46 protein-coding genes and 14 pseudogenes (2 of these 60 cut by a window edge) are annotated in these 57,671 nt (G+C 53.5%); 29 read left to right on the forward strand and 31 right to left on the reverse strand.

Annotated elements, in window-relative coordinates:
• From C2U54_RS24760 to C2U54_RS24775, 4 genes are all read left to right on the forward strand, one after another.
• Positions 1-1,143, forward strand: the 3' portion of a protein-coding gene (locus C2U54_RS24760; protein WP_001393599.1) for a carbohydrate porin. It extends 375 nt beyond the left edge of the window; 1,143 of the gene's 1,518 nt are visible here — the last part of the coding sequence; its start codon lies off the left edge, out of view; it ends in the stop codon at positions 1,141-1,143.
• Positions 1,144-1,278: 135 nt separating this feature from the next.
• Positions 1,279-2,649, forward strand: coding sequence for a sucrose-specific PTS transporter subunit IIBC (locus C2U54_RS24765; RefSeq protein WP_000345203.1), 1,371 nt, complete (start codon positions 1,279-1,281; stop codon positions 2,647-2,649).
• Positions 2,649-4,049 carry a sucrose-6-phosphate hydrolase gene (locus C2U54_RS24770; RefSeq protein WP_062779778.1) on the forward strand — a complete coding sequence of 467 codons (1,401 nt, stop codon included), beginning with the start codon at positions 2,649-2,651 and terminating at the stop codon, positions 4,047-4,049. Before C2U54_RS24765 ends, C2U54_RS24770 begins: the two co-directional genes overlap by 1 nt.
• A gap of 29 nt (positions 4,050-4,078) precedes the next feature.
• Entirely contained in the window at positions 4,079-5,083 is a 1,005-nt protein-coding gene (locus C2U54_RS24775) for a LacI family DNA-binding transcriptional regulator (RefSeq protein WP_000851062.1), read from the forward strand.
• A gap of 278 nt (positions 5,084-5,361) precedes the next feature.
• Here C2U54_RS24775 and C2U54_RS24780 read toward each other — a convergent pair whose 3' ends face one another.
• Positions 5,362-6,261: a LysR family transcriptional regulator gene (locus C2U54_RS24780; RefSeq protein WP_062779780.1), complete on the reverse strand. Its 900-nt coding sequence runs from the start codon at positions 6,259-6,261 to the stop codon at positions 5,362-5,364.
• A gap of 98 nt (positions 6,262-6,359) precedes the next feature.
• Between C2U54_RS24780 and C2U54_RS24785 the strand changes: the two are divergent.
• Both C2U54_RS24785 and C2U54_RS24790 read left to right on the forward strand, forming a co-directional pair.
• Positions 6,360-6,767: pseudogene (locus C2U54_RS24785) on the forward strand (SDR family oxidoreductase); the annotation flags it as partial.
• Between the two features lie 4 nt (positions 6,768-6,771).
• Positions 6,772-7,566 (forward strand): annotated as a pseudogene (locus C2U54_RS24790) (integrase core domain-containing protein); the annotation flags it as partial.
• Positions 7,567-7,871: 305 nt separating this feature from the next.
• Here the strand turns inward: C2U54_RS24790 and C2U54_RS27880 are convergent.
• Entirely contained in the window at positions 7,872-8,060 is a 189-nt protein-coding gene (locus tag C2U54_RS27880) for a hypothetical protein (RefSeq protein ID WP_103181190.1), read from the reverse strand.
• A 342-nt stretch (positions 8,061-8,402) separates the two neighbouring features.
• Positions 8,403-8,834: a hypothetical protein gene (locus C2U54_RS24800; RefSeq protein ID WP_103181191.1), complete on the reverse strand. Its 432-nt coding sequence runs from the start codon at positions 8,832-8,834 to the stop codon at positions 8,403-8,405.
• A 744-nt stretch (positions 8,835-9,578) separates the two neighbouring features.
• Between C2U54_RS24800 and C2U54_RS27885 the strand changes: the two are divergent.
• Positions 9,579-9,668: pseudogene (locus C2U54_RS27885) on the forward strand (hypothetical protein); the annotation flags it as partial.
• 274 nt (positions 9,669-9,942) lie between these two features.
• On the opposite strand, the pseudogene C2U54_RS28165 reads toward C2U54_RS27885, so the two are convergent.
• Positions 9,943-10,033, reverse strand: a pseudogene (locus tag C2U54_RS28165) (helix-turn-helix domain-containing protein); the annotation flags it as partial.
• Between C2U54_RS28165 and C2U54_RS24815 the strand changes: the two are divergent.
• The 3 genes and pseudogenes from C2U54_RS24815 to C2U54_RS24825 all read left to right on the forward strand — a co-directional run.
• Positions 10,032-10,298 (forward strand): annotated as a pseudogene (locus C2U54_RS24815) (IS5/IS1182 family transposase); the annotation flags it as partial. The pseudogenes C2U54_RS28165 and C2U54_RS24815 overlap by 2 nt on opposite strands.
• Positions 10,282-10,470: a hypothetical protein gene (locus tag C2U54_RS24820; protein ID WP_062779880.1), complete on the forward strand. Its 189-nt coding sequence runs from the start codon at positions 10,282-10,284 to the stop codon at positions 10,468-10,470. The pseudogene C2U54_RS24815 and the gene C2U54_RS24820, both read left to right, overlap by 17 nt.
• A 148-nt stretch (positions 10,471-10,618) precedes the next feature.
• On the forward strand, positions 10,619-12,616 hold the full coding sequence (locus tag C2U54_RS24825) for a BCCT family transporter (RefSeq protein ID WP_062779882.1): 1,998 nt from the start codon (positions 10,619-10,621) through the stop codon (positions 12,614-12,616).
• A 489-nt stretch (positions 12,617-13,105) separates the two neighbouring features.
• Here the strand turns inward: C2U54_RS24825 and C2U54_RS24830 are convergent, their stop codons facing one another.
• From C2U54_RS24830 to C2U54_RS24850, 5 genes and pseudogenes are all read right to left on the reverse strand, one after another.
• Positions 13,106-14,098, reverse strand: coding sequence for a tyrosine-type recombinase/integrase (locus C2U54_RS24830; protein WP_103181193.1), 993 nt, complete (start codon positions 14,096-14,098; stop codon positions 13,106-13,108).
• Positions 14,099-14,713: 615 nt separating this feature from the next.
• Positions 14,714-15,861, reverse strand: a protein-coding gene (locus C2U54_RS24835; protein ID WP_103181194.1) for an IS3 family transposase whose coding sequence is annotated in 2 segments (ribosomal slippage) — positions 14,714-15,624 and positions 15,624-15,861 — 1,149 coding nt in all. Because the reading frame shifts where the segments join, the coding sequence is not laid out codon by codon here.
• Positions 15,862-16,337: 476 nt separating this feature from the next.
• Positions 16,338-16,979, reverse strand: coding sequence for a DNA-binding protein (locus tag C2U54_RS24840; protein ID WP_103181195.1), 642 nt, complete (start codon positions 16,977-16,979; stop codon positions 16,338-16,340).
• A 559-nt stretch (positions 16,980-17,538) separates the two neighbouring features.
• A pseudogene (locus tag C2U54_RS24845) lies at positions 17,539-18,201 on the reverse strand (IS3-like element ISSen4 family transposase); the annotation flags it as partial.
• Between the two features lie 34 nt (positions 18,202-18,235).
• A pseudogene (locus C2U54_RS24850) lies at positions 18,236-20,637 on the reverse strand (Tn3 family transposase).
• A gap of 159 nt (positions 20,638-20,796) precedes the next feature.
• Here C2U54_RS24850 and C2U54_RS24855 point away from each other — a divergent pair.
• The 3 genes from C2U54_RS24855 (at position 20,797) to C2U54_RS24865 (ending at position 23,072) form a co-directional block, all read left to right on the forward strand.
• The gene (locus C2U54_RS24855; RefSeq protein WP_103181196.1) at positions 20,797-21,375 is read left to right on the forward strand and encodes a recombinase family protein; all 579 of its coding nucleotides are present in this window, start codon (positions 20,797-20,799) and stop codon (positions 21,373-21,375) included.
• Positions 21,376-21,550: 175 nt separating this feature from the next.
• On the forward strand, positions 21,551-22,756 hold the full coding sequence (gene chrA, locus C2U54_RS24860) for a chromate efflux transporter (protein ID WP_004206572.1): 1,206 nt from the start codon (positions 21,551-21,553) through the stop codon (positions 22,754-22,756).
• A 10-nt stretch (positions 22,757-22,766) separates the two neighbouring features.
• Positions 22,767-23,072 (forward strand): PadR family transcriptional regulator, encoded by a 306-nt coding sequence (locus C2U54_RS24865; RefSeq protein ID WP_094484737.1) that lies wholly within the window; start codon positions 22,767-22,769, stop codon positions 23,070-23,072.
• 128 nt (positions 23,073-23,200) lie between these two features.
• Here the strand turns inward: C2U54_RS24865 and arsH are convergent, their stop codons facing one another.
• Positions 23,201-23,899 (reverse strand): arsenical resistance protein ArsH, encoded by a 699-nt coding sequence (gene arsH / locus C2U54_RS24870; protein ID WP_016151343.1) that lies wholly within the window; start codon positions 23,897-23,899, stop codon positions 23,201-23,203.
• An 85-nt stretch (positions 23,900-23,984) separates the two neighbouring features.
• On the opposite strand from arsH, the gene C2U54_RS24875 reads away from it, so the two are divergent.
• A complete protein-coding gene (locus tag C2U54_RS24875) occupies positions 23,985-24,305 on the forward strand; it encodes a transcriptional regulator (protein WP_004206577.1) in 321 nt (106 codons plus the stop codon).
• 44 nt (positions 24,306-24,349) lie between these two features.
• Positions 24,350-25,639, forward strand: coding sequence for an arsenic transporter (locus tag C2U54_RS24880; RefSeq protein WP_047368891.1), 1,290 nt, complete (start codon positions 24,350-24,352; stop codon positions 25,637-25,639).
• A gap of 15 nt (positions 25,640-25,654) precedes the next feature.
• Here the strand turns inward: C2U54_RS24880 and C2U54_RS24885 are convergent.
• A protein-coding gene (locus C2U54_RS24885; RefSeq protein ID WP_223289738.1) for an IS1 family transposase occupies positions 25,655-26,352 on the reverse strand; the annotation gives its coding sequence in 2 pieces (ribosomal slippage) (positions 25,655-26,103 and positions 26,103-26,352; 699 coding nt in all).
• A gap of 248 nt (positions 26,353-26,600) precedes the next feature.
• Between C2U54_RS24885 and C2U54_RS24890 the strand changes: the two genes are divergently transcribed.
• The 4 genes from C2U54_RS24890 (at position 26,601) to C2U54_RS24905 (ending at position 31,949) form a co-directional block, all read left to right on the forward strand.
• On the forward strand, positions 26,601-27,566 hold the full coding sequence (locus C2U54_RS24890; RefSeq protein ID WP_045332106.1) for a LacI family DNA-binding transcriptional regulator: 966 nt from the start codon (positions 26,601-26,603) through the stop codon (positions 27,564-27,566).
• Between the two features lie 68 nt (positions 27,567-27,634).
• Complete coding sequence (locus tag C2U54_RS24895) at positions 27,635-29,368, forward strand: glycoside hydrolase family 13 protein (protein ID WP_062779822.1); 1,734 nt, start codon at positions 27,635-27,637, stop codon at positions 29,366-29,368.
• A gap of 59 nt (positions 29,369-29,427) precedes the next feature.
• Positions 29,428-31,056 carry a PTS transporter subunit IIBC gene (locus tag C2U54_RS24900; RefSeq protein WP_062779820.1) on the forward strand — a complete coding sequence of 543 codons (1,629 nt, stop codon included), beginning with the start codon at positions 29,428-29,430 and terminating at the stop codon, positions 31,054-31,056.
• 86 nt (positions 31,057-31,142) lie between these two features.
• Complete coding sequence (locus C2U54_RS24905; protein WP_045332110.1) at positions 31,143-31,949, forward strand: endonuclease/exonuclease/phosphatase family protein; 807 nt, start codon at positions 31,143-31,145, stop codon at positions 31,947-31,949.
• A gap of 36 nt (positions 31,950-31,985) precedes the next feature.
• Here the strand turns inward: C2U54_RS24905 and C2U54_RS24910 are convergent.
• The 5 genes and pseudogenes from C2U54_RS24910 to C2U54_RS24935 all read right to left on the reverse strand — a co-directional run.
• Positions 31,986-32,204 (reverse strand): annotated as a pseudogene (locus C2U54_RS24910) (IS1 family transposase); the annotation flags it as partial.
• A 32-nt stretch (positions 32,205-32,236) separates the two neighbouring features.
• Positions 32,237-32,386, reverse strand: a pseudogene (locus tag C2U54_RS24915) (MerR family transcriptional regulator); the annotation flags it as partial.
• 29 nt (positions 32,387-32,415) lie between these two features.
• On the reverse strand, positions 32,416-33,120 hold the full coding sequence (locus tag C2U54_RS24925) for an IS6-like element IS26 family transposase (RefSeq protein ID WP_001067855.1): 705 nt from the start codon (positions 33,118-33,120) through the stop codon (positions 32,416-32,418).
• Between the two features lie 63 nt (positions 33,121-33,183).
• A pseudogene (locus tag C2U54_RS24930) lies at positions 33,184-33,627 on the reverse strand (GNAT family N-acetyltransferase); the annotation flags it as partial.
• A gap of 75 nt (positions 33,628-33,702) precedes the next feature.
• Positions 33,703-34,287: pseudogene (locus C2U54_RS24935) on the reverse strand (efflux RND transporter permease subunit); the annotation flags it as partial.
• On the opposite strand from C2U54_RS24935, the gene C2U54_RS24945 reads away from it, so the two are divergent.
• A complete protein-coding gene (locus C2U54_RS24945) occupies positions 34,270-34,974 on the forward strand; it encodes an IS6-like element IS26 family transposase (RefSeq protein WP_001067855.1) in 705 nt (234 codons plus the stop codon). The pseudogene C2U54_RS24935 and the gene C2U54_RS24945 sit on opposite strands and share 18 nt — an antisense overlap.
• 149 nt (positions 34,975-35,123) lie before the next feature.
• Here the strand turns inward: C2U54_RS24945 and cadR are convergent, their stop codons facing one another.
• Positions 35,124-35,564, reverse strand: coding sequence for a Cd(II)/Pb(II)-responsive transcriptional regulator (gene cadR, locus C2U54_RS24955; RefSeq protein WP_003804130.1), 441 nt, complete (start codon positions 35,562-35,564; stop codon positions 35,124-35,126).
• A gap of 85 nt (positions 35,565-35,649) precedes the next feature.
• Between cadR and C2U54_RS24960 the strand changes: the two genes are divergently transcribed.
• From C2U54_RS24960 to C2U54_RS24975, 4 genes are all read left to right on the forward strand, one after another.
• A complete protein-coding gene (locus C2U54_RS24960) occupies positions 35,650-38,055 on the forward strand; it encodes a heavy metal translocating P-type ATPase (protein WP_034375348.1) in 2,406 nt (801 codons plus the stop codon).
• Positions 38,052-39,131, forward strand: coding sequence for a signal peptidase II (lspA, locus tag C2U54_RS24965; RefSeq protein WP_075149163.1), 1,080 nt, complete (start codon positions 38,052-38,054; stop codon positions 39,129-39,131). The genes C2U54_RS24960 and lspA overlap by 4 nt, the downstream gene beginning before the upstream one ends.
• A 175-nt stretch (positions 39,132-39,306) precedes the next feature.
• Positions 39,307-39,867, forward strand: coding sequence for a recombinase family protein (locus tag C2U54_RS24970; RefSeq protein WP_001161490.1), 561 nt, complete (start codon positions 39,307-39,309; stop codon positions 39,865-39,867).
• A gap of 3 nt (positions 39,868-39,870) precedes the next feature.
• Complete coding sequence (locus tag C2U54_RS24975; RefSeq protein WP_001138014.1) at positions 39,871-42,837, forward strand: Tn3-like element TnAs1 family transposase; 2,967 nt, start codon at positions 39,871-39,873, stop codon at positions 42,835-42,837.
• 138 nt (positions 42,838-42,975) lie between these two features.
• On the opposite strand, the pseudogene C2U54_RS24990 reads toward C2U54_RS24975, so the two are convergent.
• The 9 genes and pseudogenes from C2U54_RS24990 to dfrA15 form a co-directional block, all read right to left on the reverse strand.
• A pseudogene (locus C2U54_RS24990) lies at positions 42,976-43,242 on the reverse strand (DDE-type integrase/transposase/recombinase); the annotation flags it as partial.
• 54 nt (positions 43,243-43,296) lie between these two features.
• Positions 43,297-43,563: pseudogene (locus tag C2U54_RS24995) on the reverse strand (DDE-type integrase/transposase/recombinase); the annotation flags it as partial.
• A gap of 54 nt (positions 43,564-43,617) precedes the next feature.
• Complete coding sequence (locus tag C2U54_RS25000; RefSeq protein ID WP_001389365.1) at positions 43,618-44,382, reverse strand: IS6-like element IS6100 family transposase; 765 nt, start codon at positions 44,380-44,382, stop codon at positions 43,618-43,620.
• Positions 44,383-44,499: 117 nt separating this feature from the next.
• A pseudogene (locus C2U54_RS27565) lies at positions 44,500-44,568 on the reverse strand (EAL domain-containing protein); the annotation flags it as partial.
• 320 nt (positions 44,569-44,888) lie between these two features.
• Positions 44,889-45,389, reverse strand: coding sequence for a GNAT family N-acetyltransferase (locus tag C2U54_RS25010; protein WP_000376623.1), 501 nt, complete (start codon positions 45,387-45,389; stop codon positions 44,889-44,891).
• Positions 45,390-45,516: 127 nt separating this feature from the next.
• Positions 45,517-46,356 carry a sulfonamide-resistant dihydropteroate synthase Sul1 gene (gene sul1, locus C2U54_RS25020; RefSeq protein WP_000259031.1) on the reverse strand — a complete coding sequence of 280 codons (840 nt, stop codon included), beginning with the start codon at positions 46,354-46,356 and terminating at the stop codon, positions 45,517-45,519.
• Entirely contained in the window at positions 46,350-46,697 is a 348-nt protein-coding gene (locus C2U54_RS25025) for a quaternary ammonium compound efflux SMR transporter QacE delta 1 (RefSeq protein ID WP_000679427.1), read from the reverse strand. The genes sul1 and C2U54_RS25025 overlap by 7 nt, the downstream gene beginning before the upstream one ends.
• 163 nt (positions 46,698-46,860) lie before the next feature.
• Positions 46,861-47,652, reverse strand: a complete 792-nt coding sequence (gene aadA1, locus C2U54_RS25030; RefSeq protein ID WP_001206316.1) for an ANT(3'')-Ia family aminoglycoside nucleotidyltransferase AadA1 — start codon at positions 47,650-47,652, stop codon at positions 46,861-46,863.
• 101 nt (positions 47,653-47,753) lie between these two features.
• Positions 47,754-48,227: a trimethoprim-resistant dihydrofolate reductase DfrA15 gene (dfrA15, locus tag C2U54_RS25035; protein ID WP_001355915.1), complete on the reverse strand. Its 474-nt coding sequence runs from the start codon at positions 48,225-48,227 to the stop codon at positions 47,754-47,756.
• A gap of 156 nt (positions 48,228-48,383) precedes the next feature.
• Here dfrA15 and intI1 point away from each other — a divergent pair, with 156 nt between their 5' ends.
• The 3 genes from intI1 to C2U54_RS25055 all read left to right on the forward strand — a co-directional run bounded on the left by intI1 (position 48,384) and on the right by C2U54_RS25055 (position 53,235).
• Positions 48,384-49,397 carry a class 1 integron integrase IntI1 gene (gene intI1, locus C2U54_RS25040; RefSeq protein WP_000845048.1) on the forward strand — a complete coding sequence of 338 codons (1,014 nt, stop codon included), beginning with the start codon at positions 48,384-48,386 and terminating at the stop codon, positions 49,395-49,397.
• 305 nt (positions 49,398-49,702) lie between these two features.
• Positions 49,703-50,260 (forward strand): recombinase family protein, encoded by a 558-nt coding sequence (locus C2U54_RS25050; RefSeq protein WP_001162012.1) that lies wholly within the window; start codon positions 49,703-49,705, stop codon positions 50,258-50,260.
• 2 nt (positions 50,261-50,262) lie between these two features.
• Positions 50,263-53,235, forward strand: a complete 2,973-nt coding sequence (locus C2U54_RS25055) for a Tn3 family transposase (RefSeq protein WP_103181198.1) — start codon at positions 50,263-50,265, stop codon at positions 53,233-53,235.
• Here C2U54_RS25055 and C2U54_RS25060 read toward each other — a convergent pair.
• Positions 53,232-54,173 (reverse strand): hypothetical protein, encoded by a 942-nt coding sequence (locus C2U54_RS25060; protein ID WP_103181199.1) that lies wholly within the window; start codon positions 54,171-54,173, stop codon positions 53,232-53,234. The two genes, C2U54_RS25055 and C2U54_RS25060, sit on opposite strands and share 4 nt — an antisense overlap.
• Positions 54,170-54,430 (reverse strand): hypothetical protein, encoded by a 261-nt coding sequence (locus C2U54_RS25065; RefSeq protein ID WP_103181200.1) that lies wholly within the window; start codon positions 54,428-54,430, stop codon positions 54,170-54,172. The genes C2U54_RS25060 and C2U54_RS25065 overlap by 4 nt, the downstream gene beginning before the upstream one ends.
• A gap of 276 nt (positions 54,431-54,706) precedes the next feature.
• Here C2U54_RS25065 and C2U54_RS25070 point away from each other — a divergent pair, with 276 nt between their 5' ends.
• The gene (locus tag C2U54_RS25070) at positions 54,707-54,967 is read left to right on the forward strand and encodes a type II toxin-antitoxin system ParD family antitoxin (protein ID WP_103181201.1); all 261 of its coding nucleotides are present in this window, start codon (positions 54,707-54,709) and stop codon (positions 54,965-54,967) included.
• Entirely contained in the window at positions 54,954-55,250 is a 297-nt protein-coding gene (locus C2U54_RS25075) for a type II toxin-antitoxin system RelE/ParE family toxin (RefSeq protein ID WP_103181202.1), read from the forward strand. Before C2U54_RS25070 ends, C2U54_RS25075 begins: the two co-directional genes overlap by 14 nt.
• 233 nt (positions 55,251-55,483) lie before the next feature.
• Here the strand turns inward: C2U54_RS25075 and pcoE are convergent, their stop codons facing one another.
• The 3 genes from pcoE to pcoR form a co-directional block, all read right to left on the reverse strand.
• The gene (gene pcoE, locus C2U54_RS25080) at positions 55,484-55,918 is read right to left on the reverse strand and encodes a copper resistance system metallochaperone PcoE (protein WP_004388336.1); all 435 of its coding nucleotides are present in this window, start codon (positions 55,916-55,918) and stop codon (positions 55,484-55,486) included.
• A 215-nt stretch (positions 55,919-56,133) separates the two neighbouring features.
• Positions 56,134-57,534, reverse strand: coding sequence for a copper resistance membrane spanning protein PcoS (gene pcoS, locus C2U54_RS25085; RefSeq protein WP_103181203.1), 1,401 nt, complete (start codon positions 57,532-57,534; stop codon positions 56,134-56,136).
• On the reverse strand, positions 57,531-57,671 hold the 3' portion of the coding sequence (gene pcoR, locus C2U54_RS25090; RefSeq protein WP_103181204.1) for a copper response regulator transcription factor PcoR. Its footprint extends 540 nt past the window's final position; only the last 141 of its 681 coding nucleotides appear in the window; its start codon lies beyond the right edge, outside the window; the stop codon is at positions 57,531-57,533. The genes pcoS and pcoR overlap by 4 nt, the downstream gene beginning before the upstream one ends.

A 57,671-nucleotide genomic window follows, 5' to 3' on the forward strand; every position in this document is an offset into this window, starting at 1 on the left:
ACCGGCGGAGCTATCGGCCGTCTGGGAAACCAGGCCGATACCTATGTTGAAATGAATCTTGAACATAAGCAGACCCTGGATAATGGGGCCACGACCCGCTTTAAGGTGATGGTCGCCGACGGGCAAACCTCTTATAACGACTGGACTGCAAGCACCAGCGATCTGAACGTTCGTCAGGCCTTTGTCGAATTGGGTAACCTGCCGACGTTCGCTGGGCCATTTAAGGGCTCCACCCTGTGGGCCGGGAAACGTTTCGACCGCGACAATTTCGATATTCACTGGATTGACTCTGATGTCGTGTTCCTCGCCGGTACCGGTGGTGGTATCTATGACGTGAAGTGGAACGACGGCCTGCGGAGTAATTTCTCCCTGTACGGGCGTAACTTCGGCGACATTGATGATTCCAGCAACAGCGTGCAGAACTATATCCTCACCATGAATCACTTCGCAGGTCCGCTGCAGATGATGGTCAGCGGTCTGCGGGCGAAGGATAACGACGAGCGTAAAGATAGCAACGGCAATCTGGTAAAAGGCGATGCGGCAAACACCGGCGTGCATGCGCTGCTCGGCCTGCATAACGACAGTTTCTACGGCCTGCGCGACGGTAGCAGTAAAACCGCTCTGCTTTATGGTCATGGTCTGGGCGCAGAGGTTAAAGGTATCGGATCTGATGGCGCACTTCGTCCGGGAGCCGACACATGGCGCATTGCCAGTTACGGCACCACGCCGCTCAGCGAAAACTGGTCTGTTGCCCCGGCAATGCTGGCGCAACGCAGTAAAGACCGCTATGCCGATGGCGACAGCTATCAGTGGGCAACATTCAACCTGCGTCTGATTCAGGCAATCAATCAGAATTTCGCTCTCGCCTACGAAGGCAGCTACCAGTACATGGATCTTAAACCCGAAGGTTATAACGATCGTCAGGCGGTGAACGGTAGCTTCTACAAGCTCACCTTCGCCCCGACATTTAAGGTCGGCAGTATCGGTGATTTCTTCAGTCGCCCGGAGATTCGTTTCTATACCTCCTGGATGGACTGGAGCAAAAAACTGAATAATTACGCCAGCGATGACGCCCTGGGCAGTGACGGTTTTAACTCGGGCGGCGAATGGTCTTTCGGTGTGCAGATGGAAACCTGGTTCTGACGGCTTACGCCTGATGACAGGAATAGCCGGGGGTCAGAGCATCTTTGTCACCCCGGGCTCAGCTAAGACGCAGAAAAAGCGCTCCCGTGAACGCGGGACGACAACATAAAAATGTTTAAGCCTTAAGAGGGTACTATGGATTTTGAACAGATTTCCTGCTCGCTGCTTCCGCTTCTTGGAGGCAAAGAAAATATCGCCAGCGCCGCGCACTGCGCCACGCGCCTGCGCCTGGTGCTGGTCGATGATTCGCTGGCCGACCAGCAGGCCATCGGCAAAGTTGAAGGGGTGAAGGGCTGTTTTCGTAATGCCGGACAGATGCAGATTATTTTCGGCACCGGGGTGGTAAATAAGGTCTACGCTGCCTTTACTCAGGCGGCGGGTATTAGCGAATCCAGCAAATCGGAAGCCGCCGACATCGCGGCAAAAAAGCTCAATCCGTTCCAGCGCATCGCCCGCCTGCTATCAAACATCTTCGTGCCGATAATCCCTGCCATCGTCGCCTCTGGTCTGCTGATGGGCCTGCTGGGAATGGTCAAAACATACGGCTGGGTTGACCCGGGCAACGCCATCTACATCATGCTGGATATGTGCAGCTCGGCGGCATTTATCATTCTGCCGATTCTGATTGGCTTTACCGCCGCCCGCGAATTCGGCGGTAATCCTTATCTCGGCGCGACGCTTGGCGGCATTCTGACTCATCCAGCGCTGACTAACGCCTGGGGCGTGGCCGCGGGTTTCCACACCATGAACTTTTTCGGCTTCGAAATTGCCATGATCGGCTATCAGGGTACGGTGTTCCCGGTACTGCTGGCAGTATGGTTTATGAGCATCGTTGAGAAGCAGTTGCGTCGCGCAATCCCCGATGCCCTGGATTTGATCCTGACGCCGTTCCTGACGGTGATTATATCCGGTTTTATAGCCCTGTTGATTATCGGCCCGGCCGGTCGCGCACTGGGCGACGGTATCTCGTTTGTCCTCAGCACCCTGATTAGCCACGCCGGCTGGCTCGCCGGGTTACTGTTTGGCGGTCTCTATTCAGTTATCGTCATTACCGGTATTCATCACAGCTTCCATGCGGTTGAAGCCGGGTTGCTGGGCAATCCCTCCATCGGCGTCAACTTCCTGCTGCCGATTTGGGCGATGGCCAACGTCGCTCAGGGCGGAGCCTGTCTGGCGGTGTGGTTCAAAACCAAAGATGCAAAAATTAAAGCCATTACTCTGCCCTCGGCGTTTTCCGCCATGCTGGGCATCACCGAGGCGGCGATTTTTGGTATTAACCTGCGCTTTGTGAAGCCATTTATTGCGGCGCTGATTGGTGGTGCGGCGGGCGGCGCATGGGTGGTATCTGTACACGTCTACATGACCGCGGTCGGCCTGACAGCGATCCCCGGCATGGCCATCGTGCAGGCCAGTTCGCTGTTGAACTACATTATCGGGATGGTTATCGCCTTTGGCGTCGCCTTTACGGTCTCCCTGGTTTTGAAATACAAAACGGACGCTGAATAATGTCTCTTCCATCACGACTGCCTGCGATTTTGCAGGCCGTAATACAGGGCCAGCCACGTGCGCTGGCCGATAGCCACTATCCGCGCTGGCACCTTGCGCCGGTCACCGGGCTGATGAACGACCCCAACGGCTTTGTCGAATTTGCCGGACGCTATCACTTGTTTTATCAGTGGAACCCGCTCGCCTGCGATCATACGTTTAAGTGCTGGGCGCACTGGAGCTCCCCCGATCTGCTGCACTGGCAGCATGAGCCCATTGCGCTGATGCCGGACGAAGAGTATGACCGTAACGGCTGCTACTCCGGCAGCGCGGTGGATAACAACGGTACGCTTACCCTGTGCTATACCGGCAACGTGAAGTTTGCCGACGGAGGGCGAACCGCCTGGCAATGCCTGGCAAGGGAAAGCGCCGACGGCACCTTCCGCAAAATCGGCCCGGTCCTGCCGCTGCCGGAGGGCTACACCGGCCACGTGCGCGACCCAAAAGTCTGGCGACACGAAGACCTGTGGTACATGGTGCTGGGTGCGCAGGATCGGCAAAAGCGCGGCAAGGTGCTGCTGTTCAGCTCTGCGGATCTCCATCAGTGGACGAGTATGAGTGAAATCGCCGGCCACGGCATCAATGGCCTCGACGACGTCGGCTATATGTGGGAGTGTCCGGATCTTTTTCCTCTCGGCGACCAGCATATTCTAATCTGCTGTCCGCAGGGGATTGCCCGCGAGGAAAAGTGTTACCTGAACACCTACCCGGCAGTATGGATGGCGGGCGAGTTTGATTACGCTAGTGGCGCTTTCAGCCATGGCGAACTGCACGAACTGGACGCCGGCTTTGAGTTCTACGCCCCGCAAACCATGCTTACCAGTGATGGCCGTCGTCTGCTGGTCGGCTGGATGGGCGTGCCGGAGGGCGAAGAGATGCTTCAGCCGACCCTCATCAACGGCTGGATCCATCAGATGACCTGCCTGCGTGAGCTGGAGTTTATCAACGGTCAGCTCTATCAGCGTCCGCTACGGGAACTGAGCGCCCTGCGCGGTGAAGCGAACGGCTGGTCGGGGAACGCCCTGCCGCTGGCACCGATGGAAATCGATTTGCAAACCCGCGGGGACGATATGTTGAGCCTCGATTTTGGCGGCGTATTAACCCTTGAGTGCGATGCCAGCGGACTCCGCCTGGCCCGACGCAGTCTCGCCAGCGACGAGATGCATTATCGTTACTGGCGCGGAAACGTCCGCTCGCTGCGTGTTTTCATCGACCAGTCGAGCGTGGAGATTTTCATAAACGGCGGTGAAGGGGTGATGAGCAGCCGCTACTTCCCGGCCTGCTCCGGTCAGCTAACATTCTCCGGCATCACGCCGGACGCATTCTGCTACTGGCCGCTGCGAACTTGCATGGTAGAATAAGCGTTTTGCTTCAGGCTCATGGCGTCGTAATGAAAACCAAACGCGTAACCATTAAAGATATAGCCGAACAGGCTGGCGTCTCCAAAGCGACCGCCAGCTTGGTACTGAATGGTCGTGGCAAGGAGCTGCGCGTGGCGCAGGAAACGCGTGAGCGCGTACTGTCGATTGCCCGTAAGCATCACTATCAGCCAAGCATTCATGCCCGCTCGCTGCGCAACAACCGCAGCCACACCATCGGGCTGGTGGTGCCGGAGATCACCAACCACGGCTTTGCGGTCTTTGCCCATGAGCTGGAGATGCTGTGCCGCGAGGCGGGCGTCCAGCTGTTGATCTCTTGTACTGATGAAAACCCCGGTCAGGAGAGCGTGGTGGTCAATAATATGATTGCCCGCCAGGTCGACGGGATGATCGTCGCTTCCTGTATGCACAACGATGCCGACTATCTCAAACTCAGCCAACAGCTGCCAGTGGTGCTGTTTGACCGGTGCCCCAATGAAAGCGCGCTGCCGCTGGTAATGACCGATTCGATTACCCCAACGGCGGAACTGATTTCCCGCATCGCGCCTCAGCATAGCGATGAGTTCTGGTTTTTAGGCGGTCAGGCGCGTCTGTCGCCCTCCCGCGATCGTCTGACCGGGTTCACGCAGGGTTTGGCTCAGGCGGGTATTGCCCTGCGCCCGGAATGGGTGATCAACGGCAATTACCATCCCAGCTCCGGCTATGAGATGTTTGCCGCACTCTGCGCGCGCCTTGGGCGGCCGCCTAAGGCGCTATTCACCGCCGCCTGCGGGCTGCTCGAAGGGGTTCTGCGCTATATGAGCCAGCACCATTTACTCGACTCCGATATTCATCTGACGAGCTTTGACGATCACTATCTTTATGATTCGCTGTCGCTGCGTATCGACACTGTCCAGCAGGATAATCGCCAGCTGGCCTGGCACTGCTACGATCTGATAAGCCAGCTGATCGAGGGCGATACGCCCGAAACGCTACAACGCTACCTGCCCGCAACGCTGCAGTTTCGGCATCAGTAATAACTGAGTATTTTTGAATAGCGACGCTGGATGCCGATTGGTCTGAACGGCCCGGCGATCGCCGGGCATACCATTGGCGCCGGCATCGTGCTGGTAACGACCATATTAGGGCGTTTGAGCAGTTGCCTGGCCTCACGCAGGGAGACTGGATTAACTGACCGCTGACAAAATGCCTGACAATGACAGTCCGTTTTGTGCCAGAAGCGAACATAACATATAACTAAATGAGTCAGTCCTCAGAAAACTGGTTTACGTTACAAAGTATTTAGCGCTTACCATTAAGCATACGGTTGCTGCCATTGCCTGACATGTTCGATTAGGGCGCGTAGTTTTGGCGCTATATTCCGGCGTTGAGGAAAGTACAGATAAAAGCCAGGAAAATGGGGAAGAAAATCATCAAGCATTGAAACAAGTTGACCATTTTCAATATACGGCCTGAATGTTTCCTCAGGGGCAAATGTTATACCTCCACCGGCAAGAGCCAGCCTCAGCATGAGACGCAGGTCATTAGTTGTTATTCGCGGTTCTACCGCCACGTCGAAAGCTCTCCCGTTCTCCTCAAATTCCCAGCGATAAGGAGCAACATCCGGGGAAGGACGCCAGCCGATACACTGATGATGTACAAGCTCACGCGGATGAAGAGGGGCGCTACAAGCAGTGAGATAGGATGGGGACGCAACCACCATTTCACGTTGCTTTTCTGTAAGCGGGACGGCAATCATATCCTTCTCGATCACATCTCCGAGCCTTACGCCAGCATCATAACCAGCGGCCACAATATCAAATTCCTCATCTATCACGACAATATCGATCGTCACGGCTGGATTAGCAGCCGCAAACGAGGCGATCAGCGGACCTGAAAGAAACTCTTCAGCTATGGAGGTCACCGCGATCCTCAGAAGTCCACGTGGCGTGCTGTCGGATGCAATATCTTCGAACGCAGCGTCAATGCTGGATAAAGATAATGACAGGGATGTACGCAGTCGTTCTCCCGCTTCAGTCAGGTTTACTGAACGTGTTGTCCGCATTACCAGCATTGTGCCGAAAGTATCCTCAAGCCGCCGTATTCCCTGACTAACCGCCGAGCGCGTAACCCCCAGCCGGGCTGCGGCTATGGTGAAATTACGCTCTTCAGCAACCGCGATAAAAACAGGTAAAAGATTGAGATCAATTTTCATTGTTTAATTCTGCTAATCACTGAGTCCAGTAAAAGCAGGATACTGGAACTAATCATAAAGGTCTATCATCTCTCTGAACTCAACTGAAGGAGCACATCATGGATAAAGTTATATTAATTACCGGCGCGTCAAGTGGCATTGGGGAAGGCATTGCCAGAGAGCTTGGAAAAGCAGGTGCGAGAGTGCTATTAGGGGCGCGCAGACTGGATCGTATCGAAGCCATTGCAGCAGAAATCCGCAGCGCCGGCGGTATGGCTGAAGCGCGTGAGCTGGATGTCACAAACAGACTGTCCATGGCTCATTTCGTGCAGTCAGCGCTTGATAACTGGGGGCGTGTTGACGTTCTGATTAACAATGCGGGCATCATGCCACTTTCACCGCTTGCGGCCGGCAAACAGGATGAATGGGAACGTACGATTGACGTTAACATCAAGGGCGTGCTGTGGGGAATTGGGGCTGTGCTTCCAGTGATGGAAGCTCAGGGTTCTGGCCAGATAATTAACCTTTGACGACGGTTTATCCGGTCTTCATGACCGTCCCCGCACACCCCGTCATTCCCCGAACCGTTCATCAGACGACATCGCTGACCTGTTGCGCATGGCCCATTCCCGTCACGAACGCTGGGGGCCCGCAAGATCAAACGCTGGCTGGAAGACCACCCGGCTTTCCCTATGCCTGATGCACTGCCCCGATGAACGGCGTGAGACCGTGCAGCAGCAGCTGGTCGGGGTGTTTGAACGCTACGGCCTGCCGGACCGGATGACCATGGACAACGGCGAACCCTGGGGCGACACCACCGGCACCTGGACGGCGCTCGAGCTGTGGCTGATGCGCCTGGGGATCCGGGTGAGCCACTCAAGGCCTTATCACCCGCAGACCCAGGGCAAGCTGGAGCGTTTTCACCACCGCCTGAAGGCAGAAGTCCTGCAGGGTAAGTGGTTCGCGGACAGCAGCGAGCTGCAGCGCGCCTTCGACCACTGGCGGACAGCCTATAACCTCGAACAGCCCCATGAGGGGCTGGATATGACGGTTCCGGCCTCGCGCTACCAGCCATCCGCGCGGTAGTACAACAGCCACACAACGCCATCGGAATACGACGGGGGTGTGATGGTCAGGAAGGTGGATATCAGCGGGAAGCTGAGCGTGAAGGGTGTCAGTCTGAGCGCAGGCAAGGCGTTCAGGGGCGAGCAGGTAGGGCTGAGGGAGACACAGGAGGACGGTTATTACGAAGTGTGGTGGTACAACACGAAAGTGTGGGTGATCGACCTGAAGAAAAAGTCGATCACCATGGGTAAAGGATGTTAAAAAGTGTTCACCATGTCCCCGGACCGTACACCGATGAGGATAAGGGGTAGGTGCTATGGCCTGGTTACAGTTTAAGCATAGCACCGGTTTCGAAGCGGGTATAAAAAAGCCTGTCCGGACGGATGGGCTCAAAACGCACTTCCCAGGTTCTGAAACAGGTGCCGGGTGCCTCCCGGTGGCTCGTTACCGGTTATACGAGCCGCAAGCATATTTACATACATCAACCGGATTGTCCCGCCGCACAGGGGGATCCACCACAGTTAAATCTAGTCAGGCTCAAAGCGAAACGCCAGTTCCCGTGTCTGTCAAAGAGGTGGCGACAGCGGACCCTGTAATACCTCAGCCTCACCGTCATCGCAGATATCGAAACCCCGCGTCAGATACCATATCCCCCTGACGATCCGCCCCGTTTGCAGGTCTTCCGTTTCGCCATCGGTGTAGTAAGCTACCTGAACCCTGCCGTTGTGCCGTATCCAGTAGAAACCTTCTTGCATAAGTCCTGCCTTATCTGAATGCTGATAGCCACATAACACATCCTTAATAATATAGGGTATTTTCTGATGAAAGCGGGGAGCAGGATCACACCGCGTGATACCGGCCGGAAGTTGCAACTGGCGTACGTGGAGCGGCAACAACAGGCCCCACTGCCAGTCAGGCCATGAACCGGTGTTGTCATGGCGGTTCACCCGGTCCGGGTTGTATGGAGCATAAGCGGAGGACAGTGGGGTTTCCCGGCACGCACTGGATCCTTGCAAGAACACGCCATATCATCCCGGGCTTACCGGTGTAGTGCTGTCCGGACAGCGCAGGAGAGAGCCCGTAATACATGGCTGCTGTTATAACCCCTTTATCAGAACAGTCAGATAACCGTGACTGACGCAGGATAAAAGGTACCTGGCGTTACTGTTGTGATTGAGGTGCCGGTAATAAATTGACCGGATTTCATTATGTTTGCCCTCTGACAAAAGGTTCTGCAGTTCCGCGTGCCGTGCCGCATGGTAAGCCACCCACCGGACATGCCCGGACAGGTTATGTTCACGATCGACGCGGGATTCTATCTGGCTCATGACAGCTGTCAGTTCGTTATCAGATGCAGCAGAGATAAGCGCTCCCGCAGCCCCATGATGCGCCAGCAGTTTCAGGCAACTGCTCCGCAGAAAACTGACTTCCTTCAGTTGGCCCGGAACGCCATTATCATAAAGGCGTAAGCCCTCATGCCAGACACACCATGCAACGTGCTTATAAAGTGACTGCATATCCACAGACATAGGGCCTCCGGTTGCGCCTATCAAAAGCAATATATAAGCCATCCAGCCGGGAAAATCCGTACTACGTAAGCCTGAAAAAGCCCCGAGGCGCCCGGTGATATCAGGCAAAATATTATCTTCCGCTTATTTTGGGTAAAGACATCTTCCTGTATTTATGAACATTTACAGAGAAAGCGTTATATATCCTATATGGAAGCGGAGCCTGAGGTGAAAATTTGTGACTCAGGGAGTCATTTTCTGTATGACTGTACGTTATCCTGTCAAAGTAATTTTGATATAATATATATTATTTAGGGCTGTAACTATTAAAAACCATACTGATATTTAGTCTTACGTCCGGATAAAACAGGAGAAAAATATGCTCTCCATACTTGTGTTTATCGGGGACAATGCGCCGCGACGTTTAGAGATAACCGAATTCAGATCACGTATAAGCTATTTGTGCCCTGACAATGTGGCACGGGAAATACCCGTAAAAGTGATATTCGGCACTTTTTTAGATTGTAAAGGTCACGCCGTGATGGTGGCTGCCGACAGGCTGGTCCCACGCGATGAAATAGCCAGGGCGCACAGGCGTTTCATCACTTGGCCGGATTTAACGAAGCAGGTTGATCAGGGTCCGACATGGACCGGGGCACACCCTCAGAATAAGGCATTTCGCAAGGCAGCTCTGAAAGAGTCCTGCTCATAAAAGTCGACGATGAGGGCCACTTTTTTGCGGGCGGATACGGCCATATCGGGTTGCCCTGGCTCACGCGACGCACGCAAAGTAATCAGCAAGTGACCTCTCCGAAATTACCCAGAAAGAAGGCTGATGCCGATAAAACAGACTGAAACCAGGCGTTATTCAGTTGAGTGCATATCCAGCATAGGATAGATTCTTACGTAGCGTTTCTGGCGTGCATTTTCGGGTGGTTTGTTACTGTTTTTAACGAGGACATGTCAGAAACGCGCTGAGCGCGTCTGAGCGTTGCATCGAACAGTTGAACTCACAGCACAGAGCAGCCAGCAACAACGCTTTCTGACTGCTATGAGCGAGGCGCGGAAGTCTGTGACAATGTCTGCACCTCACTTTATAGCAGACCGTCCAGCTGTGAACGCAGGATCATTATTGCCCTGCCTTTACCCTGTGTATGGTTTGCCGGGTGGTATTAAATTCACGCAATGGCGCTGATACTGATCCCGGAGTTAACCCGGGCAGGTTACTGGCCGGCTGAATATGCCGACAGAAATCAGGCCGTTACCCGGCAATGGCTGACGGGAAGTGATGCGTACTGGAAATGGCACACGGCTTACAATCGACATTCGGTGGCAGAAACGGCAATGTACCGTGTCAAACAGCTGTTTGGCGGGCATCTTACGTTTCGGGATTATGATGCGCAGGCTGGAGAGGCTATGGCCATGATCCGTGCCTTAAACAAAATGACGTGTGCAGGCATGCCAGAAAGTGTACAGATTGCCTGAGGAAGTCAGCCACGAGGAGCGCTTTTATCTAAATCCGATTTATTCAACAAAGCCCCGCGCATGCCGTCAGGGGGAGGTTCTGGAGCTGTCGCTCTGCGATGTCGGGGTAGTGCACGACATTGATACGCTGGCGGATCTGGCGGCGGCGGAGCAAATCCTGGCACAAGCCTGAACAGCGATTATCATTATAGGTATCGTAGAAGCGATTCAGCTTATTCTTAAGGTCATTAGGCATCACTCCTTTTCTTTTGTTAGAATCGGGCTGTGACAAAATTCATCCATCCAGGGCGAAATGAACACACAATGGAATAAATGAGCTTATGAGTGAGAATGAAACCCCAATAAAAAAGTCTGAAAACCATATTAACAAGCCGGTGTTTTTCACCTCGGCGTTGTTAATATTTCTTCTTGTCGCCTTTGCCGCGGCTTTCCCCGATCTGGCCGATAAAAACTTCAAACTTCTGCAGAATCAAATCTTCACCAACGCCAGCTGGTTTTACATTCTGGCCGTAGCGCTGATCCTCCTGAGCGTGACGTTCCTCGGGCTGTCGCGCTACGGCGATATTAAACTTGGGCCCGACCACGCCCAACCTGATTTCAGCTATCACTCCTGGTTCGCAATGCTGTTTTCCGCCGGGATGGGGATCGGCCTAATGTTCTTCGGGGTGGCAGAACCGGTGATGCATTACCTCTCTCCGCCGGTTGGTACCCCGGAAACGGTCGAAGCCGCCAAGCAGGCCATGCGCCTGACCTTCTTCCACTGGGGACTCCATGCATGGGCGATTTACGCGATAGTGGCGTTGATACTGGCCTTCTTTAGCTATCGTCACGGCTTGCCACTGACTCTGCGTTCGGCGCTGTATCCGATTATCGGGGATCGCATTTACGGACCGATTGGCCATGCGGTCGATATCTTTGCGGTTATCGGCACCGTGTTTGGCGTGGCCACCTCCCTCGGTTATGGCGTGCTGCAGGTTAACGCCGGGCTTAATCATCTCTTCGGCGTGCCAATTAGTGAAACGGTGCAGGTGATCCTGATCGTGGTCATCACTGGCCTGGCAACGATTTCGGTGGTGTCGGGACTGGATAAGGGCATTCGTATTCTGTCCGAGATCAACCTGAGCCTGGCGCTGCTGCTGCTGGTGCTGGTGCTGTTGCTGGGACCTACGGTTCTGCTGTTGAAATCGTTCGTTGAGAACACTGGCGGTTATCTGTCCGAAATGGTCAGTAAAACCTTTAATTTGTATGCCTACGAGCCTAAATCGAGCAACTGGCTAGGTGGCTGGACGCTGCTGTACTGGGGCTGGTGGCTCTCCTGGTCGCCGTTTGTCGGCATGTTTATCGCCCGCGTCTCGCGCGGCAGAACCATCCGCGAATTTGTGACCGGCGTGCTCTTCGTCCCGGCGGGTTTCACCCTGTTATGGATGACCGTCTTCGGAAACAGCGCGATTTATCTGATCATGCAGAAAGGGGCGACGGACCTCGCCAATACCGTCCAGCAGGATGTGGCCCTGGCGCTGTTTAATTTCCTTGAGCACTTCCCGTTCTCAAGCATTTTGTCGTTCATCGCCATGGCGATGGTCATCGTATTTTTTGTCACCTCGGCAGATTCCGGAGCGATGGTGGTGGATACCCTGGCCTCCGGGGGCTCCAGCAATACGCCCGTCTGGCAGCGTATTTTCTGGGCTGCACTGATGGGGCTGGTCGCCATTGCGTTGCTGATTGCGGGCGGCCTTAGCGCCTTGCAGACGGTGACCATTGCCAGCGCCCTGCCGTTCTCGGTGATTTTGTTGATATCGATATACGGATTGCTGAAAGCATTGCGACGGGACATCACCAAGCGCGACAGCCAGAATATGACCACCATTGCACCTACCGCTGCGCGTAATCCTATTCCGTGGCAGCGCAGACTGCGCAATATCGCCCATCTGCCAAAACGTTCGTTGGTTAAACGTTTTATGGATGATGTCATTCAGCCTGCCATGACAATGGTTCAGGATGAGTTGAACAAACAGAGCACCGTAAGCCATATCAACAACAGTGGCGAAGACCGTATTCGCTTCGAAGTGGATTTAGGCAATGAGCTTAACTTCATCTACGAAGTCAGACTCCGCGGTTATGTTGCTCCTACCTTTGCGATCTCCGGGCTGGATAATGAGGAGCAGCAGGCAGAACAGCATAAATACTATCGGGCTGAAATCTACCTGAAAGAAGGCGGTCAGGATTACGATGTGATGGGCTGGAATCAGGAACAGATTATCAACGATATTCTCGACCAGTATGAAAAGCATCTTCACTTCTTACATTTGGTTCGCTAATACAAAAACACCGCCTTTCGGCGGTGTTTTTCTTTATTCTGCCGGGATCTCCTCCAGGCGGGTATATAGGGGGCCGCTTGGAAAACGGAAAACATCCTACATTAAGCCTGTTTTTTAAGCAGGCATGACAGGCAGCTTTGAGCTGGATTTCAACTGATGGACGCAACACACTTACTGAACCGTTCTGCGAGTGATTCACTCCCAAGCGGTGCCGTAATGCCCATTTCTCATGAGAATGCATATAGGTAGACATTAATAACCGTTGCGTTAGCTTTCCCCATAACCACTTGGCAACTGTTAAAACCAATCCCGAGGGGGGAGAAATAGACATGCATAAACCCTAAAGTTATTATATATTTTTCTATATATATCAATAATTTCCTGGAACTTAAACACTCATCTTTAATGATGCTTTAGATCGTTGCCAGTAGGTAAAAAACGTCACAGCCAGGGATGGCGAAGGCATCAAGGTTGATCCTGTCGACTAAATCATTTGACAAGATTGAGCCTATCGCGGGCATCTCGAAGACGCTGTTCTCCGCGACGATCGTACTGTTGGGTGGTCGTAACGCTGGCGTGACCCATCGCATCTTTAACCGTAATTAAGTCCTCACCGTTATCCAGCATGGCAGTTGCGAAGGTCCTGCGCAGGTCATGTGGCGAGCACTTACCGATCCCGGCCTGCCCCTGACGCACCTGCAGGATATGGTACACCGCCTGGTCGGTGAGCCGGTTCAGTGTCACATCCCCGAAGCGGCGGATCCGCGTGAACAGCGGCCCCGGGGTTTCGCCCCGGACCTCATCGATCCAGATCTGCAGCCGCTGCCAGGCCCCGGCCGGGACGTAGGCCAGACGCTCCTTGTTCCCCTTCCCCAGCACCCGTAGCGCCCGATTGTGCGTGACAACGTCACGTAAATCTAGGCCCACGGCCTCGGACCGCCGCAGGCCACATCCCAGGATAACCGCCAGCATCGCCGCGTCCCTCGGCCCGAGGCAGCTGCGATCGGCCTCACACACGGCAAACAACGCGCGGATCTCCTCCGGCGGCAGGGCCCGACCGCTTGGCAGCCGGCTGCCACGCAGGTTCGGTACCGCCCGGATGTGCTGGAAGCTCTCAACGTCCATCAGGCGGAGCATCCAGGCTTCCTTCGCTACGCCCTTAAGAGCCGACAGATAGGTGTTAATAGTTGCCATCCCCCGGCCAGTATCGCGCAGTAACTCGGTGATTACCATGACGTGATACCGGCGAATGCTGCCCCAGTTGCAGGTGTCAGCGCTACCGGCACCAAGCATTTTGGCGACAATCCCGAGGAACGAAGCCATGGTCTGCCGGCTACGTTGGGAATTAAGGGACAATAGGTAAGCCCGGGCCGGATTTACCGGAACGTTATTGCCGGACAGCGCCGGCAGAAATGTCTCATCCAGCGGGATCGCTGCTGCCAGAAGATTACGTTCCTGTTCGTCATCAGGCATCAGGCTCATGTCAGGCTCCGGTCCGGCCGGAAAACGTCCGGCGCGCTGTGCGAAAACTCAGGGGAAATGGTCCCGTGAAGCGTACCGCAGAAAGACTACTTTTTCAAAGGTACATTTTAATAAGTAGACTTGAAGCACTTGTTCTTAGCTGTACGATTACAACATGCTTTTGATAAGCCAATAGCTTTATCTAAAAGCAATGCAAAAATGGAAGAGGATGATTCTACAATAAGCATCATTAAACTTATTGTGGGATTGATTAGCTTTTACCATTCTGATTTTTATGTTGGCACATATTAAATAATAAATAGTTAATCGAGTTTATCGAACTTCGATTCAAAAAAACGTTATGTCATTTATTCAAGAAATTGGTGAGAAAATAGGGCGCATATAAATAGGCGACTCTTGGCAACCCTCCTCGCATGTCTGGCATATGCTCATAGCAAAGTGCATAACAGGCGGTTAATGGGCTTATGCATTATCGATGGTTTTAGAGCATGTATCGATTGCAGTTTACAGTCTAGGCATTCCATACTGAAACACGGAGAAATGATATATATGGAGATATCTAACAGTAACTGGTTAGATTAAGTAAAATACTTACACTGAATCGCCACGGATAATCTAGACACTTCCTAGCCGTTGATAATACTGGTTTTCATATTCTGTCGGTGACATCTGATCGCTGGAACCATGCCGACGCTTACTGTTATAAAACATTTCGATGTAATCAAAAATATCGCTGCGGGCTTCTTCCCGCGTTCCGTAGATCTTTTTCTTTATCCGTTCACGTTTCAACAACTGGAAAAAGCTTTCTGCAACCGCATTATCATGGCAGTTACCGCGACGGCTCATGCTGCCCTCCAGGCCGTGTGATTTCAGGAACGACTGCCACTCATGGCTTGTGTACTGACTGCCCTGATCCGAATGAACCAGCACCTGTTTTTGGGGATTACGCCGCCATACAGCCATCAGCAGTGCGTTCAGGACAATGTCCTTTGTCATCCGGGATTGCATGGACCAGCCGATAATTTTGCGTGAGAACAGATCAACAACCACGGCAAGATACAGCCAGCCTTCGTGGGTCCTGATGTAGGTTATGTCCGTTACCCAACGCTCATCCGGAGCATCCGGATTGAACTGTCGCTGGAGCCTGTTGGGCGACACGATACTGGCCTCGCCTTTACGTGCCCGCGGGCTCCGGTATCCGACCTGAGCCTTTATCCCGACACGTTTCATCAGTCGCCAGACTCTGTTCACTCCGCACTGTTGCCCGCTGTCCCGCAGATCCAGATGGATTTTGCGATAACCATAGACGCATCCCGATTCCAGCCAGAACTGTTTAATCTGCCCTGTCAGCCTCAGGTCTGCCTGATGGCGTTGTGAATGCGGCTGCTGAAGCCAGGCGTAAAAACCACTGGGATGAACATCCAGCACCCGACAGAGCAGGCGAACAGGCCAGCAACAGGTGTTGTCACGGATAAAGGCGTACCTCAGTCGGACAGCTTTGCGAAGTACGCCGCGGCTTTTTTTAATATGTCCCGTTCGTCGGTAACCCGCTTCAGCTCTTTCTGGAGACGGCGGATCTCGGCCTGAGCATCTGACTCTTCTTTATTAGTGGAAGAATCTGCACCGTACTTCTTTATCCAGGCGTAAAGGCTGTGGGTGGTGATATCGAGACGTGTTGCAACGCTGGCAACAGAATAACCGCGATCAACAACCTGTTTGACTGCTTCAGTTTTAAACTCTTCGGGATAACGCTTACCGCTCATGGGCACCTCTCTTTAAGCCATCTTAAATGACTCTGAGGTGTCTGTTAAACCCGTGGCGATTCGAAATCCATTATATATGGACTATGAACCGTGATTAATGAGCGGAAAACTATCAAAGATGGACTGTGGACCGTAATTGATGGATGGAAAGTTATTAGTGAATGGGTACTAGAGCATAACCTGAACTTCCTTCTGCATATCATTATCTGCCTCATTGCTAATCATTATGAACGCCCTTGTTAACTTGAGACACATGCTAAGTATCAGTCCAATAATTATAAATTACAGTTCATCTACTACTGTTTCCCTCATAGAAGGCAGCTTGTAAAATCTCCTCGTATTCCTGTTGTTTCCGGGCAGGCTGTTACTGATATTCGGCGAGGTTACATGCAGTGTTAAAGGTATACTTCAAAGGTATTCTGACTATAATTCACTGAGAATGCTCTAATATTTTGAGCATTCCCCCACATTACAGGTTAGTTGGCAGTATGGTTGCCGCACAATCTCGCAGAACGTATTGCGAGCTCCAGTTCGTCGGGCTTTGCGCCATCCTGCATGATCTGAATCGGCGTTTTTGTCACGTCTTCACTGAGTTGAATCGGCGTTTTCAGCACACCGAGACGAAGCATTGGATGCGTGTCTTCATCAAACGCGCTCATGACTTCTTTAAACCCGGGCACCAGGCCTTTATCGGTAAACTGGAAGGCCGGGAAGATATAATCGGTGTTTTGTTTAAACGCAATGAGCTGATTCTTTTTTACTTGGACATTTACTGCTTGGCGGGTGATGCCCAGCTTATCGGCCACGTCGTTAACCTTAAGGGTGCCACCAAGCTCCTGGAGGCTCTTGTAAAAAGCCTCCAGATTTTCGCGGCGACGGCGTACTTTACGCATCTCTTGTTCTGAAGCACGCGTCTTTTGTTCCATCTGAATGGAGCAGAGCAGTTGCATCAGTGAACCATCATCCAGCGTGATTGCGTCCAATGCTTGGTTTTTATCTTCAAACTCAGGCATCAGTGAGACCGCGATGTTATTAATCCTTTTCAGAAGACTTAGTTGAAAATCAGCCAGCGTCACTTTTGCGCTCAGCTCTAGTTCTGTTGTGGTATGTTTGTTCATAAGTTACCTCAGTTTGACATTTATTCTATTTTGCGTTTTTGTAATGGTCAAACTTCTGGTGATAAACCCGCAGACTCATTTATATTTAGAATCAATTACGTAATAAATGCTAGGGGCCACTTTCTGCGGCGGTTTTGAATTGCTCTATAAGTAATTTGTCCGTCAAGGTTAAGAGGTTTTTTACAGATGCCTGCAGCTCAGACAAAAAAATATGTCTGTCCGACTTGGATGTATGGGTAAATTAATAATAAATATCAATGCATTAGGACTAAAAGGACATTGCTCACCCTGAGGATGGCTTTAACCAAAAAGAAAAGTGTCCGTCTAACTTAATATTTTGATGTAACTTGTTGAATAAATACTATTTTATTATTAATTTCGTAGGAAAAACTTCCCGTTTCTATCACACGAAGAAAAGTGTCCGTCTAACTTGCAAGTTAAACTCATAATCCTTAGTCAACAAAAAATACAGAATTTGTATGCGGTACGTCCGATAGGGCAGAGTCGTTCGATCCAATCGACATCCTGGCTGACCTGCCCCCACGATTAGATACAACACTCAGTTAGTAACGTCGGAATCTTCATTCTCAGAATGACCCTTTCTCCAGCCCGCTGCAAATTCAGACGGTGTCTGATAATTCAGCGTGGAGTGCGGGCGGCATTCGTTATAATCCTGCCGCCAGTCATTAATAATTTTCCTGGCATGAACGATATCGCTGAACCAGTGCTCATTCAAACATTCATCGCGAAATCGTCAGTTAAAGCTCTCAATAAATCCGTTCTGCGTTGGCTTGCCCGGCTGGATTAAGCGCAACTCAACACCATGCTCAAAGGCCCATTGATCCAGTGCACGGCAAGTGAACTCCGGCCCCTGGTCAGTTCTTATCGTCGCCGGATAGCCTCGAAACAGTGCAATGCTGTCCAGAATACGCGTGACCTGAACGCCTGAAATCCCAAAGGCAACAGTGACCGTCAGGCATTCCTTTGTGAAATCATCGACGCAGGTAAGACACTTGATCCTGCGACCGGTGGAAAGTGCGTCCATGACGAAATCCATCGACCAGGTCAGATTGGGCGCCGCCGGACGGAGCAGCGGCAGACGTTCTGTTGCCAGCCCTTTACGACGTCTTCTGCGTTTTACACCCAGGCCACTGAGGTGATAAAGCCGGTACACGCGCTTATGATTAACATGAAGCCCTTCACGGCGCAGCAACTGCCAAATAGGGGTCCGCTTGGAAAACGGAAAATATCCTACGCTAAGCCTGTTTTTTGTACAGACCACTATCCACTGAGCGTAATGAACGGTATTTACCCTGCCCCAGCTTAAGGTTTGTCCGCCAGACGTAATCCCCACTCAGATTGATGTGCTCCCATCCCAGAGGGGACAAATGAGAAATCAGTTGCTCATTAATTGGGATCCCTTTTCGTCTCAGGGAATCTATGGCTCTTTCTATATATACCGTATTCCACAGGGAGATCGCCGCAGTCAGCAATGTCAGACCACTGGCCCGGTAGCTCTGATTCTCCAGCCCCCGATCTCTGATCTCACCCAACCGGTGCATAAAGACCGCTCGTGCAAGCGCATTGCGGGCCTCACCTTTATTCAGCCCAGCCTGTACGCGTCGGCGCAGTGATGGATCGCGAAACCAGTCCAGCATAAACAGTGCCCGTTCGATGCGTCCGATTTCCCTCAATGCCTTTGCAAGGCCATTTTGTTTAGGATAACTGGCCAGTTTTTTCATCATGAGCGATGCGGTAACAGTCCCCTGTTTTATCGAGCTTGCGAGGCGAAGTACCTCATTCCAGTGCGTCTCAATGTCTTTAAGATTCAGTGGTGTTGTGGATATCACAGATTGAAGTCCCGGATAACGCTCAGCCTTTCCCTTAATAAAAAGCCGCTTGTCGTGAAGATCCCGGATCCTTGGGGCAAAAGCGAATCCGAGCAGATGCATCAGCGCGAAAACATGCTCCGTAAAACCAGCGGTATCAGTGTAATGCTCTGTAATTTCCAGATCACTTTCGTGGTATAGCAGACCGTCAAGTACGTGGGTGGAGTCGCGCACGCGACTGATCACTTTGGTGTAAAATGGGCTGTATTGATCCGAGATATGCGTGTAAATCTGCACGCCTGGTTCCTGCCCGTATTTCAGATTGACCTGACCCGCATAACGCCCGTGACTCCCCACCCGAAAGTTCTGCCCGTCAGACGAAGACGTTGTACCATCGCCCCAAAATGCAGCCAGATGCCGCTGTTTCTGAGTATTAACCAGCTCAGCCAGCGCGGCTGAATATGTTTCATCCCTGATGTACCAGGCCTGAATGCCCTCCAGTGACGATTTTGTCACTCCCGGACAGGATTCGGCCATTTTCGTCAGCCCCAGATTGATGCCATCGGCCAGGATGGTGGTCAGTAACAACTTTCTGTCTTTTGGTCTGACGTGTTTATTTTTAAGATGCGTGAAATGGCGGGTAAAACCGGTCCAGCCGTCCACTTCATCCAGAATTTCAGTAATTTTAGGTTGAGGCAGCATGCCATAAACCAAATCGGCAAAAGGGGATGCTGCTGAAGGGACACTATTATCCAGCGGGGTTATTTTCACGCCTTTATCCGATATATCAACATCAGGTAAATCACCGACCAGCGCCATCGCATTCACTTCCTCCAGGCGCGATGCCAGAAGTGTCATACGGTTCTTGATGTACTCATGGCAATCGGTCGGAATGGCAAGGGATAGCTGATTATCACGGAGTGATTTTTCAAAATCGTCAGACGGGATCAGATAATCATCGAAATTCCGGTAGCCCTGGCTTCCGATATAACACAAACCAGCGAGGCATAACGGCGAACATCCGTGAATTTTGCCAGGTCCCGGCTACTCATTTTCCTGCCTTCGCGTGCCAGTTTCAGGAGCCGGTTCTGGTGAACGGAAAGCGCAATACCGTCAGGCAGTGCCAGCGCCTCAATCGCATTTAACCGGTCGATATGTTGCAGGACATTTTTGCCATTAATTTTTCCCGGAGGCTGGAGCAGCCAGGCCAGCCGTGAGGGTTGCTCACCCTCAGATCTCAGCAGACGGTCCAGTGCCGCTTTGTGCCCTGGTTCAAGCTGCGCGGTAAGCGCAGAAAAAACCGCCCTGTCTGCAAGCGTTGCTGCTTCAGCCAGGGTCCGCTCAATGACATCAACTGAGGGGAAAATGACATTCTTATTGTGAAGCCAGGAGAGCATTTCTTCCGCAAGCAAAAAACCTTTGTCTGTCCGCATAGCGTGGGGATAAAGGTGGCGAATGCAGGTTTTTTGCAGCGCCCGGTTGAAAGGGGATAATTCCAGATAGCGGTATAGTTCAGCCAGATGCTCCCAGCGGGTGACCTCTCTTGATGCATACTCGGCCCACAAATCAGGCTGAAGTTTCAAATGAGCCGCAAGCCGGGAAACAACCCCGTCGTGAGGGGAAATATTTTTGTCGGGAGGAAACCCCGACCCTCGCAAATAACAGAGTAAAACAGCAAAGCCCAGGCGATTTGCAGGTCTGCGGTGTTTATTAATAAGAGCGAGGTCATGTTCACTCAAAAAACACATGCGCGCCAGAAGAACGTCATCATCCGGCACAACCAGCAAGCGCTCTTTTTCTTCACTGCTGAGTATTTGTCTCCGTGGCATAAATGCTTCCTCTGCATATAGTTCGTTTTGGTTATCGCTTTACACTGACCGAAACCGGTCGGTTTCGTACGCCTCGCAAACAATATGTCCGAAAGTCAGCGAAATTTGTTTCGTACATACGTTATAATTCGGACGTCCATTTCGTACGGAAAGTTTCCTATGTCACGAGTTTTTGCTTACTGCCGGGTTTCGACTCTTGAGCAAACCACCGAGAATCAGCGAAGGGAAATTGAAGCGGCGGGTTTTGCCATCAGACCCCAGCGACTGATTGAGGAACATATAAGTGGTTCGGTTGCTGCCAGCGAACGTCCCGGATTTATCCGGCTGTTTGATCGCATGGAAAATGGTGATGTGCTGATAGTCACCAAGCTGGATCGTCTTGGGCGTAATGCCATGGATATCAGAAAAACTGTTGAGCAACTGGCTTCGTCAGATATTCGTGTTCACTGCCTGGCGCTCGGAGGTGTTGATTTGACCAGCGCTGCCGGGAGAATGACGATGCAGGTGATTTCAGCTGTGGCTGAGTTTGAGAGGGATCTGCTGATTGAACGCACACATTCAGGGATTTCTCGGGCAAGATCAGCCGGGAAACGCTTCGGTCGTCCGCCCATCTTGAGCGAGGAGCAAAAAAAAATAGTGTCAGAGCGCCTTAATTCCGGGGCCAGTATCAGTGCGGTTGCCAGAGAATTTAATACCACCCGGCAAACCATACTCCGGGTAAAAGCAGGACAGCAATAATACTGAATGTGAATAAAGCCCATAACTGGCCAGGCAGTTGAAACTGTTCTTGAAGTAAACATCTGGAAAGCATGAAACATCATTCTATCCACAGGGAGCAGTGGCTATTATAATCGAATTTCGATAACGAAATTCGATTATAATAGCCAATAAAACCAGCAATCAGGATCTGACCATGAACGATACTGCCAGGAATGATCACAGCCCCTGGGCTGTCTTTCTGATTTTCTTCCGACTTGGCCTGACATCCTTCGGCGGCCCAATTGCCCATCTGGGTTACTTCCGCGATGAGTTTGTGACGCGACGGCAGTGGTTGACCGAGCGCAGCTATGCAGATTTGGTCGCTCTGTGCCAGTTCCTTCCGGGACCAGCAAGCAGTCAGGTTGGTATAGCGCTCGGGCTGTCCCGGGCCGGTTATACCGGGGCGCTGGCAGCATGGGCCGGCTTCACGCTACCGTCAGCAGTTGCACTGATCCTGTTTGCGCTGGGGATGACCAGTTACGGGGATGTGATGCCCTCTGGTGTATTGCATGGGCTGAAAGTGGTAGCCGTTGCGGTGGTCGCGCAAGCTGTATGGGGCATGGCCCGAAATCTTTGCCCGGATATACCGCGTATTACTGTCATGGCAGTGGCAACCTGCTTTGTGCTTCTTGTGCCATCGGCCTGGGGACAGGTGGGAGTAATCGTCACTGCGGCTGTCACTGGCATGTTACTGTTCAAACCTCAGCAGACGACGGTACATGATCCGCTGCCCGTTTCAATACGGCGTCGCGTCGGATTGTTCTGGCTCACGCTGTTCTTTGTGCTACTGACAGGGTTACCATTGCTGACGGCGATATTCCCAAATCCGACGCTGTTAATGGTAGAAACTTTCTACCGGACCGGATCACTGGTTTTTGGTGGCGGGCATGTCGTGCTGCCATTACTGCAGACTGAAGTCGTTCCTTCTGGCTGGGTCAGCACTGATACATTCCTGGCTGGCTACGGCGCTGCCCAGGCCGTTCCTGGACCGTTGTTCACTTTTGCAGCCTTTCTCGGGGCTTCGATGAACCAGGTGCCTTCTGGCTGGTTGGGTGGTCTGGTTTGTCTGCTGGCAATTTTCGCACCGTCCTTCCTTCTGATTGTGGGAGCATTGCCGTTCTGGGAAAGTCTGCGCCGCAATATCCGTACACAAGCAGCGTTGCAGGGTATTAATGCAGCCGTAGTTGGCCTTCTGCTGGCAGCTCTCTATCAACCAGTATGGACGAGCGCAGTTCTCGCTCCGCAAGATTTCGGCCTTGCCCTTGTGGCACTGGTCGCTCTGATGTTCTGGAAACTGCCGCCGTGGCTGGTCGTAGTGAGTTGCGGTGTTGCGGGTTGGTTGTTGAGTTTAGCACTGTGAGGTTCCGGGCGTGACCGACAAAGATCTTTACGGCGGGATGATCCGTTTGCACATCCTGCATCATGCAGCCAAAGAACCCGTCTTTGGTCTGGGCATCATTGAGGAATTGCGACACCACGGTTATCAACTCAGCCCGGGTACCCTGTATCCGATGCTGCACGGTATGGAAAAGAAGGGGTATCTCACTTCACGACATGTTCAGGCCGGTCGACGAATCCGGCGAGTATATGAAATCACCGGACAAGGGCACATAGCGCTAACGGACGCCAGAAACAGGGTGAAAGAGCTGTTCGGTGAACTTGTTGAAGGCAAATGATATGCCTATGGTTTTAGTCCGGTCTGCCGTCTTCTGAAAACGACAGACACATGTAAGATTATCCGCTGCCTGGCAGAAGGAGACTTTGTGAAAACGCTCATGGTGTGTATTTATACGATCAGAAGGCGTTATATTTTTTCCTGATTGACGCGGTACGAAAGTTCCTGATGACTCTCTTTTCGTTCGCTGTAGCGATCTGCAAGGTAGCTGGTTTGTCCCCTGAGCAGCAACGTAATTTTAAACAACTCCTCTGCGACATCTACGATACGGTCGTACCATGAGGACGGCTTCATCCTTCCGTTCTCATCAAATTCCTGCCAGGCTTTCGCCACCGAGGACTGGTTGGGAATTGTGAACATCCGCATCCAGCGGCCCAGAATGCGCATCTGGTTCACGGCATTGAAGGACTGCGAACCGCCGCAAACCTGCATCACTGCAAGTGTCTTGCCCTGCGAAGGACGAACCGCGCCTTCACTCAACGGTATCCAGTCGATCTGCGCCTTCATCACCGCGCTCATAGCCCCGTGCCGTTCCGGCGAGCTCCACACCATCCCGTCACACCATCTGACCAGCCCGCGTAGCTCGGAGACTTTAGGGTGCGTATCCGGGGCATCATCCGGCAGGGGTAAACCGGAGGGGTTAAAGAATTTCACCTCCGCGCCCATCGCCGTCAGCAGGCGACCTGCTTCCTCCGCGGCAAAGCGACTGTAGGAGCGCTCCCTTACTGAGCCATACAGGATCAGAATCCGTGGGGGCTCCTGCAGGTGCAGACGTTCGGCAATATGTTGATCAAAACAGTCAGTATTCAGGGCTGGAAATTGTTCCATTTTTCTCCTCCGGAGAGAACAGGTGATTTTAAAGTTAATATATATGATCTAACATATGTGTATTCTAAAGGGAACGGAGTGAAAAATGCTACAACCTGTTCAGCTTTTCAAAATCCTGTCGGATGAAACACGGCTAGCCATCGTCATGCTTCTCCGGGAGTCCGGAGAATTGTGCGTCTGCGATATCTGCGTTGCCACCTCCGAATCGCAGCCCAAAATTTCGCGACATATGGCTATCCTTCGCGAGGCTGATCTGGTTCTTGACCGTCGGGAAGGCAAATGGATCCACTATCGTCTGTCACCCCATATTCCGGCGTGGGCAGCAGAGACAATCACGACGACCTGGCAGTGTCTGCGCGAGGATGTACGTGAATGGCTGGACAAATCAGCCTGCACCTCCTGCTGAGGCAGGAAAACATATTTACAAAATCATATATGATGGGGTCTGAGATGCTTTTGGCAGGGAGTATATTTTTACTGACGCTGGTACTGGTGATCTGGCAACCCAGAGGCCTGAGTATTGGCTGGAGCGCGAGTATCGGGGCTGTGCTGGCGCTGGGAACCGGTGTCATCCATATCGCTGATATTCCCGTTGTCTGGAATATCGTCTGGAACGCGACAGCGGCATTTATTGCGGTCATCATCATCAGCCTGCTGCTCGATGAGTCCGGCTTCTTTGAGTGGGCCGCACTGCACGTCTCCCGCTGGGGTAACGGACGTGGCCGCCTGCTGTTCACCTGGATAGTCTTGCTCGGTGCCGCTGTTGCTGCTTTGTTCGCCAATGATGGCGCCGCGCTGATCCTGACGCCGATTGTGATTGCGATGCTGCTCGCACTGGGGTTCAGCCAGGGCACGACACTGGCCTTTGTCATGGCTGCAGGATTTATTGCAGATACGGCCAGCCTGCCACTCATTGTTTCTAACCTGGTGAATATCGTCTCGGCGGACTTCTTCGATCTGGGCTTTACGCAGTACGCCTCCGTTATGATCCCCGTGGATGCGGCAGCGATTGCGGCCACGCTGATCATGCTGCATCTCTTCTTCCGCAGGGATATTCCGGCAACGTATGACGTTTCGCTGCTGAAGACGCCTGCCAGTGTGATAAAGGATGCGGCAACGTTCAGGGCGGGCTGGATTGTCCTGTTATTGCTGCTTGTCGGTTTCTTCGTTCTGGAGCCGCTGGGGATCCCTGTCAGCGCGATAGCAGCTGCTGGCGCAGCAGTACTGTTTATCGTGGCGAAAAGAGGTCATGGCATCAACACAGGGAAAGTCCTGCGCAGTGCGCCATGGCAGATCGTGATTTTTTCGCTGGGCATGTACCTGGTGGTCTATGGCCTGCGCAATGCCGGGCTCACGGAGTATCTGTCTGGTGTACTGAACCTGCTGGCAGAAAAGGGGTTATGGGCAGCAACGTTCGGCACCGGCTTCCTGACCGCGTTCCTGTCGTCGGTGATGAACAATATGCCGACGGTGCTGATTGGCGCGCTGTCGATTGACGGGAGTACGGCGACTGGCGTCGTCAAAGAGGCAATGATTTATGCCAACGTGATTGGCTGCGATTTAGGCCCGAAAATCACCCCGATTGGCAGTCTGGCAACCCTGCTTTGGCTGCATGTGCTTGCCCGGAAAAATATAACGATCACCTGGGGTTATTACTTCCGCACCGGCATTATCATGACTCTGCCCGTGCTGTTTGTCACTCTGGCCGCGCTGGCGTTGCGGCTTTCCATCACTTTGTAAGGTAATGACTCCAACTTACTGATAGTGTTTTATGTTCAGATAATGCCCGATGACCTTGTCATGCAGCTCCACCGATTTTGAGAACGACAGTGACTTCCGTCCAAGCCTTGCCAGATGTTGTCTCAGATTCAGGTTATGTCGCTCAATGCGCTGAGTGTAACGCTTGCTGATAACGTGCAGCTTTCCCTTCAGGCGTGATTCATACAGCGGCCAGCCATCCGTCATCCATACCACGACCTCAAAGGCCGACAGCAGGCTCAGAAGACGCTCCAGTGTGGCCAGAGTGCGTTCACCGAAGACGTGCGCCACAACCGTCCTCCGTATCCTGTCATACGCGTAAAACAGCCAGCGCTGACGTGATTTAGCACCGACGTAGCCCCACTGTTCGTCCATTTCAGCGCAGACAATCACATCACTGCCCGGTTGTATGCGCCAGGTTACCGACTGCGGCCTGAGTTTTTTAAGTGACGTAAAACCGTGTTGAGGCCAACGCCCATAATGCGTGCACTGGCGCGACATCCGACGCCATTCATGGCCATATCAATGATTTTCTGGTGCGTACCGGGCTGAGAGGCGGTGTAAGTGAACTGTAGTTGCCATGTTTTACGGCAATGAGAGCAGAGATAGCGCTGATGTCCGGCAGTGCTTTTGCCGTTACGCACCACGCCTTCAGTAGCGGAGCAGGAAGGACATCTGATGGAAATGGAAGCCACGCAAGCACCTTAAAATCACCATCATACACTAAATCAGTAAGTTGGCAGCATTACCGCTCGCTCCTTGGTCTTGAGTTCAGGTCTAAATCTTGTGAGTGAAAATTAAACACTCATACGTCCACCCAGTTTTATTTACTGTGTTGTTAGCCAATATATTGGATACTATGCCCAAGTGACTCAACTCTGAATTCTGTATCTTGAAGTCACTTGGAGATATGGCAATAGTGCATTATTGAAGGAAATAGGTAATGAGTAAAAAAATGACCATGGCTGAGATTTCAAGGCAGCTTGGAATTTCAACAATGACTGTGTCGCGTTACTTTAATGGCGGTTATGTCTCGGAAGAGAACCGCCTTAAAATTGATGCCATCGTCAAAGAGAGTCATTACACGCCTAATATATTTGCTCGCTCCATTCGTAGCCAATCCAATATTATTGGTTTCATCGCGCCTCGTATTGAGTCATATACGACCAGTTTAGTGATTAAAGGGGCGCTGGCTGCTGCCAATGAATCACAAGTACGAATGCTGTTTCATGCCACAGGGTTTAACCATGAGTCAGAATGCCAAGCTGTGAGAGAGTTTAACGGCTTAAATGCATTGGGCACGATTATTATTGCGTCAAAGCACAGTGTCGAAGAGACTTTTTATCGAACCTTAGACAATGTGGTATTTATTGGCAAAAATACCCCCCACCATTGCTGTTTATATTACCCCGATCATGCAGCGATTAAAGCCCTCGTCTCCCACACCATCACTCAGTTAAAACAGCAGCAGGCACCGCTGGCTGCCGTACATTATATTTATGATGAGCGTATGCTTTCTAGCCGCACTAAGTTGATGCAAGCCACTATTACCGACACCGTCCCTGAGTTGAATTTATCACTACAAGCCCTAGCCAACTCGGAGGACAAAGCTGGCTATCAGGCCGTTCAATTACAGCCTAATCATGTCTACTTTTGTGCCACCGATAATATTGCCATTCGTTTATATCGTCGCGCCAAAGAACAGCAACTCAAGATCGGTCATAACGTATGGATTGTAGGCATGGGTGACTATGACTACAGCGATTTGTTAGTCCCGAGCCTGACGACTGTCGCTTTTAACTACTATCAAGTGGGCTACCAAGCTGTCAAAAAATTGCTCAAGCGCGATTTCAGTTCTGTTGAAGGCACATTCGACATAAAGATGAGAGAAAGCTCACAATTCCTCTGAAATTGTGTTGAGTCCAAATCGGTTCTACTTAACTATATATGTTAACGATAACACATATAGTATAACCGATGACACTCGCTCCTAATATGCACTCAAAACCACTCGCGTGGTGGAAGAAAGCAACCGCCTACCAAATTTATCCCCGTAGTTTTTATGATACAAACCAGGACGGTATTGGTGACATCAATGGCATCATTGCTAAGCTCGATTATCTTGCTGATTTGGGCATTGATTTAATATGGATTTGCCCATTCTATGCATCACCTAATGATGATAACGGGTACGATATTAGTGACTATCAAGCGATTCATCCTGACTTTGGAACCCTTGAGGATGTGGATGAACTAATCAGTGCTGCTCATAAACGTGGCATTCGCATTATTATGGATTTAGTGATCAACCACACTAGCGACGAGCACCCATGGTTCATTGAATCTCGAGATAACAAAAATAGCCCTAAGCGCGATTGGTATATTTGGCGTGATGGTTGTGAGCCTACCGCTGAAAAACCGACTTGCGACCCAAACAACTGGGAAAGTATTTTTCATGGCAGCGCATGGGAATATGATAAAAAAACTGCACAGTACTACTTGCACCTATTTTCAAAAAAACAACCTGATCTGAATTGGGAAAATCCTGAAGTTAAACAAGCACTATTTAAAATGATTTATTGGTGGTTGGAGCGTGGTATTGATGGCTTCCGTGTGGATGCAATTAGCCATATTCAGAAACAACCAGGTTTACCTTCTTTACCCAATCCAAAGGGTGAAAAGTATGTCTCTTCGTTTGATTATCATATGAATGTGGCAGGGATTGAAAAACATCTGCATGAGTTAAAAGAGCAGGCGTTTGATCCCTTTAACATAGTGACAGTTGGTGAGGCTAATGGGGTGACTGCCGACAATGCATTACTTTGGGTTGCCGAAGCGACCGAGCACGATCAAGGCGGTGTTTTCAACATGATTTTTCAGTTTGAACACATGAAGCTATGGTCGGAAGAACAAAGCAACGTGCCTTTAGATCTAGTGGAGTTCAAACGCATTTTATCGCGTTGGCAAGATGCATTAGAAGGTAAAGGCTGGAATGCGCTTTATTTAGAAAACCACGATCAAGCTCGTAGCATTGATACTTTTGCCGACCCTACCTCTAGGTATGCCAGTGCTACCGCGTTAGCGAGTTGTTATTTCTTGATGAAAGGAACTCCGTTTATTTATCAGGGCCAAGAGATTGGTATGGTAAATCATCAGTTTACTTCTCTTGATGAATTTAATGATGTGTCTGCTAGAAATTTAATTCAAAAGCTATCTCAACAAGGTCAAAGCGATGCAGACATCTTAGCCTTGTTAAATCAAGTATCTCGCGACCACAGTCGCTTGCCAATGCAATGGAATGCGCAGGATTTTGCCGGTTTTTCTGAGGTGCAACCTTGGTTCTCCGTCAATCAACAGTACGCAGATATCAATGTTGAGCAACAACAGAAAGATCCAAATTCGATTTTGAGTTTCTATAAGCAGCTGATTGCTCTGCGTAAGTCAAATGTAAGTTTAGTGGTTGGCCGCTATCAATTGCTGCTACCTAACGACCCTAATATCTATGCTTATCAACGTGTTGCACAAGATATGACATGGACCATTATTACCAATTTAAGTCCACAAGAGAGCATCGTTGATATCGACCGCATGCAATTAGGCGAGTTAATGCTTGATAATCAGAATGTCAACAATGAACACGTTCGCTCAGATTTTATAGCGACGCAAATTGCCCCACCTTATGCTGCGTATATATTTGCAAGAAAGCACTAAATTATATTTATCGCAGGGCCTTGATAAGGCTACCCTGCATTTAAACCAAGGAATCATTTATGAGTCAGTTACTATCTTTTGATTTTTGGCAACGATTTGGGAAATCCCTTATCGTTGTTATCGCGGTGATGCCAGCCGCTGGTATCATGATATCACTCGGTAAAGTTGTCGCAATGTATGCTGGTGGTATTGGTGCCATTGAAACACTAGGCGCTATTATGGAAAACATAGGCTGGGGGATCATAGTTAATCTTCACCTATTATTTGCTGTCGCTATTGGTGGATCATGGGCTAAAGAACGTGCAGGAGGAGCATTTGCCGCGCTGATCGCCTTCATCTTAATTAACCGTATCACTGGGGTTATATTAGGCGTGGATAACGCTATGCTCAGTGATCCCGAGGCGGTTGTGATGAGCCTATTTGGTTCTGAGCTACCTGTCTCTCAATTCTTCACTAATATTTTGGGTGCTCCTGCTCTAAATATGGGTGTGTTTATCGGTATTATGTCTGGCTATTTAGGTGCCAACTTATTTAACCGTTATCATGACTTCGCTCGCTTACCTCAGGCATTAGCATTTTTCAACGGTAAGCGTTTTGTACCTTTTGTTGTTATTTTCTATTCGATGATTATTGCGTTTGCTTTATCAATCGTATGGCCTTTAATTCAAGGTGCGCTTAATGATTTTGGTCAATGGATTGCAACCTCTAAAGACACTGCGCCGATCACTGCTCCTTTCTTGTATGGTACGTTAGAGCGCTTATTACTGCCATTTGGTTTACACCACACTTTAACTATTCCAATGAATTACACCGAGTTGGGTGGTACTTATGAGCTTTTAACAGGGGTGAATGCGGGGGCAAGTGTTTATGGTCAAGATCCACTATGGCTTGCTTGGGTTAGCGATTTAAATAATCTTAAATTAAGCGATCCGACAACTTACCAACATCTATTAGATACGGTGCATCCAGCACGTTTTAAAGCGGGCCAAGTTATTATCGCAGCGTCTTCATTGATTGGTATTGGACTTGCGATGTATCACTGTGTTGATAGTGATAAGCGCGCACAATACAAGCCAATGTTTTTATCTGCGTGTCTTGCTGTGTTATTAACCGGTGTGACAGAGCCTATTGAATTCATGTTTATGTTTATTGCTCCTGTTTTGTATGTTGCGCATGCGGTATTAACAGGGATTGCATTTGCGTTGGTCGATGTGATGGACCTACGTATACATGCCTTTGGTTTGATTGAGTTACTCACTCGTATACCTATGATGGTTTCAGCGGGAATCGGTGGTGATTTGGTTCGCTTCGCATTGGTTTCTATTGTTTTCTTTGGTGTTAACTATGGATTATTCCGTGTGCTCATTGTCAAATTTAAATTGCCAACACCGGGCCGTATGGGTAACTACCTCGATGAAAGTTCAGAATCCATGTCAGAAGATGAGAAGATGGACATTATTATTCAGAATTTAGGTGGCCGTGCCAATATTGTTGAGATTGATGCTTGTATGACTCGCTTGCGCATTACAGTTAATGACCCGCAGTTGGTTGCTGAATATGCATTATGGAAGCCGACAGGAGCACTTGGTGCTGTAATTAAAGAACAGGGAGTACAAGTTATTTATGGTCCAGGAGTGGATGTCATTAAATCTAGATTAGTTGAGAAGTTTTCAGCACAACCTGCGTAATTCATTCTCTACCCTAGATAAAATAACCTCGAGAAACGCAGCCTTGAGCTGCGTTTAACTCGCTACAATGAATAAGTGAATAATAAATGAAGTTAATGACGCTAAATACCCATAGTTGGCAAGAAGAGAAACAACTAGAAAAGTTGGATGTGGTAGCGCAAGCCATTATCGAGCAAGGGTGCGATGTCGTTGCATTACAGGAAGTGAATCAACATCAAAATAGCCCGGCTGTTGATGCCAATATATTAACTAATCACACCGTGCTCGCTGATAACTATGGATATTTATTACAGAAAAAACTCATGGAATACGGCTATCACTACCAACTTACATGGGATTTCGTTCATCAAAGTTATGACGTATATCAAGAGGGACTGGCATTCTTGACGCGACTGCCGATTGTCGAGCATGAGGTCATTGACCTAAGTGATAACTATGATGTGAACTTTTGGAAACATAGGCGAGCAGTGCGTATTAAGGTCACTTCTCAACGAGGTGATTTCAATCTTTATAATTGTCATTGCGGCTGGTGGAGTGACTCAGAGAGCTCATTTGAGGACCAGTTCAACAGAATAAAGGCAACATTATCAACAGAGTTGAGCTTTCTATTAGGCGATTTCAACAACCCAAGCCATATACGCAATGAAGGTTATGATTATGTATTACAGTGCGGTTTGATAGATTGTTATGAAATAGCAGAAATAAAAGACTCCGGAACTACTGTAATTAAAAATATTGACGGTTGGGAACAAAATAGCCAAGCGCTACGCATTGATTTGGTTCTTAGTAATCAACCGATGGTGGTAAAGCAGCATCAGGTGATTTTTAATAACGATTTTTATCCGGTTGTATCGGATCACTTTGGGGTTCTGGTGGAAGTAGACATTATTTAATGTTTATTCATAGACTAAACCGGTAATGACTCCAACTTACTGATAGTGTTTTATGTTCAGATAATGCCCGATGACCTTGTCATGCAGCTCCACCGATTTTGAGAACGACAGTGACTTCCGTCCCAGCCTTGCCAGATGTTGTCTCAGATTCAGGTTATGTCGCTCAATGCGCTGAGTGTAACGCTTGCTGATAACGTGCAGCTTTCCCTTCAGGCGTGATTCATACAGCGGCCAGCCATCCGTCATCCATACCAGGGGTCGTCTCAGAATTCGGAAAATAAAGCACGCTAAGGCGTAGTCACCCCGTGACTCCCCCGCGCCGATGCAGCGAGCTTCGTTCCGTCTTGCAGTGACGCAATCAGCGGGCAGGAAACGTTCCCTTTCCGCGCATGGCAGGCGCACACCAGTTCAGACGGCACTGTTGCAAAGTTAGCGATGAGGCAGCCTTTTGTCTTATTCAAAGGCCTTACATTTCAAAAACTCTGCTTACCAGGCGCATTTCGCCCAGGGGATCACCATAATAAAATGCTGAGGCCTGGCCTTTGCGTAGTGCACGCATCACCTCAATACCTTTGATGGTGGCGTAAGCCGTCTTCATGGATTTAAATCCCAGCGTGGCGCCGATTATCCGTTTCAGTTTGCCATGATCGCATTCAATCACGTTGTTCCGGTACTTAATCTGTCGGTGTTCAACGTCAGACGGGCACCGGCCTTCGCGTTTGAGCAGAGCAAGCGCGCGACCATAGGCGGGCGCTTTATCCGTGTTGATGAATCGCGGGATCTGCCACTTCTTCACGTTGTTGAGGATTTTACCCAGAAACCGGTATGCAGCTTTGCTGTTACGACGGGAGGAGAGATAAAAATCGACAGTGCGGCCCCGGCTGTCGACGGCCCGGTACAGATACGCCCAGCGGCCATTGACCTTCACGTAGGTTTCATCCATGTGCCACGGGCAAAGATCGGAAGGGTTACGCCAGTACCAGCGCAGCCGTTTTTCCATTTCAGGCGCATAACGCTGAACCCAGCGGTAAATCGTGGAGTGATCGACATTCACTCCGCGTTCAGCCAGCATCTCCTGCAGCTCACGGTAACTGATGCCGTATTTGCAGTACCAGCGTACGGCCCACAGAATGATGTCACGCTGAAAATGCCGGCCTTTGAATGGGTTCATGTGCAGCTCCATCAGCAAAAGGGGATGATAAGTTTATCACCACCGACTATTTGCAACAGTGCCAAAACAACCTTCATGCCGCATATGCAAACGTTCACAGAGTTTTTGAGAGGCCAGATTGTAAACTTCTACCCAGGCATACAAACGCCTGGCATCTTTTACTTTAAATAAATAATCAAATAGTGCAGCAACTGACTCGCTCGCATATCCCTGACGTTCATAACGTTGATTAAAATGCCAGCCCACTGACCATGTATTGCTGTCTGGCTCGTCGCTATTGTCCGCAAAAAAATGTCCGATTAACGTATCAGTTTCTTTTAGACAAACGGCAAACTGCGCTGGGTCCGTGGCTCGTTTAGCCACGTCGCTCTCCGCCTCGGCTAGCGAATGTAACTTTTCATCATTAAAGCAAGGAGCACGTGGTGAAGAGAGGTAATCGAAAAGTGCTGCCGCATCCTCTGCCTTAAAAGGGCGAATGATTAACCTTTGAGTGACAATGATGTTCATAATGTCCTTGATAATGTTATGCCTGCCAGTTCAGCAAGAAACCTGCTTTAAACTGGCCGGGACACAGGGCAGAGATTAGCCGTTCCGGCTATTCCCAGGTCTGCCTTTTCGCATGCCAGTAAATCGGGTGATCGCCACGAAAAATACCGGAACAAAGAAAATGGCCAGTAGCGTTCCGCTAATCATCCCGCCGAATACACCGGTGCCAATCGCATGCTGCGTGCTGTCGCTGGCTCCACTGGCGAGCATCAGCGGAACAACACCTAATGTGAAAGCCAGAGAAGTCATGAGTATTGGCCGCAAGCGCTGCTTTGCTGCCATCAATGTCGCATCAATAAGGCTCTTTCCTTCATTCATCAATTGTCTCGCGAACTCGATAATCAAAATCGCATTCTTGGCGGAAAGTCCAATCAGGGTTATCAGGCCCACTTTGAAAAAGACGTCATTCGTCATATTCGTAACGGATACGGCGAGCACAGCGCCAAGCAGCCCCAGAGGAACAACGAGTATGACCGCGAAGGGAACGGACCAGCTTTCGTAAAGCGCAGCCAGCACCATGAATACCACCAGTACCGAGAGGGCACTGTTGCAAATAGTCGGTGGTGATAAACTTATCATCCCCTTTTGCTGATGGAGCTGCACATGAACCCATTCAAAGGCCGGCATTTTCAGCGTGACATCATTCTGTGGGCCGTACGCTGGTACTGCAAATACGGCATCAGTTACCGTGAGCTGCAGGAGATGCTGGCTGAACGCGGAGTGAATGTCGATCACTCCACGATTTACCGCTGGGTTCAGCGTTATGCGCCTGAAATGGAAAAACGGCTGCGCTGGTACTGGCGTAACCCTTCCGATCTTTGCCCGTGGCACATGGATGAAACCTACGTGAAGGTCAATGGCCGCTGGGCGTATCTGTACCGGGCCGTCGACAGCCGGGGCCGCACTGTCGATTTTTATCTCTCCTCCCGTCGTAACAGCAAAGCTGCATACCGGTTTCTGGGTAAAATCCTCAACAACGTGAAGAAGTGGCAGATCCCGCGATTCATCAACACGGATAAAGCGCCCGCCTATGGTCGCGCGCTTGCTCTGCTCAAACGCGAAGGCCGGTGCCCGTCTGACGTTGAACACCGACAGATTAAGTACCGGAACAACGTGATTGAATGCGATCATGGCAAACTGAAACGGATAATCGGCGCCACGCTGGGATTTAAATCCATGAAGACGGCTTACGCCACCATCAAAGGTATTGAGGTGATGCGTGCACTACGCAAAGGCCAGGCCTCAGCATTTTATTATGGTGATCCCCTGGGCGAAATGCGCCTGGTAAGCAGAGTTTTTGAAATGTAAGGCCTTTGAATAAGACAAAAGGCTGCCTCATCGCTAACTTTGCAACAGTGCCGTTGTTTTAAAGAGTTTGTCGCCTTTGAAAACGAGGATGGTAAGGCAAGATAGGGGTCGCCTCAGAAAACGGAAAATAAAGCACGCTAAGCCCTTACTTACCCAGATGTTTGACTGTTCGTGGCACTTTCACCATGGCAATTGCAATTGCCCAACCCTTGCAAAATGCCGCACGCCTCTACAGATCGAGAGCCAGAACACTTCTCGCGCAAATCAACCAAGTGCCGTTTTAACTGCAACAGCGCGGACACACGCATTTCCACCTGTTGAATATGGGCCTCCAGCAGCGTGTTGACCTCCCCACAGTCCTGCATCGGGTTGTCTCGCAGACCCAGCAATGCGCGAATCTCGCTCAACGTCATGTCGAGCGAACGGCAATGACGGATGAATTGCAAGCGCTCAATGTGCGCCTCACCGTACAGCCGGAAGTTGCCACCGCTTCGCGCTGGCTTCGGCAGTAGCCCTTCCTTCTCGTAGTAGCGGATGGTCACGACCTCGCACCCAGAGCGCTTGGCGAGGTCGCCAATTCTGATTTCCATGCATCAATCTCCAATTATCACTTGACTCTATAGTGACTATAGAGATTTTAATGGAGGCTGAATAGAAGATTTTCAGGAGTTACTCATGAGCGAATGCGCTTCAAAGGGGTGTGGCTGCACGACTGAGCCGATCATCCAACCCACGGCACCGGCCCCGCTGGCAACCGGATCGGCTCAAGCGGTGTACCGCATCGAGAACATGGATTGCCCGACCGAAGAGGCGCTGATCCGAAGCAAACTGGCCGGTCTGGCGGGGGTGGCGGGTCTTGAATTCAACCTGATGCAACGTACCTTGGCCGTGCGACACGAATTGCCTTCGTTGTCTCCCGTCGAGCAGGCGCTGAAGGCCATCGGCATGCAAGCTGTGCGCATGGATCAGGCGTCGGCCGAGCAGACGACCAAGCTGTCCATTGCCAAGATGGATTGCCCGACCGAAGAGACGTTGATCCGCAACAAGCTCGGCACCGTGGCCGGTGTTGCTGATCTCGATTTCAACCTGATGCAGCGCACGCTGTCGGTACGCCATGCGAACCAGGTTCTGCCAGACGTGCTCGTGGCACTGCAAGCGCTTGGATTCGAGGCGCAGGTCGTGGACACGGCAGAGGTCGCATCTCCATCCGCCGCCCCTGTGACCACGCCGACCAACTGGTGGCCGCTGGGCATCTCCTTGGTCACTGCATCGGCGGCCGAGGCGGTCTACTGGCTCCACAACGGCAATCACTGGTCGGTTGTCGTTCTGGCGCTTGTCGCGGTCTTCACGGGTGGCCTCTCCACCTACAAGAAGGGGTGGATTGCGCTCAAGAACCGTAATCTCAACATGAACGCCCTCATGTCGATTGCGGTCACGGGTGCCATGTTGATCGGCCACTGGCCCGAAGCGGCAATGGTGATGGTACTGTTCGCGCTGGCCGAGGTAATCGAAGCCAAATCGCTGGATCGCGCTCGTAACGCTATCCGTGGCCTGCTCGACCTGACCCCGGAACAGGCCACGGTACAGCAGGCTGACGGCACATGGCGCGAGGTGGGCGCCAAGCAAATCACCATCGGCGCCCGCGTCCGGGTCAAACCAGGTGAGCGCATCGCCCTTGATGGTGAGGTGCTGGAAGGCCGCTCTGCCGTCAACCAAGCCCCGATCACGGGTGAAAGCCTCCCGGTCGAAAAATCCCCCGGTGATTCGGTGTTCGCTGGCACGATCAACGAATCCGGCTCGTTCGAGTACCGCGTCACCGCCTTGGCCAACAACTCCACTTTGGCCCGGATCATTCACGCGGTAGAGGCTGCGCAAGGTAGTCGTGCGCCGACTCAGCGTTTTGTCGATCAGTTCGCCCGCTGGTACACCCCCGTTGTATTCGGCGTTGCCATCGCCGTCGCGTTGTTGCCGCCGCTGTTCATGGGTGCGGCATGGCTCGACTGGATCTACCGTGCATTGGTTCTGCTGGTGGTCGCCTGCCCGTGCGCACTGGTGATCTCTACACCGGTCAGCATCGTCAGCGGCCTGGCCGCCGCCGCCCGCCACGGCATTCTCATCAAAGGTGGCGTCTATCTGGAAGAAGGCCGCAAGCTGCGCTGGCTGGCTCTGGACAAGACCGGCACGATCACGCACGGCAAGCCCGCACAGACCGACTTTGTCACATGGGGCAATGCACTCGCCTCGGACAGCCGCAGCATCGCTGCCAGTCTGGCGGCCCGCTCGGACCATCCTGTATCCAAGGCGGTGGCACAGGCCGCGCAGACGGACGGGGTTGCCTTGCTCGACGTGGCCGAATTCAACGCGCTGCCCGGTCGGGGTGTGCAAGGCCAAATCAACGGTGCGACCTACCATCTGGGCAACCACCGGATGCTCGAAGAGCTGGGGCAGTGCACACCAGAGCTGGAGCAGCGCATCGCTGCGCTGGAAACCGCTGGCAAGACCGTCGTGATGTTGGTAGGCGCAAAGGCGGTACATGCCTTATTCGCCGTAGCGGACACCATCAAGGACAGCAGCAGGACCGCCATCGCCGAGCTGCACGCACTGGGCATCAACACCATGATGCTGACCGGCGACAACCCCCATACGGCACAGGCCATTGCCGCACAAGCCGGAATCGACCGTGCGCAAGGCAACCTACTCCCAGATGACAAATTGCGCGAAGTGGAGCAACTGGCCCGAAGCGGCAAGGTTGGCATGGTCGGTGATGGCATCAACGATGCCCCGGCCTTGGCGCGTGCGGACATCGGCTTTGCAATGGGAGCGGCTGGCACAGATACCGCAATCGAGACCGCCGACGTGGCCCTGATGGACGACAACCTGCGCAAGATTCCGACCTTCGTGCGCCTGTCGCGTGCGACGGCGCAGGTGCTGATGCAAAACATTGTGCTGGCCCTTGGCATCAAGGCAGTATTTCTGGTGCTGACCTTCACGGGTCAAGCGACCATGTGGATGGCGGTGTTTGCTGATATGGGGGCCAGCTTGCTCGTCGTTGGCAATGGCTTGAGGCTGTTGCGCAAATGAGCTGGAAATTCTTTCTCTACGACTGGGGTGGTCTGAACATCGCGTTGTTCCAAGCCATCAACATGAGCACACCTGCAGCGCTGGAACCGCTGGCATCGTTCTTCAACCTTGTGATAGGCAACTACTGGACTGCACCACTGATGCTCTTGGCGATGTGGGGATGGTCAAAGTCGGCACCTGACCCAACGCGGGCCGATGCCATCCGGTACAGACTCAGAGTCTTTAGCGTGGCCTTTGCGTTGGCATTTCTCGTCGCCACCATCTTGAAGCTATGGATCGACTTTCCACGCCCGCCTGCCGTTTTTGGCGACATGGTGCGCGTTATCGGGGGCATCGAACGACACTACAGCCTGCCCAGCGGGCATGCCACCTATGCCGCGCTGGTGGTCGGCGCGCTCTGGCCTTTGATAGGCCGTCGTGGCCGCATCGGCTTGGTGTTGTACGCCGCATTGGTCGGTTGGTCACGCATCGCAGCCGGAATGCACTTTCCTGCCGATGTGCTGGCGGGGTGGGTACTTGGATTGAGTTGCACGGCGCTCGCCGGGTGGCTGATGCCGCTGGCCGTCCCTGTGTGGCAATCGGCTCGCCGCACATCGACTTGGGTCTGGTTCGCAGTGGCCGCCAGTGCTGTCATGACCGATCAGCTCGCAAAGTTCGCCATCACCCGCACGTTTGCCTACGGTGAACAGGTCGAAGTCACGCCCTTCTTCAACTTCGTCCATGTCCTGAATCCCGGCGCGGCATTCAGCTTTCTGGCGAACGCTGGCGGCTGGCAACGTTACTTTTTCATCACGCTGGGCCTGGTCGTTTCTGCTTGGCTGGGACGCATGCTGTGCCAGCAATTGCCCCGTCTCGAAGCGATGGGATACAGCCTGATCCTCGGCGGTGCGCTGGGCAATGTCGCGGATCGTGTGCTGCGTGGACAGGTTGTTGATTTCCTTGACTTCCATTGGCGACTTGCGCACTGGCCCGCCTTCAACCTCGCTGATGTGGCGATAACTATCGGAGCGCTCTGCCTGTTCTTGACGGTTGTACCGAAAAGCAGTAAAGGCACAGAGGCCGAGGTGTCCGGTTAAGCTATACCCTAACTTGATGTCAGGCAGGGCCGCGCCGCTTCGTCAGAATAGAGTCTGCTTTCCCATTTTTTGACACATGCCCGCGAAGGTTATAGATTTCAGCCTGACAGAAATGGGCTTTGAGGCACAACGGAACAGAAAGTGCACTTAAGCCGCCTTCAACCAAGGAGACATCGTGCAGGGGCACCGCATCGGCTACGTCCGGGTCAGCAGCTTTGACCAGAACCCGGAACGCCAGCTGGAACAAACCCAGGTGAGCAAGGTGTTCACCGACAAGGCATCGGGCAAGGACACCCAGCGCCCCCAGCTCGAAGCGCTGCTGAGCTTCGTCCGCGAAGGCGATACAGTGGTGGTGCACAGCATGGATCGGCTGGCCCGCAACCTCGATGACCTGCGTCGCTTGGTACAGAAGCTGACTCAGCGCGGCGTGCGCATCGAGTTCCTGAAGGAGGGCCTGGTGTTCACTGGCGAGGACTCGCCGATGGCCAACCTGATGCTGTCGGTGATGGGGGCCTTCGCTGAGTTCGAGCGCGCCCTGATCCGCGAGCGGCAGCGTGAGGGCATCGCCTTGGCCAAGCAGCGTGGCGCGTACCGGGGCCGCAAGAAAGCCCTGTCCGATGAGCAGGCTGCTACCCTGCGGCAGCGAGCGACGGCCGGCGAGCCCAAGGCGCAGCTTGCCCGCGAGTTCAACATCAGCCGGGAAACCCTCTACCAGTACCTCCGCACGGACGACTGACACATGCCGCGTCGCTTGATCCTCTCGGCCACGGAGCGGGACACCCTGCTTGCGCTGCCGGAAAGCCAGGATGACCTGATCCGCTACTACACCTTCAACGACTCCGACCTGTCGCTGATCCGCCAGCGACGCGGCGACGCCAACCGCCTCGGCTTCGCCGTGCAGCTCTGCCTGCTGCGCTACCCCGGTTACGCGCTGGGAACCGACAGCGAGCTGCCCGAGCCGGTCATCCTGTGGGTGGCGAAGCAAGTCCAGGCCGAGCCGGCGAGCTGGGCAAAGTACGGCGAGCGCGACGTGACCCGTCGCGAGCATGCCCAGGAACTGCGCACCTACCTGCAACTGGCCCCGTTCGGCCTGTCCGACTTCCGCGCCCTGGTGCGCGAGCTAACCGAGCTGGCCCAGCAGACCGACAAAGGCTTGCTGCTGGCCGGTCAGGCCCTGGAGAGCCTACGGCAGAAACGACGCATCCTGCCGGCGCTGAGCGTGATTGACCGGGCCTGCTCGGAAGCCATTGCGCGAGCCAATCGGCGGGTCTACCGCGCCCTGGTCGAACCACTCACGGACTCGCATCGGGCCAAGCTGGACGAGCTGTTGAAGCTCAAGGCCGGCAGCAGCATCACCTGGTTGACCTGGCTGCGCCAGGCACCGCTGAAACCCAACTCTCGGCACATGCTGGAACACATCGAGCGGCTGAAGACATTTCAGTTGGTGGACTTGCCCGAAGGCCTGGGCCGGCACATCCACCAGAACCGCCTGCTCAAGCTGGCCCGCGAGGGTGGGCAGATGACGCCCAAAGACCTCGGTAAGTTCGAGCCGCAGCGCCGCTACGCGACCCTGGCCGCCGTGGTGCTGGAGAGCACCGCGACCGTGATCGATGAGCTGGTCGATCTGCATGACCGCATCCTGGTCAAGCTGTTCAGCGGCGCGAAGCACAAGCATCAGCAGCAGTTCCAGAAGCAGGGCAAGGCGATCAACGACAAGGTGCGCCTGTACTCCAGGATCGGCCAGGCGCTGCTGGAAGCGAAGGAAAGCGGCAGCGACCCCTATGCCGCCATCGAGGCGGTGATTCCCTGGGACGAGTTCACCGAGAGCGTCAGCGAGGCCGAGCTGCTGGCCCGGCCGGAAGGCTTCGACCACCTGCACCTGGTCGGCGAGAACTTCGCCACCCTGCGCCGTTACACGCCGGCCTTGCTGGAGGTGCTGGAACTGCGCGCCGCGCCGGCCGCGCAAGGCGTGCTGGCAGCCGTGCAGACCCTGCGTGAGATGAACGCCGACAACCTGCGCAAGGTGCCGGCCGATGCACCCACGGCCTTCATCAAGCCGCGCTGGAAGCCGCTGGTGATCACCCCGGAAGGCCTCGACCGGAAATTCTACGAAATCTGCGCCCTGTCCGAGCTGAAGAACGCCCTGCGCTCCGGCGACATCTGGGTCAAGGGCTCGCGGCAGTTCCGCGACTTCGACGACTACCTGCTGCCGGCCGAGAAGTTCGCCGCACTCAAGCGCGAGCAGGCCCTGCCCCTGGCGATCAACCCGAACAGCGACCAGTACCTGGAAGAGCGTTTGCAGCTGCTGGACGAGCAGTTGGCCACCGTCACCCGCCTGGCCAAGGACAACGAGCTGCCCGATGCCATCCTCACCGAGTCAGGGCTGAAAATCACCCCGCTGGATGCGGCGGTGCCGGATCGGGCGCAGGCGCTGATCGACCAAACCAGCCAGTTACTGCCGCGCATCAAGATCACCGAACTGCTGATGGACGTGGACGACTGGACGGGCTTCAGCCGCCACTTCACCCACTTGAAGGACGGGGCCGAGGCCAAAGACAGGACGTTGCTGCTGTCCGCAATCCTCGGTGATGCGATCAACCTCGGGCTGACCAAGATGGCCGAGTCGAGCCCCGGCCTGACCTACGCCAAGCTGTCCTGGCTGCAAGCCTGGCACATCCGCGACGAAACCTATTCGGCGGCCTTGGCCGAGCTGGTCAACCACCAGTATCGCCACGCCTTTGCCGCCCACTGGGGCGACGGCACGACCTCATCCTCCGATGGCCAGCGCTTCCGCGCGGGTGGCCGGGGCGAGAGCACCGGGCACGTCAACCCGAAGTACGGTAGCGAGCCGGGACGGCTGTTCTATACCCATATCTCCGACCAGTACGCGCCGTTCAGCACCCGCGTGGTGAATGTCGGCGTCCGCGATTCCACCTATGTGCTCGACGGCCTGCTGTACCACGAGTCCGACCTGCGGATCGAGGAGCACTACACCGACACGGCCGGCTTCACCGATCACGTCTTTGCCCTGATGCACCTGCTAGGCTTCCGCTTCGCGCCGCGCATCCGCGACCTCGGCGAAACCAAGCTGTACGTGCCGCAGGGCGTGCAAGCCTACCCGACGTTGCGCCCGCTGATCGGCGGCACCCTGAACATCAAGCACGTGCGTGCCCACTGGGACGACATCCTGCGCCTGGCCAGCTCGATCAAGCAGGGCACCGTCACCGCCTCGCTGATGCTGCGCAAGCTCGGCAGCTACCCGCGCCAGAACGGACTGGCCGTGGCCCTGCGCGAGCTGGGCCGGATCGAGCGCACGCTGTTCATCCTGGACTGGCTGCAAAGTGTTGAACTGCGCCGCCGCGTGCATGCCGGCCTGAACAAAGGTGAGGCGCGCAACTCGCTGGCCAGGGCGGTGTTCTTCAACCGCCTTGGGGAAATCAGGGATCGGAGCTTCGAGCAGCAGCGCTACCGGGCCAGCGGCCTCAACCTGGTGACGGCGGCTATCGTGCTGTGGAACACGGTGTACCTGGAACGCGCCACCCAGGGGTTGGTCGAGGCCGGCAAGCCGGTGGACGGCGAGCTGCTGCAATTCCTGTCGCCGCTGGGCTGGGAGCACATCAACCTAACCGGCGATTACGTCTGGCGGCAGAGCCGCAGACTGGAAGACGGGAAGTTTCGGCCCTTACGGATGCCCGGAAAACCTTAGCGTACGATTTTTTCCGAATTCTGCGGGCTCCCCGACTATGCTCAATACTCGTGTGCACCAAAGCGAGGTGAGCATGGCGACGGAGGCTCTGTTGCAAAGATTGGCGGCAGTCAGAGGTAGGCTGTCGCTCTGCGCCGATCAGGCGGCTGCTGCGAAATGGTGGTTGAGCATGCCCATGGCCTCCGTCAGCGCCGAGGGCCCAATGCCAAAAGCTCTCTCCACAAGGCGCACCTCGCCCCTGATGCCGGGCTGCAGGCACCAGGGGCGAGCCTGTCCTTTGCGCAGGGCTCGCATGACTTCGAATCCCTTGATCGTGGCATAGGCCGTGGGGATCGATTTGAAACCGCGCACCGGCTTGATCAGTATCTTGAGCTTTCCGTGATCGGCCTCGATCACGTTATTGAGGGCTCTGTTGCAAAGATTGGCGGCAGTCAGAGGTAGGCTGTCGCTCTGCGCCGATCAGGCGGCTGCTGCGAAATGGTGGTTGAGCATGCCCATGGCCTCCGTCAGCGCCGAGGGCCCAATGCCAAAAGCTCTCTCCACAAGGCGCACCTCGCCCCTGATGCCGGGCTGCAGGCACCAGGGGCGAGCCTGTCCTTTGCGCAGGGCTCGCATGACTTCGAATCCCTTGATCGTGGCATAGGCCGTGGGGATCGATTTGAAACCGCGCACCGGCTTGATCAGTATCTTGAGCTTTCCGTGATCGGCCTCGATCACGTTATTGAGGGCTCTGTTGCAAAGATTGGCGGCAGTCAGAGGTAGGCTGTCGCTCTGCGCCGATCAGGCGGCTGCTGCGAAATGGTGGTTGAGCATGCCCATGGCCTCCGTCAGCGCCGAGGGCCCAATGCCAAAAGCTCTCTCCACAAGGCGCACCTCGCCCCTGATGCCGGGCTGCAGGCACCAGGGGCGAGCCTGTCCTTTGCGCAGGGCTCGCATGACTTCGAATCCCTTGATCGTGGCATAGGCCGTGGGGATCGATTTGAAACCGCGCACCGGCTTGATCAGTATCTTGAGCTTTCCGTGATCGGCCTCGATCACGTTATTGAGATACTTCACCTGCCGGTGGGCCGTCTCCCGGTCCAGCTTTCCTTCGCGCTTCAATTCGGTGATCGCTGCACCATAGCTCGGCGCTTTGTCGGTATTGAGCGTGGCAGGCTTTTCCCAGTGCTTCAGGCCTCGCAGGGCCTTGCCCAGGAACCGCTTCGCTGCCTTGGCGCTGCGGGTCGGCGACAGGTAGAAATCGATCGTGTCGCCCCGCTTGTCGACTGCCCGGTACAGGTAGGTCCACTTGCCCCGCACCTTGACGTAGGTTTCATCCAGGCGCCAGCTCGGATCAAAGCCACGCCGCCAGAACCAGCGCAGCCGCTTCTCCATCTCCGGGGCGTAGCACTGGACCCAGCGATAGATCGTCGTATGGTCGACCGAAATGCCGCGTTCCGCCAGCATTTCCTCAAGGTCGCGATAGCTGATCGGATAGCGACAATACCAGCGCACCGCCCACAGGATCACATCACCCTGGAAATGGCGCCACTTGAAATCCGTCATCGTTCCGTCCGTCCAATCTCCGCCAAGCATGCTCAAGCTTCACGATTTTTGCAACAGAGCCCACACGAGTATTGAGCATAGTCGAGATTGGTGCAGATCACTTCTGATATTGAACTGTCAGGAGCTGGCTGCACAACAGCCATTACGCCCAATCAACTGGTGCAGTCGTCTTCTGAAAATGACATTTGGTATCTCTCATAAACGGATGTTTTTGAGAGAACTATCTTCGGCCTTCACACGCACGAAAGGCGGCGAAGCTCCGCCGTTAATCCGTCCGCCGGAGATCTCGCCCAGGCAGGCTGAAGGCCGAGCAAGCCTGACAGGCCCGAAAAGCCCGGCACGGGCGTCGGCGGCGATGACGGCGGCGGCATTATCCAGGGTTGATGATGGAAGTGGAGGATATCGACAACCTCTCGCGCAACCAAGACATCGCGGTCGGACTGCAAGTGATCTTGAAGCCACGGGCCCGTCCCACCCCGACATGGACCTCGATGCCCGAACGGACGTTAGATTTCGAGTTCTAGGCGTTCTGCGATGAAGGTTGGATCCCAGCCGGGATTGAAAGTGTCGACGTGGGTGAATCCGAGCCGCTCGTATAGGCCACGCAGGTTCGGGTGGCAGTCGAGCCGCAGCTTGGCGCACCCCTGCGTTCGCGCGGCATGGCGGCAAGCCTCGATCAGCGCGGAGCTGACACCCCGGCCCGCATGTGTCCGTCGCACCGCGAGCTTGTGCAGATATGCGGCCTCCCCCTTGAGGGCGTCGGGCCAGAACTCGGGATCCTCGGCCGACAAGGTGCAACAGCCGACGATGCCGTCGCTGCAACTCGCGACTAGGAGCTCGGATCTCAGGACGAAGGTCTCCGCGAATGTCCGGTCGATCCGCGCGACGTCCCAGGCGGGCGTTCCCTTGGCGGACATCCACGCCGCAGCGTCGTGCATCAGCCGCACAACCTCGTCGATATCACCCGAGCAGGCGACCCGAACGTTCGGAGGCTCCTCGCTGTCCATTCGCTCCCCTGGCGCGGTATGAACCGCCGCCTCATAGTGCAGTTTGATCCTGACGAGCCCAGCATGTCTGCGCCCACCTTCGCGGAACCTGACCAGGGTCCGCTAGCGGGCGGCCGGAAGGTGAATGCTAGGCATGATCTAACCCTCGGTCTCTGGCGTCGCGACTGCGAAATTTCGCGAGGGTTTCCGAGAAGGTGATTGCGCTTCGCAGATCTCCAGGCGCGTGGGTGCGGACGTAGTCAGCGCCATTGCCGATCGCGTGAAGTTCCGCCGCAAGGCTCGCTGGACCCAGATCCTTTACAGGAAGGCCAACGGTGGCGCCCAAGAAGGATTTCCGCGACACCGAGACCAATAGCGGAAGCCCCAACGCCGACTTCAGCTTTTGAAGGTTCGACAGCACGTGCAGCGATGTTTCCGGTGCGGGGCTCAAGAAAAATCCCATCCCCGGATCGAGGATGAGCCGGTCGGCAGCGACCCCGCTCCGTCGCAAGGCGGAAACCCGCGCCTCGAAGAACCGCACAATCTCGTCGAGCGCGTCTTCGGGTCGAAGGTGACCGGTGCGGGTGGCGATGCCATCCCGCTGCGCTGAGTGCATAACCACCAGCCTGCAGTCCGCCTCAGCAATATCGGGATAGAGCGCAGGGTCAGGAAATCCTTGGATATCGTTCAGGTAACCCACGCCGCGCTTGAGCGCATAGCGCTGGGTTTCCGGTTGGAAGCTGTCGATTGAAACACGGTGCATCTGATCGGACAGGGCGTCTAAGAGCGGCGCAATACGTCTGATCTCATCGGCCGGCGATACAGGCCTCGCGTCCGGATGGCTGGCGGCCGGTCCGACATCCACGACGTCTGATCCGACTCGCAGCATTTCGATCGCCGCGGTGACAGCGCCGGCGGGGTCTAGCCGCCGGCTCTCATCGAAGAAGGAGTCCTCGGTGAGATTCAGAATGCCGAACACCGTCACCATGGCGTCGGCCTCCGCAGCGACTTCCACGATGGGGATCGGGCGAGCAAAAAGGCAGCAATTATGAGCCCCATACCTACAAAGCCCCACGCATCAAGCTTTTGCCCATGAAGCAACCAGGCAATGGCTGTAATTATGACGACGCCGAGTCCCGACCAGACTGCATAAGCAACACCGACAGGGATGGATTTCAGAACCAGAGAAAGAAAATAAAATGCGATGCCATAACCGATTATGACAACGGCGGAAGGGGCAAGCTTAGTAAAGCCCTCGCTAGATTTTAATGCGGATGTTGCGATTACTTCGCCAACTATTGCGATAACAAGAAAAAGCCAGCCTTTCATGATATATCTCCCAATTTGTGTAGGGCTTATTATGCACGCTTAAAAATAATAAAAGCAGACTTGACCTGATAGTTTGGCTGTGAGCAATTATGTGCTTAGTGCATCTAACGCTTGAGTTAAGCCGCGCCGCGAAGCGGCGTCGGCTTGAACGAATTGTTAGACATTATTTGCCGACTACCTTGGTGATCTCGCCTTTCACGTAGTGAACAAATTCTTCCAACTGATCTGCGCGGGAGGCCAAGCGATCTTCTTCTTGTCCAAGATAAGCCTGTCTAGCTTCAAGTATGACGGGCTGATACTGGGCCGGCAGGCGCTCCATTGCCCAGTCGGCAGCGACATCCTTCGGCGCGATTTTGCCGGTTACTGCGCTGTACCAAATGCGGGACAACGTAAGCACTACATTTCGCTCATCGCCAGCCCAGTCGGGCGGCGAGTTCCATAGCGTTAAGGTTTCATTTAGCGCCTCAAATAGATCCTGTTCAGGAACCGGATCAAAGAGTTCCTCCGCCGCTGGACCTACCAAGGCAACGCTATGTTCTCTTGCTTTTGTCAGCAAGATAGCCAGATCAATGTCGATCGTGGCTGGCTCGAAGATACCTGCAAGAATGTCATTGCGCTGCCATTCTCCAAATTGCAGTTCGCGCTTAGCTGGATAACGCCACGGAATGATGTCGTCGTGCACAACAATGGTGACTTCTACAGCGCGGAGAATCTCGCTCTCTCCAGGGGAAGCCGAAGTTTCCAAAAGGTCGTTGATCAAAGCTCGCCGCGTTGTTTCATCAAGCCTTACGGTCACCGTAACCAGCAAATCAATATCACTGTGTGGCTTCAGGCCGCCATCCACTGCGGAGCCGTACAAATGTACGGCCAGCAACGTCGGTTCGAGATGGCGCTCGATGACGCCAACTACCTCTGATAGTTGAGTCGATACTTCGGCGATCACCGCTTCCCTCATGATGTTTAACGCCTGGCACAGCTGCCGACAAAATTGGCGCTTGTTTTGCCGGCTTTTTGGCAAAACAAGTGACACTTTTGGCGGTCAGTTGCTGCCACTTGTTAACCCTTTTGCCAGATTTGGTAACTATAATTTATGTTAGACACGAAGTCTTGGCTAAAAACTGGCCTAAAACTACTGGGGATTTCTGGAAAATAGACATCACCTTCTGGCTCAATGTCGATTGTTGAAATATGTAAAGTATCAACTTTATCGATCAGGCTTTTGTATATTTCACCACCACCAGACACAATCACATGATCCGTTATCGTCTTCAGATGATTTAGCGCTTCATCGATAGATGGAAATACCAATACATTCTCATCACTGGAAGTGAAGCTTGAACGAGTTACAACGGCATATTTTCGGTTGGGTAAAGCCCCCATTGACTCGAAAGTCTTTCGGCCTACCAAAAGCCACTGATTATAGGTAATCGCTTTGAAGAGTAATTGTTCCCCTTTGGCACTCCATGGAATATCTGGGCCATTTCCGATAACTCCATTCTTCGAAATTGCTGCCATTAGTGATAGTTTCACGATACTTCCTTAGGGGTTAACTTTGTTTTAGGGCGACTGCCCTGCTGCGTAACATCGTTGCTGCTCCATAACATCAAACATCGACCCACGGCGTAACGCGCTTGCTGCTTGGATGCCCGAGGCATAGACTGTACAAAAAAACAGTCATAACAAGCCATGAAAACCGCCACTGCGCCGTTACCACCGCTGCGTTCGGTCAAGGTTCTGGACCAGTTGCGTGAGCGCATACGCTACTTGCATTACAGTTTACGAACCGAACAGGCTTATGTCCACTGGGTTCGTGCCTTCATCCGTTTCCACGGTGTGCGTCACCCGGCAACCTTGGGCAGCAGCGAAGTCGAGGCATTTCTGTCCTGGCTGGCGAACGAGCGCAAGGTTTCGGTCTCCACGCATCGTCAGGCATTGGCGGCCTTGCTGTTCTTCTACGGCAAGGTGCTGTGCACGGATCTGCCCTGGCTTCAGGAGATCGGAAGACCTCGGCCGTCGCGGCGCTTGCCGGTGGTGCTGACCCCGGATGAAGTGGTTCGCATCCTCGGTTTTCTGGAAGGCGAGCATCGTTTGTTCGCCCAGCTTCTGTATGGAACGGGCATGCGGATCAGTGAGGGTTTGCAACTGCGGGTCAAGGATCTGGATTTCGATCACGGCACGATCATCGTGCGGGAGGGCAAGGGCTCCAAGGATCGGGCCTTGATGTTACCCGAGAGCTTGGCACCCAGCCTGCGCGAGCAGCTGTCGCGTGCACGGGCATGGTGGCTGAAGGACCAGGCCGAGGGCCGCAGCGGCGTTGCGCTTCCCGACGCCCTTGAGCGGAAGTATCCGCGCGCCGGGCATTCCTGGCCGTGGTTCTGGGTTTTTGCGCAGCACACGCATTCGACCGATCCACGGAGCGGTGTCGTGCGTCGCCATCACATGTATGACCAGACCTTTCAGCGCGCCTTCAAACGTGCCGTAGAACAAGCAGGCATCACGAAGCCCGCCACACCGCACACCCTCCGCCACTCGTTCGCGACGGCCTTGCTCCGCAGCGGTTACGACATTCGAACCGTGCAGGATCTGCTCGGCCATTCCGACGTCTCTACGACGATGATTTACACGCATGTGCTGAAAGTTGGCGGTGCCGGAGTGCGCTCACCGCTTGATGCGCTGCCGCCCCTCACTAGTGAGAGGTAGGGCAGCGCAAGTCAATCCTGGCGGATTCACTACCCCTGCGCGAAGGCCATCGGTGCCGCATCGAACGGCCGGTTGCGGAAAGTCCTCCCTGCGTCCGCTGATGGCCGGCAGCAGCCCGTCGTTGCCTGATGGATCCAACCCCTCCGCTGCTATAGTGCAGTCGGCTTCTGACGTTCAGTGCAGCCGTCTTCTGAAAACGACACCATGTGCAAACGATGTCAGAATAGAGTTAAATTTCCTATTGATTGACATATTCCGTCAAAGGTAATAGATTTCATCCTGACACTTTTGCCTTTGGAGGCATCTTGCAAGGTCAACGCATCGGCTATGTCCGCGTCAGCAGCTTCGACCAGAACCCGGAACGGCAATTGGAGGGTGTTCAGGTGGCGCGGGTGTTCACCGACAAGGCTTCTGGCAAGGACACCCAGCGTCCCGAGCTGGAAAGGCTGCTGGCCTTCGTCCGCGAGGGCGACACCGTGGTGGTGCATAGCATGGACAGGCTGGCACGCAACCTTGATGACCTGCGCCGCATCGTCCAAGGGCTGACACAACGGGGCGTGCGCATGGAGTTCGTCAAAGAAGGGCTGAAGTTCACCGGCGAGGACTCACCGATGGCCAATCTGATGCTGTCGGTCATGGGAGCCTTCGCTGAGTTCGAGCGCGCCCTGATCCGCGAACGTCAGCGCGAGGGAATCGTGCTGGCCAAGCAGCGCGGTGCCTACCGGGGACGAAAGAAATCGCTGAACAGCGAACAAATTGCCGAGTTGAAACGGCGAGTTGCGGCAGGCGACCAAAAAACCTTGGTGGCCCGTGACTTCGGCATCAGCCGCGAAACCTTGTACCAGTACCTGCGGGAAGACTGACCATGCCACGCCGCTCAATCCTGTCCGCCACCGAGCGCGAAAGCCTGCTGGCACTGCCAGATGCCAAAGACGAACTGATACGGCACTACACGTTCAACGAAACCGACCTGTCGGTGATCCGTCAGCGTCGCGGCGCCGCGAATCGATTGGGCTTCGCTGTGCAGCTTTGCTACTTGCGATTCCCTGGCACCTTTTTGGGCGTCGATGAGCCTCCGTTTCCGCCCCTGTTGCGCATGGTGGCCGCGCAACTCAAGATGCCAGTGGAAAGTTGGAGCGAGTACGGCCAGCGCGAACAGACACGGCGGGAGCACTTGGTCGAGCTGCAAACGGTTTTTGGGTTCAAGCCCTTCACCATGAGCCACTATCGGCAAGCCGTGCATACATTGACCGAGCTGGCCTTGCAGACCGACAAAGGCATCGTGCTGGCGAGCGCACTTGTCGAGAATCTGCGGCGGCAGAGCATTATCCTGCCCGCCATGAATGCCATCGAGCGCGCAAGCGCCGAGGCCATCACCCGTGCCAACCGACGCATTTACGCGGCGCTGACCGATTCTTTGTTATCACCCCACCGTCAGCGCCTGGACGAACTTCTCAAGCGCAAGGACGGCAGTAAAGTGACGTGGCTGGCATGGCTGCGCCAGTCGCCTGCCAAACCGAACTCTCGCCACATGCTCGAACATATTGAGCGCCTGAAATCCTGGCAAGCACTTGATCTGCCCGCAGGCATCGAGCGGCAGGTTCACCAGAACCGCCTGCTCAAAATCGCTCGTGAAGGTGGCCAGATGACGCCTGCTGATCTGGCAAAGTTCGAGGTGCAACGACGCTATGCCACGCTGGTAGCGCTGGCCATCGAAGGCATGGCCACCGTCACCGATGAAATCATCGACCTTCACGATCGCATCATCGGCAAGCTGTTCAACGCGGCCAAGAACAAGCATCAGCAGCAGTTCCAGGCTTCCGGCAAGGCGATCAACGACAAGGTGCGGATGTATGGGCGCATCGGTCAAGCGTTGATTGAGGCCAAGCAAAGCGGCAGCGATCCGTTCGCCGCCATCGAGGCCGTTATGCCCTGGGACACCATCGCCGCCAGCGTCACCGAAGCGCAAACATTGGCGCGGCCTGCCGACTTTGATTTCCTGCACCACATCGGTGAAAGCTATGCCACGCTACGCCGCTACGCGCCGCAGTTCCTGGGCGTGCTCAAATTGCGGGCTGCGCCCGCCGCCAAGGGTGTGCTCGATGCCATCGACATGCTGCGCGGCATGAACAGCGACAGCGCGCGCAAGGTGCCCGCCGATGCGCCAACCGCATTCATCAAGCCGCGCTGGGCAAAGCTGGTTCTGACCGACGACGGCATCGACCGGCGTTACTACGAGTTATGCGCCCTGTCGGAGCTGAAGAACGCGCTGCGCTCCGGTGATGTCTGGGTGCAGGGTTCTCGCCAGTTCAAGGACTTCGACGAATACCTGGTGCCGGTCGAGAAGTTCGCCACTTTGAAGCTGGCCAGCGAATTGCCGCTGGCAGTGGCCACCGACTGCGACCAATACCTGCATGACCGGTTGGAATTGTTGGAGGCGCAACTCGCCACAGTCAACCGCATGGCTGCGGCCAACGACTTACCGGATGCCATCATCACCACCGCGTCAGGCCTGAAGATCACGCCGCTGGACGCGGCAGTACCAGACGCCGCGCAAGCCATGATCGACCAGACAGCTATGCTGCTGCCGCACCTCAAAATCACCGAGTTGCTGATGGAGGTCGATGAATGGACGGGCTTCACCCGCCACTTCACACACCTGAAGACCAGCGACACGGCCAAGGACAAAACCTTGCTGTTGACGACGATCCTGGCCGACGCGATCAACCTGGGTCTGACCAAAATGGCCGAGTCCTGCCCTGGCACCACCTACGCCAAGCTGTCTTGGCTGCAAGCCTGGCACATCCGCGATGAAACCTATTCGACGGCGCTGGCCGAGCTGGTGAATGCGCAGTTTCGGCAACCCTTCGCCGGCAACTGGGGTGACGGCACCACGTCATCGTCGGACGGCCAGAACTTCAGAACCGGCAGCAAAGCAGAAAGCACTGGTCATATCAACCCGAAGTATGGAAGCAGTCCAGGACGGACTTTCTACACCCATATCTCCGACCAGTACGCGCCCTTCAGTGCCAAGGTGGTCAACGTGGGCATTCGTGATTCAACTTACGTGCTTGATGGCCTGCTGTACCACGAGTCGGACTTGCGCATCGAGGAACACTACACCGACACGGCAGGCTTCACCGATCACGTGTTTGGCTTGATGCATTTGCTGGGATTTCGCTTCGCGCCGCGTATCCGTGACTTGGGCGAAACCAAGCTATTCATCCCCAAGGGCGATGCCGCCTATGACGCGCTCAAGCCGATGATTAGCAGCGACAGGCTGAACATCAAGCAAATACGCGCCCATTGGGATGAAATTCTGCGGCTGGCCACCTCCATCAAGCAAGGCACGGTAACGGCTTCGCTGATGCTGCGCAAACTCGGCAGCTACCCGCGCCAGAACGGCTTGGCCGTGGCGTTGCGCGAGCTGGGGCGCATCGAGCGCACGCTGTTCATTTTGGATTGGCTGCAAAGCGTGGAGCTGCGCCGCCGCGTCCATGCGGGGCTGAATAAGGGCGAGGCGCGCAACGCGCTGGCCAGGGCGGTCTTCTTCTACCGATTGGGTGAAATCCGCGACCGCAGTTTTGAGCAGCAGCGCTACCGGGCCAGCGGCCTCAATCTGGTGACGGCGGCCATCGTGTTGTGGAACACGGTATATCTGGAGCGTGCCACCAGTGCTTTGCGTGGCAACGGCACGGCGCTGGACGACACATTGTTGCAATATCTGTCGCCGCTGGGGTGGGAGCACATCAACCTGACCGGCGATTACCTATGGCGCAGCAGCGCCAAGGTCGGTGCGGGGAAGTTTAGGCCATTGCGACCGCTGCCACCGGCTTAGCGTGCTTTATTTTCCGTTTTCTGAGACGACCCCATTAATGGCCAGCAGATGCGGTGCCGCCGCAACTCCTGCGCCTGGCTCGCAGTAAATCCAGACCGGGCCAGCAGGGTGTCCAGTGCGGCGCCGGTATCTTCTTCATACGCAGTGGCTGAGAGCGGGAATGCCTCCGGGATTTCGCGCAGAACGTGCAGCAGGCGCACCGGCGCCGGCAGCGTCCGTAATGAGCCCTCAGGCCTCACCACAGCAAGGCGGATCTCATCCGTCAGGCCAGAGATCCCCTGCGCCTGCAGCGCGGCGTCCAGCTGTCGGTACCAGGTGTTGGTCAGGTCCGCCGGCGCGGCAACGTTCAGCGTGCCTTCCTCCGGCGCGGCGCTCATATTGATCTGCACCCGGACAGCAATACCTGCGTCATGGCAGGCCTGCAGCCAGGTGGCTACCTGCAGGGGATCGCCTTCCAGGCGCGTCACCTGTCCGGCCGCGCTCCATAGCTGCAGACAGGTGGTCCCGTCGATACGGATGACGTAGTCGCCCCGGCACGCCAGGTGCCAGCGATTGTCCAGCTCCACCGGTCGGTCGTCAGCCTCATCAGCCTGGCTGCGCGGAACCAGGGGCAATACCCGGACCGCCGTCGCGCGCTGCTCCGCCAGAACGCGCGCTTGTTCGCCAGCCAATAGCGGGGCGGCCAGCGCACGGCCTGCCTCCGTCAGTTCGACGGCCAGCTGCAGGTTCGGGGCGCGCAAGGTGAGCAGCCAGCCCGCGGCTTCCATCCGCCGGCAGGAGGCGCGCAGGTTCGGCCCGTACACCGGGGCGTCGCCACCCTGCTCCAGTACCCGCTCAATATCCCGCGTGGCGACCGGCCCTGGACGTTTCGCATCCAGTGCAGCCAGCACAATCAGCACCCGCCTCTGCAGCGGCGATGGTCGGCGCGCCTGAGTCATTGCTTATCTGTCTCTGGCCAGATGAGCTTTCTGAGGCGCTGTTGATCGGCGTCTATGAGTTCTTTTCTGTTTATGGCATTCATTGAGGCATATCCATTAATGGCCAATTCATACCACAAGCTCAGCACGGCTCCGGCCCTGGCTGACTCGCTCATATAAATCACGCCCTGGCTATCCAGATTGCATTCACGAATATGTTTTTCCGCAAACTGGGTCAGTTGTTCATAGCTGAGTGAAAACGTCTCTTCGTGATCCATCCTGCATTCTCCATTTGATAATTTTTTATTGAAGTAAAGTCATATCATGGATGATTTTTTTAAATATGACAAATATCATACTTGGTGTGATTTTATTCTCGTGTTTTAATTATCATATAGTTAGCCGGTTTCTGCCGCGCTGATCCGATTTCTGGCTAAGCCGGATCCTCCGGTTTTAAGCGAGAGGTCTTTTATGCAAATGCCGGAGATTGAAGGAGGAGGGGAAGCTGATATACTAATGTAAGAACAAATCTTACATTACAAGCTGGAGGCGATATGGCCCGTACGATGACGGTTGATGTTGGCGATGAGTTACGTGAATTTATCGATTCCCTGGTCAAGGCCGGGGATTACCGCACCCAGAGTGAGGTCATGCGCGACGCACTGCGTTTATTACGTGAGAAGCAGGCTCAATCCCGTCTGCAGGAATTACGCGATCTACTGGCCGAAGGGATTAGCAGCGGCGACGCGAAGCCATGGAACAAGGATGCTTTCCTGATGAATGTTAAAGCCAGGGCGGCAAATGAAAGAAATTGAGCTGACACCAAAAGCGGAAGAAGATCTGGAGGCTATCTGGGATTACAGTTTCAGACAATTCGGGGTTGTCCAGGCGGATGAGTATATCGGCCGGATAGCGGCAGTATTTGACGTGCTGGCAATGTACGAGATCGGAACACAGCGTGCAGAGCTTGGAGAGGATATCTTCTCGTTACCGGTTGAACAGCACATGCTTTATTTTGTGTCATCACATTCTGTGGTCACGATCATCCGTATTCTCAGCCAGTCTCAGCACTCTGCCAGGCATGATCCCTGGAGATAAACTGCTACAGTTATGCTGACTTGTCTTTTTTTAAATAAAATCAATGTGTTAGTTCGTGTAATCTATCTTATGTTAAATTTAGTCCGTCGTTCATTTAGTTCATAACAGGCCGCAGACTACGATTAATCATACACAGACATAATCTTTCATTTGGTTTAAAAAAACGCTCCCGGACGGGAGCGTAAGCCAGTGACTTCGGCGTCAAATGAGGGTCTAACAAGTGGAGCTGCGGGTTAATTCTGGGTGATCTGGCTGCGATGCTTTTCAGCCTGCTGCTGATGAATAACGGAAGATTGACCATTATTCGCCTTCTCATGCACAACAGCGGCTTTCTCATGCTCGTTCATTTCGGAAAATGATTTTGCTGTTTCGTTAGAAGCTGCTGGCTTGGATTTCATCATTTTTTTATGCATTTCAGCCATGTCCTGATGGGCAGCAGAATTGCCGTTTTGCATCATTTCATGGGACATTGCGGCCTGATCGTGACCGCTCATATCCATCATTTTCATGCTCTCCCCCTGAACTGCACTTTTTTCAGCGGATGATTGCATCTGATGGGCAGGCGCCTGGGCATTATTTACCTGGTCATGCATGTTCATTGTCTCTGCAGCCCAGGCAGATGAAGCGACAGCCATCATGGCAATAAAGGATACAAGGATCTTTTTCATGGTTGGGTCTCCGGTGTTTTCATACCCGAACAATCAATGCTTATAACAGAGAAAGCATTTGATCTCAGGGCTGGTTGATCATCACGCCAGGAACCGGGCGATTGAATTATCACGCTGTCCTGATTTATGAATGATTATAAAAAACCGCCTCTGTTTATCGCGTGACTGAATGATGACATTTTTGTCACCTTCAATATTTCTTCTGAATAACGGTATTAACTTCTTAACAGACGCACACTGAACACAATTTCCCGCCCCTGCTGTTCTGCTGACAGCTCGCCGCCGTGAGCATGAATGATCGACCTTGTAATTGATAATCCCAGCCCCGCGCCTTCCGTGTTGTAGAACCTTGATGAGTCTGCGCGATAGAACCGGTCAAACAAACGTTCCAGATTAGCGGGAACCTGGCCGGACATCGTATTCGTAATCATCACGTTCACACAGTCACTGTCACGCTCAAGGTGTATCGCTGTACAGGTGTTATCGGGAGAATACTTGATTGCATTGGAAAGCAGGTTACTGAAAGCACGTCGGAGCATATCGCTGTCTCCGGCAACAACGCCCTCTCCTTCAACCGTGATTGTCTTTCCTGTTTCGTCTGCCAGGGGCTCGAACAACTCACGTAATTCATTCAGTTCGGCTGCCAGATCCACATCATGTTTATCCAGCCGCAGCAGACCATGCTCTGAACGTGCCAGAAAAAGCATGTCACTGGTCATTCGTGACAACCTTTTCAGTTCTTCCAGGTTAGCGAATAAAATTTCGCGGTAATGCGAAACATCCCTTTCCTTAGCCAGTGCAAACTGCGTCTGCATCATCAGATTACTGACTGGTGTGCGCAGCTCATGCGCGATGTCAGACGAGAAATCTGACAGTTTCCGGAATGCCCCCTCCAGGCGATCAAACATATTATTGAACTCCTGCATGGTCTCAGAGATTTCCGGCGGAGCCAGATCGGGATTTAGACGCTGATCCAGGCTGTGTACAGTCATGGAGGAAGCCAGACTGGTCATTTCCCGTAACGGTTTCAGACCAATACGTGTGGTCAGCCAGCCCAGAAAAACAGAAATAAAGACCAGACCGATATTGAACCAGAACAGCCAGGTACTGAGTTTGTCCATAAACAGGGTGTGATACCCAGTATCCGTGGCAACCGTAATGATGACATGTTTGCTTTTACCCTGTTCCGGCGTCACGGCAACCCGCCGCGAGATACTGCGGTACACGGTGTTATTTTCTTCCGTCTGGATCATATAGTCGAGAATATCACCCGACTTATTAAGCAGGACCGCTGGAACAACAGAATTTTTGGCATAGAGTTCAACAATTTTTTCATTTTCCATGTTTTTTATAGAAATGAATAAACCATTGTGCCCTACCATCGCATCGTTTATTTTTTCTGATAATGACTTAATATCCGTTTTGTTCCGGAACGTCTCTGTTTTAAGAAACTCTTCGGTGAGCTGAAGTTTACCTGTCAGAAAATCGCGGTCCTGATTATCGAAATAGCCATTAAGGGTGCTAATCAGGATAAAACTTGATAACCACCATACCGTAAGCATCACCGCAGAAAAAATCAGGCTCAGGCGTGTGGTCAGGGAAATTTTGAACCTCACTCTTCTCTGATCTCCAGGACATATCCGGCACCGCGAACGGTATGGATCAGTTTTGGCTCAAAGTCATCATCAATTTTACTTCTCAGACGTCTCACGGCGACATCAATCACATTCGTATCACTGTCAAAATTCATGTT

This window comes from Leclercia sp. LSNIH1, from assembly GCF_002902985.1.
Lineage (GTDB): Bacteria > Pseudomonadota > Gammaproteobacteria > Enterobacterales > Enterobacteriaceae > Enterobacter.

Coding starts and splice junctions, on each gene's coding strand:
- C2U54_RS24960 (WP_034375348.1), top strand. CDS start 35,650: ATGAGCGAATGCGCTTCAAAGGGGTGTGGCTGCACGACTGAGCCGATC.
- C2U54_RS25025 (WP_000679427.1), bottom strand. CDS start 46,697: ATGAAAGGCTGGCTTTTTCTTGTTATCGCAATAGTTGGCGAAGTAATC.
- C2U54_RS25055 (WP_103181198.1), top strand. CDS start 50,263: ATGCCACGCCGCTCAATCCTGTCCGCCACCGAGCGCGAAAGCCTGCTG.
- C2U54_RS25060 (WP_103181199.1), bottom strand. CDS start 54,173: ATGACTCAGGCGCGCCGACCATCGCCGCTGCAGAGGCGGGTGCTGATT.
- C2U54_RS24840 (WP_103181195.1), bottom strand. CDS start 16,979: ATGAACAAACATACCACAACAGAACTAGAGCTGAGCGCAAAAGTGACG.
- C2U54_RS25065 (WP_103181200.1), bottom strand. CDS start 54,430: ATGGATCACGAAGAGACGTTTTCACTCAGCTATGAACAACTGACCCAG.
- chrA (WP_004206572.1), top strand. CDS start 21,551: ATGAACGATACTGCCAGGAATGATCACAGCCCCTGGGCTGTCTTTCTG.
- lspA (WP_075149163.1), top strand. CDS start 38,052: ATGAGCTGGAAATTCTTTCTCTACGACTGGGGTGGTCTGAACATCGCG.
- C2U54_RS24875 (WP_004206577.1), top strand. CDS start 23,985: ATGCTACAACCTGTTCAGCTTTTCAAAATCCTGTCGGATGAAACACGG.
- C2U54_RS24900 (WP_062779820.1), top strand. CDS start 29,428: ATGAGTCAGTTACTATCTTTTGATTTTTGGCAACGATTTGGGAAATCC.
- aadA1 (WP_001206316.1), bottom strand. CDS start 47,652: ATGAGGGAAGCGGTGATCGCCGAAGTATCGACTCAACTATCAGAGGTA.
- intI1 (WP_000845048.1), top strand. CDS start 48,384: ATGAAAACCGCCACTGCGCCGTTACCACCGCTGCGTTCGGTCAAGGTT.
- C2U54_RS25010 (WP_000376623.1), bottom strand. CDS start 45,389: ATGGACAGCGAGGAGCCTCCGAACGTTCGGGTCGCCTGCTCGGGTGAT.
- C2U54_RS24825 (WP_062779882.1), top strand. CDS start 10,619: ATGAGTGAGAATGAAACCCCAATAAAAAAGTCTGAAAACCATATTAAC.
- C2U54_RS24775 (WP_000851062.1), top strand. CDS start 4,079: ATGAAAACCAAACGCGTAACCATTAAAGATATAGCCGAACAGGCTGGC.
- cadR (WP_003804130.1), bottom strand. CDS start 35,564: ATGGAAATCAGAATTGGCGACCTCGCCAAGCGCTCTGGGTGCGAGGTC.
- C2U54_RS24895 (WP_062779822.1), top strand. CDS start 27,635: ATGACACTCGCTCCTAATATGCACTCAAAACCACTCGCGTGGTGGAAG.
- C2U54_RS24780 (WP_062779780.1), bottom strand. CDS start 6,261: ATGAAAATTGATCTCAATCTTTTACCTGTTTTTATCGCGGTTGCTGAA.
- C2U54_RS24890 (WP_045332106.1), top strand. CDS start 26,601: ATGAGTAAAAAAATGACCATGGCTGAGATTTCAAGGCAGCTTGGAATT.
- C2U54_RS24770 (WP_062779778.1), top strand. CDS start 2,649: ATGTCTCTTCCATCACGACTGCCTGCGATTTTGCAGGCCGTAATACAG.
- C2U54_RS24855 (WP_103181196.1), top strand. CDS start 20,797: ATGTCACGAGTTTTTGCTTACTGCCGGGTTTCGACTCTTGAGCAAACC.
- C2U54_RS24830 (WP_103181193.1), bottom strand. CDS start 14,098: ATGAGCCTGATGCCTGATGACGAACAGGAACGTAATCTTCTGGCAGCA.
- C2U54_RS24925 (WP_001067855.1), bottom strand. CDS start 33,120: ATGAACCCATTCAAAGGCCGGCATTTTCAGCGTGACATCATTCTGTGG.
- C2U54_RS25075 (WP_103181202.1), top strand. CDS start 54,954: ATGAAAGAAATTGAGCTGACACCAAAAGCGGAAGAAGATCTGGAGGCT.
- C2U54_RS25000 (WP_001389365.1), bottom strand. CDS start 44,382: ATGACGGATTTCAAGTGGCGCCATTTCCAGGGTGATGTGATCCTGTGG.
- C2U54_RS24800 (WP_103181191.1), bottom strand. CDS start 8,834: ATGTCTGTGGATATGCAGTCACTTTATAAGCACGTTGCATGGTGTGTC.
- C2U54_RS27880 (WP_103181190.1), bottom strand. CDS start 8,060: ATGCAAGAAGGTTTCTACTGGATACGGCACAACGGCAGGGTTCAGGTA.
- C2U54_RS24765 (WP_000345203.1), top strand. CDS start 1,279: ATGGATTTTGAACAGATTTCCTGCTCGCTGCTTCCGCTTCTTGGAGGC.
- C2U54_RS24880 (WP_047368891.1), top strand. CDS start 24,350: ATGCTTTTGGCAGGGAGTATATTTTTACTGACGCTGGTACTGGTGATC.
- sul1 (WP_000259031.1), bottom strand. CDS start 46,356: ATGGTGACGGTGTTCGGCATTCTGAATCTCACCGAGGACTCCTTCTTC.
- arsH (WP_016151343.1), bottom strand. CDS start 23,899: ATGGAACAATTTCCAGCCCTGAATACTGACTGTTTTGATCAACATATT.
- pcoE (WP_004388336.1), bottom strand. CDS start 55,918: ATGAAAAAGATCCTTGTATCCTTTATTGCCATGATGGCTGTCGCTTCA.
- C2U54_RS24945 (WP_001067855.1), top strand. CDS start 34,270: ATGAACCCATTCAAAGGCCGGCATTTTCAGCGTGACATCATTCTGTGG.
- C2U54_RS24905 (WP_045332110.1), top strand. CDS start 31,143: ATGAAGTTAATGACGCTAAATACCCATAGTTGGCAAGAAGAGAAACAA.
- C2U54_RS25070 (WP_103181201.1), top strand. CDS start 54,707: ATGGCCCGTACGATGACGGTTGATGTTGGCGATGAGTTACGTGAATTT.
- C2U54_RS24975 (WP_001138014.1), top strand. CDS start 39,871: ATGCCGCGTCGCTTGATCCTCTCGGCCACGGAGCGGGACACCCTGCTT.